The organism is Lactiplantibacillus daowaiensis (assembly GCF_005405085.1).
Lineage (GTDB): Bacteria > Bacillota > Bacilli > Lactobacillales > Lactobacillaceae > Lactiplantibacillus > Lactiplantibacillus daowaiensis.
In genome coordinates, this window is record NZ_BJDJ01000002.1 from 1 (window position 1) to 57,671 (window position 57,671).

At 44.2% G+C, this 57,671-nt stretch carries 53 protein-coding genes, 1 other RNA gene and 1 other annotated feature (1 of these 55 running past the window's edge); of the genes, 14 read left to right on the forward strand and 40 right to left on the reverse strand.

What is annotated here, in order from left to right:
• Nucleotides 1-92 precede the first annotated feature (92 nt).
• The 6 genes from FFM75_RS01260 to FFM75_RS01285 all read right to left on the reverse strand — a co-directional run bounded on the left by FFM75_RS01260 (nt 93) and on the right by FFM75_RS01285 (nt 6,711).
• The gene (locus tag FFM75_RS01260) at nt 93-950 is read right to left on the reverse strand and encodes a GRP family sugar transporter (RefSeq protein ID WP_137627385.1); all 858 of its coding nucleotides are present in this window, start codon (nt 948-950) and stop codon (nt 93-95) included.
• A gap of 238 nt (nt 951-1,188) precedes the next feature.
• Entirely contained in the window at nt 1,189-2,370 is a 1,182-nt protein-coding gene (locus tag FFM75_RS01265) for a class I SAM-dependent methyltransferase (protein WP_137627386.1), read from the reverse strand.
• Nucleotides 2,371-2,589: 219 nt separating this feature from the next.
• Complete coding sequence (locus tag FFM75_RS01270; protein WP_137627387.1) at nt 2,590-4,107, reverse strand: sensor histidine kinase; 1,518 nt, start codon at nt 4,105-4,107, stop codon at nt 2,590-2,592.
• Nucleotides 4,104-4,832, reverse strand: a complete 729-nt coding sequence (locus tag FFM75_RS01275) for a response regulator transcription factor (protein ID WP_137627388.1) — start codon at nt 4,830-4,832, stop codon at nt 4,104-4,106. The genes FFM75_RS01270 and FFM75_RS01275 overlap by 4 nt, the downstream gene beginning before the upstream one ends.
• Nucleotides 4,833-5,087: 255 nt before the next feature.
• Nucleotides 5,088-6,431 carry a PFL family protein gene (locus FFM75_RS01280; RefSeq protein ID WP_137627389.1) on the reverse strand — a complete coding sequence of 448 codons (1,344 nt, stop codon included), beginning with the start codon at nt 6,429-6,431 and terminating at the stop codon, nt 5,088-5,090.
• Between the two features lie 10 nt (nt 6,432-6,441).
• On the reverse strand, nt 6,442-6,711 hold the full coding sequence (locus FFM75_RS01285) for an ACT domain-containing protein (protein ID WP_137627390.1): 270 nt from the start codon (nt 6,709-6,711) through the stop codon (nt 6,442-6,444).
• A 281-nt stretch (nt 6,712-6,992) separates the two neighbouring features.
• Between FFM75_RS01285 and FFM75_RS01290 the strand changes: the two genes are divergently transcribed.
• Both FFM75_RS01290 and ssrA read left to right on the forward strand, forming a co-directional pair.
• A complete protein-coding gene (locus tag FFM75_RS01290; protein WP_137627391.1) occupies nt 6,993-7,922 on the forward strand; it encodes a DMT family transporter in 930 nt (309 codons plus the stop codon).
• 99 nt (nt 7,923-8,021) lie between these two features.
• Nucleotides 8,022-8,391: a transfer-messenger RNA gene (gene ssrA, locus FFM75_RS01295) on the forward strand.
• A gap of 88 nt (nt 8,392-8,479) precedes the next feature.
• On the opposite strand, the gene FFM75_RS01300 is transcribed toward ssrA, so the two are convergent.
• The gene (locus FFM75_RS01300) at nt 8,480-9,037 is read right to left on the reverse strand and encodes an ECF transporter S component (protein ID WP_137627392.1); all 558 of its coding nucleotides are present in this window, start codon (nt 9,035-9,037) and stop codon (nt 8,480-8,482) included.
• Between the two features lie 180 nt (nt 9,038-9,217).
• Nucleotides 9,218-9,730, reverse strand: coding sequence for a hypothetical protein (locus FFM75_RS01305; RefSeq protein WP_137627393.1), 513 nt, complete (start codon nt 9,728-9,730; stop codon nt 9,218-9,220).
• Between the two features lie 236 nt (nt 9,731-9,966).
• On the opposite strand from FFM75_RS01305, the gene FFM75_RS01310 reads away from it, so the two are divergent.
• Nucleotides 9,967-10,845 carry a DMT family transporter gene (locus FFM75_RS01310; protein WP_137627394.1) on the forward strand — a complete coding sequence of 293 codons (879 nt, stop codon included), beginning with the start codon at nt 9,967-9,969 and terminating at the stop codon, nt 10,843-10,845.
• Nucleotides 10,846-10,967: 122 nt separating this feature from the next.
• On the opposite strand, the gene FFM75_RS01315 is transcribed toward FFM75_RS01310, so the two are convergent.
• Nucleotides 10,968-11,270: a hypothetical protein gene (locus FFM75_RS01315; protein WP_137627395.1), complete on the reverse strand. Its 303-nt coding sequence runs from the start codon at nt 11,268-11,270 to the stop codon at nt 10,968-10,970.
• A 286-nt stretch (nt 11,271-11,556) separates the two neighbouring features.
• Nucleotides 11,557-13,290 (reverse strand): aryl-sulfate sulfotransferase, encoded by a 1,734-nt coding sequence (locus FFM75_RS01320; RefSeq protein ID WP_137627619.1) that lies wholly within the window; start codon nt 13,288-13,290, stop codon nt 11,557-11,559.
• 384 nt (nt 13,291-13,674) lie between these two features.
• Here FFM75_RS01320 and FFM75_RS01325 point away from each other — a divergent pair, with 384 nt between their 5' ends.
• Together FFM75_RS01325 and FFM75_RS01330 are read left to right on the forward strand one after the other, a co-directional pair.
• Complete coding sequence (locus tag FFM75_RS01325; protein ID WP_137627396.1) at nt 13,675-15,003, forward strand: MATE family efflux transporter; 1,329 nt, start codon at nt 13,675-13,677, stop codon at nt 15,001-15,003.
• A gap of 79 nt (nt 15,004-15,082) precedes the next feature.
• Entirely contained in the window at nt 15,083-16,204 is a 1,122-nt protein-coding gene (locus FFM75_RS01330; RefSeq protein ID WP_137627397.1) for a hypothetical protein, read from the forward strand.
• Nucleotides 16,205-16,305: 101 nt separating this feature from the next.
• Here FFM75_RS01330 and FFM75_RS01335 read toward each other — a convergent pair whose 3' ends face one another.
• From FFM75_RS01335 to FFM75_RS01370, 9 genes are all read right to left on the reverse strand, one after another.
• Nucleotides 16,306-17,481: a family 8 glycosyl hydrolase gene (locus FFM75_RS01335; protein WP_137627398.1), complete on the reverse strand. Its 1,176-nt coding sequence runs from the start codon at nt 17,479-17,481 to the stop codon at nt 16,306-16,308.
• A gap of 15 nt (nt 17,482-17,496) precedes the next feature.
• Complete coding sequence (locus FFM75_RS01340; protein ID WP_137627399.1) at nt 17,497-18,795, reverse strand: glycosyltransferase family 2 protein; 1,299 nt, start codon at nt 18,793-18,795, stop codon at nt 17,497-17,499.
• Entirely contained in the window at nt 18,785-18,943 is a 159-nt protein-coding gene (locus FFM75_RS13885) for a hypothetical protein (protein ID WP_171001405.1), read from the reverse strand. Before FFM75_RS13885 ends, FFM75_RS01340 begins: the two co-directional genes overlap by 11 nt.
• A 15-nt stretch (nt 18,944-18,958) precedes the next feature.
• On the reverse strand, nt 18,959-19,825 hold the full coding sequence (locus FFM75_RS01345) for a GGDEF domain-containing protein (RefSeq protein ID WP_171001406.1): 867 nt from the start codon (nt 19,823-19,825) through the stop codon (nt 18,959-18,961).
• Between the two features lie 254 nt (nt 19,826-20,079).
• Nucleotides 20,080-23,148 (reverse strand): mucin-binding protein, encoded by a 3,069-nt coding sequence (locus FFM75_RS01350; protein WP_137627401.1) that lies wholly within the window; start codon nt 23,146-23,148, stop codon nt 20,080-20,082.
• Nucleotides 23,149-23,532: 384 nt separating this feature from the next.
• Nucleotides 23,533-24,702, reverse strand: coding sequence for an MFS transporter (locus FFM75_RS01355; protein WP_137627402.1), 1,170 nt, complete (start codon nt 24,700-24,702; stop codon nt 23,533-23,535).
• A gap of 225 nt (nt 24,703-24,927) precedes the next feature.
• Nucleotides 24,928-25,086, reverse strand: coding sequence for a hypothetical protein (locus FFM75_RS01360; RefSeq protein ID WP_137627403.1), 159 nt, complete (start codon nt 25,084-25,086; stop codon nt 24,928-24,930).
• A gap of 727 nt (nt 25,087-25,813) precedes the next feature.
• A complete protein-coding gene (locus tag FFM75_RS01365) occupies nt 25,814-26,683 on the reverse strand; it encodes an alpha/beta hydrolase (RefSeq protein ID WP_223876581.1) in 870 nt (289 codons plus the stop codon).
• Nucleotides 26,684-26,694: 11 nt separating this feature from the next.
• Nucleotides 26,695-27,597 (reverse strand): C40 family peptidase, encoded by a 903-nt coding sequence (locus tag FFM75_RS01370; RefSeq protein WP_137627405.1) that lies wholly within the window; start codon nt 27,595-27,597, stop codon nt 26,695-26,697.
• Between the two features lie 170 nt (nt 27,598-27,767).
• On the opposite strand from FFM75_RS01370, the gene FFM75_RS01375 reads away from it, so the two are divergent.
• Entirely contained in the window at nt 27,768-28,232 is a 465-nt protein-coding gene (locus FFM75_RS01375; protein ID WP_137627406.1) for an Lrp/AsnC family transcriptional regulator, read from the forward strand.
• A gap of 206 nt (nt 28,233-28,438) precedes the next feature.
• Complete coding sequence (locus tag FFM75_RS01380) at nt 28,439-29,641, forward strand: NAD(P)/FAD-dependent oxidoreductase (RefSeq protein WP_137627407.1); 1,203 nt, start codon at nt 28,439-28,441, stop codon at nt 29,639-29,641.
• Between the two features lie 52 nt (nt 29,642-29,693).
• Here FFM75_RS01380 and FFM75_RS01385 read toward each other — a convergent pair whose 3' ends face one another.
• The gene (locus FFM75_RS01385) at nt 29,694-31,247 is read right to left on the reverse strand and encodes an ABC-F family ATP-binding cassette domain-containing protein (RefSeq protein WP_137627408.1); all 1,554 of its coding nucleotides are present in this window, start codon (nt 31,245-31,247) and stop codon (nt 29,694-29,696) included.
• Between the two features lie 87 nt (nt 31,248-31,334).
• On the reverse strand, nt 31,335-31,922 hold the full coding sequence (locus FFM75_RS01390) for a GNAT family N-acetyltransferase (protein WP_137627409.1): 588 nt from the start codon (nt 31,920-31,922) through the stop codon (nt 31,335-31,337).
• A gap of 115 nt (nt 31,923-32,037) precedes the next feature.
• On the opposite strand from FFM75_RS01390, the gene FFM75_RS01395 reads away from it, so the two are divergent.
• Nucleotides 32,038-32,418 carry a VOC family protein gene (locus FFM75_RS01395; RefSeq protein ID WP_223876582.1) on the forward strand — a complete coding sequence of 127 codons (381 nt, stop codon included), beginning with the start codon at nt 32,038-32,040 and terminating at the stop codon, nt 32,416-32,418.
• Between the two features lie 100 nt (nt 32,419-32,518).
• Here FFM75_RS01395 and FFM75_RS01400 read toward each other — a convergent pair whose 3' ends face one another.
• From FFM75_RS01400 to FFM75_RS01415, 4 genes are all read right to left on the reverse strand, one after another.
• Nucleotides 32,519-32,731, reverse strand: coding sequence for a hypothetical protein (locus FFM75_RS01400; RefSeq protein ID WP_137627411.1), 213 nt, complete (start codon nt 32,729-32,731; stop codon nt 32,519-32,521).
• 70 nt (nt 32,732-32,801) lie between these two features.
• Complete coding sequence (locus FFM75_RS01405; protein ID WP_137627412.1) at nt 32,802-33,284, reverse strand: hypothetical protein; 483 nt, start codon at nt 33,282-33,284, stop codon at nt 32,802-32,804.
• Nucleotides 33,285-33,420: 136 nt separating this feature from the next.
• Nucleotides 33,421-34,200, reverse strand: a complete 780-nt coding sequence (locus FFM75_RS01410; RefSeq protein ID WP_137627413.1) for an alpha/beta fold hydrolase — start codon at nt 34,198-34,200, stop codon at nt 33,421-33,423.
• Nucleotides 34,201-34,219: 19 nt separating this feature from the next.
• Nucleotides 34,220-34,945 carry a type I pantothenate kinase gene (locus FFM75_RS01415; RefSeq protein ID WP_171001407.1) on the reverse strand — a complete coding sequence of 242 codons (726 nt, stop codon included), beginning with the start codon at nt 34,943-34,945 and terminating at the stop codon, nt 34,220-34,222.
• Nucleotides 34,946-34,990: 45 nt separating this feature from the next.
• Here FFM75_RS01415 and FFM75_RS01420 point away from each other — a divergent pair, with 45 nt between their 5' ends.
• Nucleotides 34,991-35,902 (forward strand): LysR family transcriptional regulator, encoded by a 912-nt coding sequence (locus FFM75_RS01420; RefSeq protein ID WP_137627415.1) that lies wholly within the window; start codon nt 34,991-34,993, stop codon nt 35,900-35,902.
• 46 nt (nt 35,903-35,948) lie between these two features.
• On the opposite strand, the gene FFM75_RS01425 is transcribed toward FFM75_RS01420, so the two are convergent.
• From FFM75_RS01425 to FFM75_RS01435, 3 genes are all read right to left on the reverse strand, one after another.
• On the reverse strand, nt 35,949-37,553 hold the full coding sequence (locus FFM75_RS01425) for an acyl CoA:acetate/3-ketoacid CoA transferase (RefSeq protein ID WP_137627416.1): 1,605 nt from the start codon (nt 37,551-37,553) through the stop codon (nt 35,949-35,951).
• A gap of 74 nt (nt 37,554-37,627) precedes the next feature.
• A complete protein-coding gene (fabV, locus tag FFM75_RS01430) occupies nt 37,628-38,845 on the reverse strand; it encodes an enoyl-ACP reductase FabV (RefSeq protein ID WP_137627417.1) in 1,218 nt (405 codons plus the stop codon).
• Between the two features lie 349 nt (nt 38,846-39,194).
• Entirely contained in the window at nt 39,195-39,947 is a 753-nt protein-coding gene (locus FFM75_RS01435; RefSeq protein WP_137627418.1) for an MIP/aquaporin family protein, read from the reverse strand.
• A 353-nt stretch (nt 39,948-40,300) separates the two neighbouring features.
• Here FFM75_RS01435 and FFM75_RS01440 point away from each other — a divergent pair, with 353 nt between their 5' ends.
• Nucleotides 40,301-41,098 carry an enoyl-CoA hydratase-related protein gene (locus FFM75_RS01440; RefSeq protein WP_449273595.1) on the forward strand — a complete coding sequence of 266 codons (798 nt, stop codon included), beginning with the start codon at nt 40,301-40,303 and terminating at the stop codon, nt 41,096-41,098.
• A 63-nt stretch (nt 41,099-41,161) separates the two neighbouring features.
• Here FFM75_RS01440 and FFM75_RS01445 read toward each other — a convergent pair whose 3' ends face one another.
• From FFM75_RS01445 to FFM75_RS01485, 10 genes are all read right to left on the reverse strand, one after another.
• The gene (locus tag FFM75_RS01445) at nt 41,162-41,839 is read right to left on the reverse strand and encodes a TVP38/TMEM64 family protein (RefSeq protein ID WP_137627419.1); all 678 of its coding nucleotides are present in this window, start codon (nt 41,837-41,839) and stop codon (nt 41,162-41,164) included.
• Nucleotides 41,840-42,002: 163 nt separating this feature from the next.
• Nucleotides 42,003-42,437 (reverse strand): MaoC family dehydratase, encoded by a 435-nt coding sequence (locus tag FFM75_RS01450; RefSeq protein WP_137627420.1) that lies wholly within the window; start codon nt 42,435-42,437, stop codon nt 42,003-42,005.
• 193 nt (nt 42,438-42,630) lie between these two features.
• A complete protein-coding gene (locus tag FFM75_RS01455; RefSeq protein ID WP_137627421.1) occupies nt 42,631-42,828 on the reverse strand; it encodes a hypothetical protein in 198 nt (65 codons plus the stop codon).
• 150 nt (nt 42,829-42,978) lie between these two features.
• Nucleotides 42,979-43,143, reverse strand: a complete 165-nt coding sequence (locus FFM75_RS13890) for a hypothetical protein (protein ID WP_171001408.1) — start codon at nt 43,141-43,143, stop codon at nt 42,979-42,981.
• A gap of 26 nt (nt 43,144-43,169) precedes the next feature.
• Nucleotides 43,170-43,457 carry a hypothetical protein gene (locus FFM75_RS01460; protein ID WP_137627422.1) on the reverse strand — a complete coding sequence of 96 codons (288 nt, stop codon included), beginning with the start codon at nt 43,455-43,457 and terminating at the stop codon, nt 43,170-43,172.
• Between the two features lie 458 nt (nt 43,458-43,915).
• Nucleotides 43,916-45,898 (reverse strand): N-acetylglucosamine-specific PTS transporter subunit IIBC, encoded by a 1,983-nt coding sequence (gene nagE, locus FFM75_RS01465; RefSeq protein ID WP_137627423.1) that lies wholly within the window; start codon nt 45,896-45,898, stop codon nt 43,916-43,918.
• 717 nt (nt 45,899-46,615) lie between these two features.
• Nucleotides 46,616-47,515 (reverse strand): DegV family protein, encoded by a 900-nt coding sequence (locus FFM75_RS01470; RefSeq protein WP_137627424.1) that lies wholly within the window; start codon nt 47,513-47,515, stop codon nt 46,616-46,618.
• A 149-nt stretch (nt 47,516-47,664) separates the two neighbouring features.
• Nucleotides 47,665-48,945, reverse strand: a complete 1,281-nt coding sequence (locus FFM75_RS01475; protein ID WP_137627425.1) for a homoserine dehydrogenase — start codon at nt 48,943-48,945, stop codon at nt 47,665-47,667.
• Nucleotides 48,946-48,968: 23 nt separating this feature from the next.
• Entirely contained in the window at nt 48,969-50,249 is a 1,281-nt protein-coding gene (locus FFM75_RS01480) for an O-acetylhomoserine aminocarboxypropyltransferase/cysteine synthase family protein (RefSeq protein WP_137627426.1), read from the reverse strand.
• A gap of 1 nt (nt 50,250) precedes the next feature.
• Complete coding sequence (locus FFM75_RS01485) at nt 50,251-51,120, reverse strand: homoserine O-acetyltransferase/O-succinyltransferase family protein (RefSeq protein WP_137627427.1); 870 nt, start codon at nt 51,118-51,120, stop codon at nt 50,251-50,253.
• Nucleotides 51,121-51,380: 260 nt separating this feature from the next.
• Nucleotides 51,381-51,624 (reverse strand) — a binding site (T-box leader).
• A gap of 476 nt (nt 51,625-52,100) precedes the next feature.
• Between FFM75_RS01485 and trpX the strand changes: the two genes are divergently transcribed.
• The 4 genes from trpX to FFM75_RS01510 all read left to right on the forward strand — a co-directional run bounded on the left by trpX (nt 52,101) and on the right by FFM75_RS01510 (nt 56,319).
• Nucleotides 52,101-53,099, forward strand: a complete 999-nt coding sequence (gene trpX / locus FFM75_RS01495) for a tryptophan ABC transporter substrate-binding protein (RefSeq protein WP_137627621.1) — start codon at nt 52,101-52,103, stop codon at nt 53,097-53,099.
• Nucleotides 53,096-54,001 (forward strand): ABC transporter permease, encoded by a 906-nt coding sequence (locus FFM75_RS01500; RefSeq protein WP_137627428.1) that lies wholly within the window; start codon nt 53,096-53,098, stop codon nt 53,999-54,001. The genes trpX and FFM75_RS01500 overlap by 4 nt, the downstream gene beginning before the upstream one ends.
• Nucleotides 53,988-54,767, forward strand: coding sequence for an ABC transporter ATP-binding protein (locus FFM75_RS01505; protein WP_137627429.1), 780 nt, complete (start codon nt 53,988-53,990; stop codon nt 54,765-54,767). Before FFM75_RS01500 ends, FFM75_RS01505 begins: the two co-directional genes overlap by 14 nt.
• A gap of 178 nt (nt 54,768-54,945) precedes the next feature.
• Nucleotides 54,946-56,319 (forward strand): FAD-dependent oxidoreductase, encoded by a 1,374-nt coding sequence (locus tag FFM75_RS01510; protein ID WP_137627430.1) that lies wholly within the window; start codon nt 54,946-54,948, stop codon nt 56,317-56,319.
• A 268-nt stretch (nt 56,320-56,587) separates the two neighbouring features.
• Here FFM75_RS01510 and FFM75_RS01515 read toward each other — a convergent pair whose 3' ends face one another.
• Both FFM75_RS01515 and FFM75_RS01520 read right to left on the reverse strand, forming a co-directional pair.
• Nucleotides 56,588-56,998, reverse strand: coding sequence for a hypothetical protein (locus FFM75_RS01515; protein ID WP_137627431.1), 411 nt, complete (start codon nt 56,996-56,998; stop codon nt 56,588-56,590).
• Between the two features lie 13 nt (nt 56,999-57,011).
• Nucleotides 57,012-57,671, reverse strand: partial view of an NAD(P)-dependent oxidoreductase gene (locus tag FFM75_RS01520; RefSeq protein ID WP_137627432.1) — the 3' portion only. The gene runs 198 nt beyond the window's last position; the window shows 660 of its 858 coding nt (coding positions 199-858); its start codon lies beyond the right edge, outside the window; the stop codon is at nt 57,012-57,014.

Consider the following 57,671-nt stretch of genomic DNA (forward strand, 5'->3'; position numbering starts at 1 on the left):
TTGGAATTAGCTACTACCATTGTAAGTGATTGCTTTGGGCTTTTTAATTTCTGTTCGGATTAATTATAGAATTTGCCATAGTAAAAATTTTACTAAGCCTTCATTAAGGATAAGGCGACCCCACCGACGATAACTAAAATCGAACCGATGACGACATAAATCATTTCGCGATGCGTCTTCCGTTCACCTAAGAGGTAAATACTCCCGAAGGTCGAAATAACGATTCCCATTTGTGATAAAGAGTACGCGATAGCTTGACCAATTTGGGCCATTGCCATGAACATGAATAAGTTCCCGACACCCCAAACTAACCCAGTGACGATGTTGCGATAAGTCGCTTTGTCAGTCAACGGCTTGTCTTTAAATGACCAGATCAAGGCCCCAATCAACATCCCAACGGCTTGTGGCATAACCACCGCTTGAGCATTGACATTACCGTAATGGACGACAATCGTATAACCGGCGTAACCGATCGTGGACAAAATCAATGCCCGAATCCCAACTGACCAGTTTTCTGACCGTTGAACATTTGGATCAGTTTTATCGGTTAAGGAAGTCAAAACGGCCCCAAAAATCAAGATGATAACCGAAATTGACCCAATCCAATACATCCGGCCTTGCCATTCATTGAATAACAAGACACCAGCTAAAGCATTGGCAACTAATTGCATCCCAGTTGAAATTGGCGTTGTCCGGGAAATCCCGACCGCTTTCATCGACGTAAATTGTTGTCCTTGACCAACACTCCAGAATAACCCAGAAACAATCCCAGTAATCCAAACTGCTGACGTCAATGCAGGTTGTTCAAATAACCATAAAACAATTCCAAATAATAAGGCACCCATAGTCATACCGAGGGTCTGTTGCCGCGCAGAACCACCCATCTTACCACTAATTAAGCCGATACTGCCCCACGCAATCGCAGGAATCAGTGCAATTAGAATTCCCATTAATCTAAATCCTCATTTCTCTTATTTTCTCTTATGTCTAGCGACAGAAAATAAGTTTAACAGGAAAGTAACCGTTTTACCAGTCATAATCAGCACTTCAGCCGGAAATATAATTATTTTTATATTTTCATGAATTCGTTTTCTTTAGTGATAGAGACCGTTTTCATGTTATGAAAACGGTCCCTAATTTTACAAATAAATTTTTTTTATTTTACGAGTAAAAGGTGGTAAAACCAGCTTATTTATCCAAGGTCAAGACTAAGACCTTAAGGTAGTTGCTAGCCAAATAGGCTTTACGAGTCACAAAATCTGCTGGCAAGCGGAACGTTTCAGTTACCGTATAATCCCGGTCACTGCCGATGAATGCTTCATCAACCGCCGCTTTGAACTTCTTCATTGAGAAGTTGTTCGCAGTAGTTGCAACGACTAACTGACCGTCACGCCGAACAGTTGGTAACGCTTGGGCTAATAAATCCGTTAAATCAGTAGCCACTTGGAACTTCTGCTTCTTCACACGCGCAAACGTTGGTGCCGTCACGACAACGACGTCATAGCTCAAATGATGCTTGGCGGTATAATCCAAGTAACTGTTAACTTCGATGGCCCGAATCTCGTGCTTATCAGGATCCAAGTTATTGATAGCTAATTGGTCAGCAGTTGCGGCAGCACCCTTCTTATTAGTTTCAATCGAAATCGTCTTAGCAGCTCCGGCAACCGCAGCTGCAGCTGTAATCCCATTTTCTTGACTAAACAAGTTTAAAACAGTCTTCCCTTGTAATTCAGCACCGGCTAACCATTGCCGAATTGGCCGCATGTCGAGTAACAACCCCGTCGTTAAATCATCTTGTAAATGAACGGGATACGTCACATCGCCTTCAGTAACCAACAATGGTTCTGGGGCTTCAGTCCCGGTTACTAAACGACTCTTCAAGTTACCGGCTTCGACGTTGAAGCGTAACTTCGCATAAATGCCCTTAAATTGATGATCAGTCGCCGCTTCAAAAGCAGCGTAAATCATTTCTCGTTGTTGATAAACCCCTTGCGCGTACCACGTAAAGACATAGTAATCAGCATAACGATCAATCGTCACACCGCCTAAGCCATCACCATCAGCGTTGAAGACCCGTTGTGGCATACTTGGGTCCATCGTCGTTGCCCGACGAACTAACGCTTGTTTGAATAATTTCCGGAAATAATCCGTCGTTGGGGTTTCACTTTCATCTAAGCTCAACACCCAGCCAAGTTGACGCCGGTGTTTGGCAACCAAAGCATAGCCCATAAATTGTGAGCTCGCCATCAATGCGATGAATGACCCGTCGGTTAAGCGCATGCTTGGGTCTTTCAAGTCATCTTGAACTAACAATGGATAGCCATCTTTGACCTTCCGTTGGGAATTACCAGTAATTTGTACTCTTTGCATTTGTGTTCTCCTATTCGTTCTGTTCTTATCTAAAGTAGCGGTAAATCGCTGTTCACAGCCGTTTTAAGTGTAACATATTCTCGCGGTCGACCGTTAGTTATTACTTATATGCACGCTTGAAAAGCAGGCTGCCACCTAAAAATGCTAAATAAATAGCCACCAGATGAACGTCAATTCCATCCGGTGGCTATATTTAGTCAGGTCGCGATTCTGAGTGACCTAATCTTCAATAATTGGTTTATCAAACCCATCATCAGGGAATGTCACGGTAAAGCGGGTCCCTTGGTTGGCTTCACTTTCAACTTCGATCGAGCCCCCATGTTGTTGGACCAATTGATGTGAAATTGCTAAGCCTAAACCAGATTCACCATACTTCGTATTCTTCCGTGACGGATCAGCTTTATAATACCGTTCCCAAATGTTCTTAACTTGGTCCGGTGTCATCCCGATCCCATGATCTTGAACGGAAATCACCGCCGCATGATCCGTCCGACTAGCCGTCACTTCAATCGTCCCATCTTGGGAGAACTGGATCGCATTTTGCATGATGTTAAACAACACTTGTACAAATCGATCATAGTCGGCCCAGACTGGTAATTCAGTTGGTACCGTCAATGCAAACTTGTCGTTGGCGGCCGCCGCCTTCTTTGTGAGTTGTTCCACTAAGTTATGCAAGACCTCCGCACCATCGAAATTGGTCTTATTTAACGCAATTTGACCAGTCCGGATCTTTTCATAATCTAAGTTTTCGTTAACTAACCGGATTAAACGCTTCGTTTCATTTTGCATCAATTCAATCGAATGCGCCTTATCTTCTTCTGGAATCGCGTCATACGCCAAACCTTCCAAAATCCCATTAATTGTCGTTAACGGTGTCCGCATTTCATGGGCCGCATCAGCCATAAATTCACGCCGCCGTTTTTCTTGGCGTTTAATTTCTTCATCAGACGCTCGTAACGAACTCACCATGCCATTAAAGTCATCGGCCAAATCATCGATTTCATCTTTATGGTTACTGTCGACTTGAATATCAAAGTCCCCACTCGCAACTGAATGCGTCGCGTAACGCAACCGATTGATCCGGCGAACGGAATACCGTGCCAAAATAAAACTCAATAGTAGCGCGGCAATCCCAGACACGAGCAACGCAATAAACAAGTTATTTTCAATCTGTTGTTCATTAGCTTGCAGGGTTTGTTCAAACGACCCAATCGAAATTGCCCCAACAAATTTTTTAGTACTGCCGCTCTTATAAAAAAGTGGGACTAACACGTCAATTGTCTTTAGCGATGGCTTGTTAACTGGCCGGTCATGACTCCGTGACTTAAAGGTCACGTGTGGTGATTTCGTAATCGTCTTGTTATTCTTTAGCTTTTTCCAGTCACTACTCGAAATACTTGGTGAGTAAAACGATCCGGTTGGCATATTGCTTAACCCTAAACTGTTCGGATAAACAACTTTCTTATTGGCATCATACACCGAAAAGTGAATGTGCTGATCGCGTAAAATCGCCGTACTATCATTTAAGAATTGTTGGTTAAACCCCACCACTTTATGGGTACGCGTATTATACCGAATCGCTTCTTTTTCAATACTCGTCGCGTATTGTTGTAGCTGTTGCCAAGAGTTTTGGTAAATCATCGTTTTGGTGGTGCGGATAAAGGCAAATCCTAACACCACAATGACCGTAATGATGACCGCAAAAAACGACAACATTTGTTGGTAGATCAGTTTCATTTAGTTTCAACTCCACTATCGTCGAACTTGTAGCCAACCCCCCAGACCGTTTGAATAATTTGTGGGCCAGCTTTTTCAATCTTTTGACGTAATTTCTTGATATGCGCATCAACGGTCCGTTCATCACCGTAATATTCATAATCCCAAACAAGTTGTAGTAACTGTTCACGTGAGAACACTTGGCGTGGCTTTTGTGCCAAGGTCTTCAGCAAATCAAATTCCTTGGGCGTTAAATCTTGAATTTGTTGACCAGCTAAATAGGCTTCGCGGGTCTTCGTGTTTAACTTAAAGTGATCGGTTTGCACGTCAAAATCACTGACCGCATCCGCAGTGGGTTCACTAGGAGCTGTTTTACTCAAGTCAGCCCGCCGATGTAACGCTTTGATCCGGGCAATCAACGTAATTGGTGAAAATGGCTTAGTCACATAATCATCAGCGCCCATTTCCAACCCTAAAACTTGGTCACTTTCTGAATCACGCGCCGTTAACATGATAATTGGTACAGTTGGTGAAGCTTTGCGAATATCTGCACTAACTTGCATGCCGTCCTTACCAGGTAAGTTTAAATCTAACGTGACCATATCCCAGCCATCGACATCTTCTTTAAACATCTCAACGGCTTCATTACCATCGTAAGCAAAGTGGGCATCCCACTGTTCTTTCTTAAAAAACATCGCCATCATTTCTGAGACGGATTTATTATCTTCAATCATTAATAATTTCATTGACTAATTCCTCCAAGCTAACCAGTTAATATTAAGTGTCGCGTATTAGTGTCGCCATGACTCCCGACGCATCCTAAATATAATCATACCCCACTTCAGGCTAATTATCAGTCTTAGTATATCAACAAATTAGTAACATTGCGTGGCTGGTTTGTGAAAAAAGTATGGCGATGCGTGGGGTGTCCTATATTATAGTAGAAAGTATACCAATTCCGTAAAAAAACGTGACGACCATTCCGGCTCGCCACGCAAAAATTAATTTTTAAAAGAATGAATTGGGGCAGGAATATGACCCCCACGTTGGACAAAGGCCGTCGGTTGACTGGGATTGACTGCCATAATCGGTGCGCGCCCGAATAAGCCGCCAAATTCAATACTGTCGCCAACTTGTTGCCCCGTCGCTGGAATGACTCGCACGGCGGTCGTCTTGTTATTGATCATTCCGATGGCGGCTTCATCCGCGATCATGCCACTGATAGTCGCCGCCGTCGTATCGCCAGGCACGGCAATCATATCCAGCCCAACTGAACAAACCGCCGTCATTGCTTCTAGCTTTTCAATACCTAAACGGCCAGCTTCGACCGCGCGAATCATCTCAGCATCTTCTGAAACCGGAATGAACGCCCCCGATAGGCCACCGACATGCTCACAGGCCATGACGCCACCCTTTTTAACGGCATCATTCAATAGTGCCAATGCCGCCGTCGTACCAGGTGCCCCCACGCTTTCTAACCCAATCTCTTCTAGAATTTCAGCAACAGAATCGCCTTCATTTGGCGTAGGCGCCAATGACAAATCGACAATACCAAACGGCACCTTTAAGCGTTTAGCCGCAATCGAACCAACAAATTGCCCCATCCGTGTTACTTTGAAGGCCGTCTTTTTGATTTGTTCTGAAACCACATCAATTGACTGGCCACGGACTTGTTCAAGTGCCCGTTTAACCACACCAGGGCCACTAATCCCGACGTTGATAACCCGATCAGCTTCACCAACACCATGAAAGGCGCCGGCCATAAAGGGATTATCATCAACAGCATTCGCAAAGACCACTAAACTCATGCAATTAACCGGATCTTTGGCCGCGATTTGTTTGATAATGTGGCCCATCTCGCCGACAGCATCCAAGTTGATTCCCGCCCGCGTGGACCCAACATTAACTGAGCTACACACGCGGCTTGTTTCTGCTAAAGCTTGCGGAATTGACGCAATCAACTTACGATCACCACTTTGATAGCCCTTTTGAACTAAGGCGGAAAAACCACCAATTAAGTCAACACCAAGTGCTACTGCGGCTTGTTCCATCGTTTGCGCATAAGCCACATAGTCGGTATCACCACTAGCAGCAGCAATCAAGGCAATTGGTGTCACCGCGATCCGCTTGTTAATAATGGGCACGCCATATTCGGTTTGAATCTGGTCAGCCACTTTGACCAAGTCACGGGCACTGGTCGTTATCTTGTCATAAATCTTTTGCCGTGCCTTGGCACCATCACTGTCAATACAATCAAACAGTGAGATACCCATCGTAATCGTCCGAATATCTAAGTTTTCTTCGGCGACCATTTGAATCGTTTCTAAAATCGATCGACTTTCCATTGGCCCCCTCCTACAACTTCTGAATCGCATCAAACAACGCTTGGCGCTGAATACGAATCGTTAACCCGGACTGTTCACCTAAAGCATCCAGCGCCGTCTTAGCATCAGCAAAACTCAATTGGTGATCATCCCACTCACCAGATAACATCATGGTAAAGTTATGATCCATCAAGGTTTGGGAAATATCGACAATATTAATATTTAAATGCGCTAATTCATTAGCCACGGTCGCCACGATGCCAACTTGGTCTTGGCCGACGACAGTAATAATTGCTTTCATCAGTAGAACCTCCAGATTAAAATTTAATAAGAGTCACTTGTTGTTCATATCATAGCATGGCACTGGATTGAAAGCTATCGGTTTTCGAATTTACGGGATTGATTCTTAGCAAGCAGCCATCTGCATATATCAACCGCTTACAATTATAATCTCATGAATAATCACTAAAAACGCCGCGGTGAATGGTCGGCTTTTGCTATAATAATCACCATTGTACTAAGATTCATCTGAATTAAGGAGTTGGAGATTTTGCGTTTTATGACTATTGGGAAGTGGCCACGATGACCCGTCAACACCACTTAAAAGGCGTTTTACTGGCGAGTACCGCCTGTATTCTTTGGGGGATTTCAGGGGTCGCTGCTAGTACCCTTTTTAAACTAAATTCACAAGTGACCGCCTTGTGGCTGACACAAGTTCGGATGATTATTGCCGGCTTAGGCTTGCTTATCTTGGGACAAGCAAGTGGCGTGAAGCCGTTTAAAATCTGGCGCAATCGCCGTGATAGTATTCAGCTGATCAGCTATGGCTTACTTGGTTTAGTCCCCGTGCAATTATGTTATTTTGAAGCCGTTAAGTTTGGGAATGCGCCGATTGCGACCATCATTCAATTCTTAGGACCGTTCATCATTAGCATTTATTTCTTCTTATTTAAACACGTCACACCACGCCGCTCAGAAGCTATCGGGATGCTAATGGCTTTTATCGGCACGTTGCTGATTGTGACCCATGGTCATTTGAATAGCTTAGCGATTTCGCCAGTCGTTTTATTTTGGGGTGAGTTATCCGCTATTGGGGTCGCCACTAACACCCTGATTCCACGTTCGATTTTGACCAAATACGGCGCGATGACGGTAACCGGTTGGGGCTTATTAGTCGCCGGATTATGCTTGAACGTCTTCACCCCACTCTGGCAAGTCCATGTTAGTTTAGACTGGCCAACGATTAGTTTACTGCTCGTCATCATTATTTTGGGAACGGTCTTCCCATTCTTGATGTTTGCCAACAGTTTAAGTTATATCTTACCAACCACTGCTAGTTTATTAGATGCCTTTGAACCACTAGCGGCAACCGTATTTTCAATTGCCTTTTTACATGTACAACTCACGGGCTTTGATTTATTCGGCGGTATTTTGATTATTTTAGCCGTTATGGCCTTATCACTAAACGTTCGTAAGATGATGGGTGTCTTACATCGACGGACCGATTCGTAAGTTAACTAGTCAATCATTTTGATTGGCTTTTCTTTTGCCTTTAAACATATTAGTTGGCAGAACAAAAGGGCTATGCTAAACTATTAGTGTATCGAATTCGGGGGTGTTCTGGATTCGACAGGTATAGTTTGAGTTCGGATTGCGTTTCGTGTTCGCATCACGTAAAACTGCCCAGTTTATATTATAACTGCAAAAAATAATAACAATTCTTACGCTTTAGCTGCCTAATAAGCGCTTAACGTAGATCCTCCTAAGATCGTCCATGTCTTAGATCTGGGTCCTAAATTTAGTGGACTTACGCTCAATGCTCACACCTGAAGCAACGAGAAGAGACTAATCAGGTTAGTCATTGCTGAGTGCCCTGACATGCGGCGTTTGTAATGGCGAAATTTAAATAGTATGCCTATGAGCGTAGATATCCGAGGGGCAATATGCTTGGACGCGAGTTCGACTCTCGCCACCTCCATCATACCCACGACGACCACTTTCCAGAGGTGGTCGTTTTTTTATGCAAAAAAATGGTGACACCCTTTATCTGAAGGCATCACCATGACATGCTAGACTAAAAATCGTGACCGACTAAACCCGACTTTGACTAGTAATTGATATAACAACGGCACAATTAAGAAACTCACCACTGAATTGATCAAGGCCGATAAGAGACTCGCAAACGAGCCAATCATGGCCACTTTCAATGTGGTCCCGGCCATCAAAGCCACGATCACCCCGTTGCCCCACGAGGTAATCAATTTCGTTAACCCCGCTAAAAATGACACGAGATATAACTTTGATAAATGCTGCTCATCATAGCCAATCGCTTTAAAGACCAAATTGACCATCGCCGCTAGGATAATCGCTTCTAGCACGGTCAACCAAGCCGTCGCTGCGTAGCCGTTCAAGATATCAAACAACCCTAACCCGATTGCACCGGCAGCAGCACCGTAGCCAAAACCCAAGAGCATAACGGCTAATATCGTCAAAGTATTGCCAAAATGCACAAACGGGCGTCCCACAATCGCGGGCAACGGGATGCGTAACACACTAATCCCCACAAAAATAATAGCAGCAAACAAACTGGCGAAAATCACTTTTCTTAACTGCTTCGACTGTCCCATGACACACCTCTTTGCTTAAAATTAAAAAATAATTAGAATGTTTTTATCATAGCGATTCTACTAGCTAGATGCAAGTGACATCCCCGCGCGATACCACGGTAGCCTGTTATGATTTGGCTTCGATCAACGTCAAAAAAACTGCCACCGATTAAGTTCAGTCGCAGTTTTACATGCTAATAGTTAATAATCAGCCAGCAAATTTTCTAAGTCCAACGTGTTATCCCAGCGATGACTCTTTGTTGGTTGGCGGAACAAATAGACACTGCCAACCCCATCGATTTTTTCGCGTAAGGCCGTGACTTTTTTAGTCCCCACTTTTAGTTTGGTTAGGCTTAGCGTGGCAAAGTTGGCATCAGCTAGTTTTGACCCTAACCGATAAGTGACCCGTTTAGTTTTCGAATTCACTTTTTTAGTCAATTGTGCCGGTACTTTAAAGCTCGCAATCCAAGTGCGTGACTTCAGATTAGCCTTCGTACTCGTATAAATCCCATAATTCAGTTTATTGCCAGTCAAATGCACTTTGGCAATTGAATGCGTCGTCGTCTTCCCCTCAGTGGTCGCACTCACATAGCCGTACCAGTTACCTTGAAAACTCGCTGGTAACGTTTGGGTTTTAGCCCCCGCGGCCATTGGTAAACTTAGTGCCAATAAACCGACGCCAGCACTCAACATCATTCCCCGTGATAATCGCATTAAAAAGACCCCAATCCTTTTATTTTGGTCAATTAATTAACCACCTTAAATATAACCAAGTTGCGATTACTTAACAAGCTTATTATAATGAGAACATTAATCTTTTTTAGAGGAGGCTTGGTCATGCTTTACATGCCATTATTTGAATGTGACGTTCCTGCTAACCGTTAATCAGCGGTTAGTTGCCGCTGATGATTTTTAACCAATTAAAATCAAACGCGGAGGAACTTAAAAAAATGAATAAATCTCAAGGTCTTGGTATGCTGCTACTAAGTTTAGCAGCTAGTATTTGGGGTGGCATGTTTGTGGTCGTTAAAGCGGTCGTCACCATCATCGATCCCATTACATTAGTCTGGGCACGCTACTTAGTCGCCCTGGTTGGTTTAGGACTCGCTTGTCATTGGTCGCGACTCACCTGGCACATTCGACGGCGCGATTGGCCCTTGTTAATCGCCATTGGCCTCATTGGCAACACCCTATCAATCGGCTTTCAAGAAACTGGGACGTGGTTAACTTCAGCCCAATTAGGGGCCGTCGTCACGTCAGCAACACCCACCTTTATAATTATTTTTGCCCACCTGATCTTAAAAGAACGTTTAACTGGCCTTAAAATTGGCGCGGTGGCATTAGCTACTAGCGGTGTGTTGCTGATTGTCGGGGTCCAACTCACTGGACGTCAAACTTTGCTTGGTGCTGGTTGCTTAATTATCGCTGCTTTGACTTGGGCGCTCATGTCAGTCCTTGTTAAAAAGGCCACCGCCTACTATCCACCACTACAAGTCACGACGATTGGCACCGCAATCGCCACTGTGTGTTTAACACCAATCGTCTTCAGTCAGCCCAAAACGTTACTGGCTATACCGTGGTTCACGCCCCAAGTTAGTTTAAGCTTGTTGTATTTAGGCTTAATTTCAACAGCATTAGCCTTCGTGATGTGGAATCGCGGACTTCAGTTATTACCGGCTAGCCGGTCAGGAGTATTCTTTTTGTTACAACCCTTAGTTGGCAGTTTATTAGGCTGGGCATTCCTAGATGAAGCCTTAACACCTGGTTTCGTGCTAGGGACGCTCTTGATTATTGGTAGTATCTGGCTTGAGACCCGTTTTTCAAACTAAGCGATTGTTTTAAAAGCTGATTGTTATAACAACACGATAATCAGCTAAATCACCATTATCATCTCATACTAGCAAGGCCGTCATCATGTGAACGACTCACATGATGACGGTCTTGTTTACTTTTATTCCGATAGTCGTATCAATGGTGGCGCCGTCAATGGCGTATACATCGCCTGTGCCACGACCAATAAATCATAAGCAGCCCGCGGCATCTGATACTGATGGCAAAACAAATAATAACCCAATTCACGTGCCACTTGGTCCGCCGTCGCCTTGGCATCCCCATAGCGTTGCAATTGTCGTAATGCGCGTTGCACCAATCGCTTTAACACCACATCGGCTTGAATCGTTGGTTTTGTCGCCGTTAAAATCAACTGTGAGCGTAATTGTTGCTGTTGTTGTATCTTCAATTGATAGTTATCCATCTGTGCACAACCCCCATTTCTAATCGGCCTAATCATAGTAGACTCGCACGAATAAAACAACTTAATACACCTCATAAACGCCGGTATAACAGGGCTGAAAAGTGTTTCACAAAAATAGTTATAGGGTGATTAATCAACTTCAACTGCCTAACCCTAGTCGTCAAGCTGCTAACCACAGTTTAGTTATTTGACGACCCCAAACGTTCATTTTAGAAAACTAATTAATTTATATCGTGGTATAACAAAAAACAAGTCTGAGTATGATCACTCAAACTTGTCGTTAACCTTATTTAGTTGCATCAAACGTATAAGCTGATGAATAGAATGGCATCCGGTAAGCCCGGTAAACATACGCTTTTGAAGCCGCATTCTTCAATGTCATATTCCAAACTTGCTTGCCGCTCTTCGTCACTTCAATCACATTACTTTGTTTCCCATTGTCTTTGAAGCCAAAGTCGATCAACGTGTTGCCGTTACTTTGACGTTCAGCGTAGCCGATAACGTCTGTAAAGTTGGCCTTGCCTAGTGATTTACCCCAAGCCCAAGTTTGGTCAATCGTCATCTTCTTCGTATTGATATGGTATTGAACAGCTTGTGAGTACTTGCCAGACGTCTTCTTGTTCCCATTTGTCACATTGACGTTGTTATCATATAAGATAACATCTTCACTACTTGGGTTATTATTTTCGTCTTTCAATAAGTACAACGCATGTTGCCCACCAGTAATGGTCGTGCCTTTGGTTGGCGTCAAGACATACTTCCGATACTGCTTCGGCCAGGTCGACTTCTTCTTACCACTGTAAATCCACTTAATCTTGTTTGTCTTGTAATCTAACTTCATGATCATATCTTGATTCCGACCAGAAATGATGATGCTCTGATCATTCTTATCGTAATCAACGGCATTTTGATGGAACCAGTCGATCTTACCATCAGTCCCCTTTTTAAACTTAGACCACATGGACTTCGGCAAGATTTTCTTCAAGTCGATCACTTTAACGATTTTACCCGTCTTGTGTGAGACTTCGATCATCGTGTCTTCTTTGTACTTGCTCCCATCAGAGACCGTCGCCAAGAAGTTGTGATTTGGTAATTCAATGATGTCATGGTGAATCAACGTTGAATAAGTCACAGTCTTACTCTTAGCTGCTGACCCAGTTGATGAGTCAGAAGACCCGGTCTTGCTGGAGAAGCTATATTCTGAGTAGACCCGTCCGAGCAAATCAATTTCGGTTAAGTCATTGTATACTTGAGAACTATTAGACTTCTTCGTCAACGTCATAATATGCCCGTTGGACCATTGTTCAAAGATATGTTGTGAGTAATTGGTATTGTACCAACGAACTGCACCATCAGCATCGACCGCCATTGGCTCTTTCGTCGTCCGATTCAACAAGGTCAACTTATTGCTACCAATGTTCATCTTCGACTTATTCACATTCTTAACCGTGACCTTGGCGTTCTTAACATATTTTGGTAACGCGCCAGTCTTGACTTTTAAAGTCTTCGTTTGAGTACTGCCACCCTTAGTGGTGACTTTGATCTTCACAGTGTTATTGTAACTGGCATATAAGCCGACCACCGGAACTTGGTGGGTCTTCGTATAACCACCGTTAACCGTATTGGTAATCGACGTCTTAGCGGTCTTACCGACCACCGTATAACTCACTTTGGCGGCCTTCGTGGTCTTAAAAGTCACTAAGGCTGTTAATGGTGATGTCTTGTACGGGTTCACTTTGACATACGGACTGCTCAACGTATATTTACTACTCTTGGCAGCCGTGCTGTACGTCTTAGTTAAGCTGGCTTGCGACTTTTCCCGTGTGGTAATCAGCTTACTATCCAGGTTTTTCTTAATTTGACTAGTTGACAACGGAACGCTGCTACTACTCTTGCTACTGGTGGAACTAGCTGTCGAAGACTTGGAAGAACTGGTCGAACAGCCGGCCACCACCAAAGCTAGTGCGGCGACAGTCGTCACGACCATCGCACGGCGGTGTTGTTGTTTCACTACATCCATCTCCTTAAAAATATTCACAATAACGCTCTCAACGTTAATTCTATTAACTAACCTTGAAGCCATTTTGAACATTTTGTTACAAAAAAGTAGTGAAATTATGACGATTCTGCGAAGAGCAGTTTGGGCTTAAAAAGTGAAAGTTGGATAAAGTCTTGATATGTAAGGGTTTATTGTTGAATTGACAAGCCTAAAACGGGGTCGTTTTGAAGATGCATCTATTAAAGCTAATTATATTTTACCGTCTTAATCGTTATCGCCCCGCCGATAGACATAAAACGCAGATTTAGCTGCATTATCGTTAATTAGTCAACTTAACCTTGCATTGCTCATAGCGCAAGGTTAAGTTAGAAATAGTGTTCATTTTTAGTAGGGAGTTTTTGTCTGATGGAAGAATTATTCGTAAAGAAACCAATTCCGCAAGCTTATTTTCAATTAGCCTTGCCAGTTGTTTTCGGGATGTTAGCCAGTATGATTTATAATCTGGCCGACACCTTTTTTGTTGCCCAAACCCAAAATACTGACCTAGTTGCGGGGGTTGCACTTTGTACCCCACTGTTCTCGTTTATGTTAGCAGTGGGCGATATTTTCGGGCTTGGTGGGAGTGCCTTAATGTCGCGGTTGCTTGGTCAAAAAGATACCGGTACTAGTCAACGAGTTAGTAGTTTTTGTGCCTATGCTGGCCTGGCAACTAGTATTGTCGTCACTATTTTATTATTAGTCTTTGAGACCCCAATTTTGCATTTATTCGGGGCTACTAACGAAACTTATCGCTATGCCGCTCAGTTTTATCGCATTATGGCTTGGGGCGCACTATTCATTATTTTCTCGCTCGTTCCGAGTAACATGATTCGGACTGAAGGCTTAGCAACGCAATCCATGATTGCCACGATTGCCGGCACCGTCTTAACGATCATTTTAGATCCAATCTTCATCTTCCCATTACACGGGGGTGCCGCGGGGGCCGCGCTGGCCACGATTACTGGTTATGCCCTCACCGATATGATTTTGATTTACTTCGTTAAGACCCGTTGCCAAGTCAACAGTGTTGATTGGCATCAAGTAAAAATCAGTCATGCCTTAATCAAAGGCATCTTAGTTATCGGGATTCCAGCTTCGATTACCAATCTCATGCAAAGCTTTGGCGTGGCTTTATTGAATAACTATCTCGCCCACTACGGCACCACACAAATCGCTGCCATTGGGATTGCCAATAAGATTTACATGGTCGTGATGCTATTAATGGTCGGCTTTGCCTTTGGGGTCCAACCGTTAGTCGGGTACAACTTTGGGGCCAAAGCTTTCCCACGCTTAAAGAAAATCATTTACTTTGATTTATTTGTTGAGATGGGCCTTGCCTTAGTATTAGCAAGTATCTTGATGCTCGCAGCCCCATTATTAGTCAGCTGGTTTATGCCACAAGCCGCCATCGTCAAGGCCGGTAGTCTCCTATTACGTAGCTTATTAAGTACAACGCCCTTTATTGGGGCCATTCTCGTCTTTACAACCGTCTTTCAATCAACTGGTCAAGCCCTGGGGGCCTTTATTATGGCAATCGCCCGTCAAGGCATCGTTTTTCTAATTGTCATCGTTTTAGCCAATCAATTATTCGGCTACCTCGGTGTCGTTTTGGCCCAACCAATCGCTGATTTAATCACGTTCATGATTGGCTTAGCGATCTATCAATTTAAATTCAAGCCTTTGTTAACGATTTAGCCTTGCAACTAGTTTCACCTTGTCCAATTAGTGGTATATTTATAGTTGAATCATAAAAATAGTTTTGGAGGACTGTACAATGAAGAATTGGCAACGGCAGTTGGGGACTGCTGTATTTGCAACGGTTTTAGGACTAGGGGCCGTAACCGCAGTTTCCGCAGCAACGTATACACAAAAAGGCAACGCCTTGGCGAATTACAACGTCAAAAAGTATAAGACGGTTAATAATAAAAATTATTATCAAAGTGCTTATGCCTATCAATCAGCACCAGGCTACGACCGCGGTGGCTTATATCAAACCACTCCGGGGATGATCAGTCGGACAGCTGGGACGGTAAAATCATTAACATTCAAGACCGACATTTACTTACCAGTAACGTACGCAACATCTGGTGATTGGGGCAATCCACAAAGTGAAGTCTTGTCTAAAGATGGTAACACCCTTTATACCTTGATCATGCTCAACAAGAGCAGTCAAACTGGGCGCATCGTCAAATATGACTTAGGCAAATTACGTAGCCAATACCACATCTCAACAACGAATATGACAGCGCTACGTCGCGCCACTTATGACAAGAGCGTCAATCAATTAACCGCGACTGATAAGGCCATTTTAAACTGCATGCAAGTTGGACCAACCTTTAATGCTGGTCATGGACAATCACTTGCACAAAATCCAAAGACTGGTGAACTCTGGTTTGTTGGTGCCGCTGCCGTTAAAGCTAACGTCCAACGGGTTAGCACCAAGACCCTTAAGCCTAACAAACGGATCAACTTCACGTTGAAATCAACGGTCGCAATGGGTGAAAACTTGACCTTCGATAAGAACGGGAATGCCTACTTCTACACTTATTCCTATGGTGGTTGGGCACCTAAGAATAGCTTGAAGATTTATAAGGGCAAGATTAACAAGAAATCCGTTAAGTTCCACTTAGTGATGCAAGGCTTGCGCCACAATCCAGGTTGGAAGTCACAATCAATTGCTTATAGTGCGAACAGCAACCGCCTTTACTTCGTTTCTAATTCCAGTATCTCATCAGTACCAGTTAGCAAGTTAGGCAAACTCAAAGCTAAAGATGTCAAAGCGGTCAAATTATCCGGTCAACGTGAATTTGAAGGCCTCCAATTCGACCAAAATGGCGATGGCTATTTGATGGTCAATAAAGGCGCTGAAATTTTGAAGACGACTGGTCGTTTCTAGCCAAATTACACTATCGCTTATCATCAACTAACAACCTTTAAACACAAAAACACGGCACCTAAGCTAAATAAACTTAGGGCCGTGTTTTTTATGACATCAGTCTACATCGATTGGCCGATACTCCCACTCATCATTAACATCAACATATGAATCGTCGCTGGATAATAATCGTGAGTTTCAATCTTGGTGCTTAATGCTGAAGCGTAGCGCTTCGTTAAGACTTGATTTGAGAGCACTTGAGCCGAATAGACGACGGGTGTCGTAAAGGCCTGGTTCGTATAATTCGTGACGGCGTGACCATTGAGCGTATAAATCGCCTTGATCTTAGCTTGTTTCGTAAAGAAAGTCAGCATCTTCTGCGCAATTTTCTTGCTGACTCGACTACTGTTTAACTGATAATCGTACGTCACCCGCCAAGGTATCCGACAAGCATTGTAGCCATATTCAGCATCGTAATTTGAAGCGACTTGTTTTGGTTGAACAGTCCCCAACGTCAGCTTGGCACCACTAATCGTCACAAAATCCGCCATTAACCCGGTCGAATGTGCCGCACTTAACTTTTGCAATGCCGCTTGGCTATTTTGTGCAACTTGCGTCCAGCTACCATCACGGGTATAGCTGGCAAATTTACGGAAATACGCGGTAATCAAATCTGAAGGCCGCACGATGGTCTTCGTTTTAGCCGTCGTGGCCCATTGCCCAACCATCGGCAACTTTGTGGTGTGATTAATTTCGTGAGTCTTGATGGCACTGATCAATTGCTTAGCCAACTGTTGATAATTAATACTGCCCTTACTCCCCCACTGTTCATCAGCCAGGATCAACGCATAAGCAATATCCAAGTCACCGTCAGTCGCACTAGTCTGTTCTGCTTTCGTACTTTGCATCTTACCATTACGGCGTGTTTGCCGCCAAGCCATTAACGGATTCGTCTTGCTGAGTCGATTCGCTAAATAGTAACGCGTTAATTGATTGAAAGTCGTTTGCGTCTTAAGCTGATGCTTCGCCGCCATCACCGTAATCAACATCCCGTAACCTTGTGCTTCTGATAAAGTTTGTTGTTGCCCACTACTCGTGGTTAACACATACTTTTTCGATTGCCCACGTAAGTAGTGTTTTTGCCACTCTTGATAGTGCGTTTTAATCTCATGCGTACTCGTATTCGAAGTTGCTTGTGGCTTTTGGGTATTATAAATCGCCGCACCCAGACCAAAGGCCACTAAAATAATCAGCGCCCCAATCAACCATTGATATTTATGTCGTTTAAACGTCTTCAACCTAAAATCCCCTCACTAAAACCGCTGCGTCTTATACCATTGTGTATGGCGTTTACCCGTTAACTTATCCCGCGCCATATCATACATCGCCGCCACTGAAACAATAATAAACAATTGGGCATACGTAAAGTAAGACACAATCGCATAGATAAAGTTCGTGACTGTCGCTTGACCATAATCACTAGCCAACGCAATGTTGATTTGCAGTAAGTACAAATAAAACATCAAGACCCAGTTGATCATAAACAACGTCGATAAGGGTCCACCAAGCGCAACCAATTGATGGATTTGTGGGAATACCGTTTGGATACTTGCCAAGAAAATGTTGATCAAAAAGATCGCATTGGAGATGACGATCGCCGCGTTAAACCAAAAGAACGTACAAACGTAATAGAACACTTCTAATTTAATCCGCCAAGGGGTGCGATCAAACAAGTGCTTTAAGTTCGCCATAATAACTTCATAATTACCGCGCGCCCAGCGTTTCCGTTGATTATAGTAAGCAAACAAAGTCTCTGGTTCTTGCTGAAAGGCCTCTGCTCGATGCGCTAAGGCAATTAATTTACCTTCACGCATCAAGCTAAATGAAATCGCCGTATCTTCGGTCAACGCCCCATTATTCCAGCCACCAATCGATTTGACGATAGCTTTGTTAATAATGAAGTTCGTCCCTGGAATCCGGCCAATCTTAAATAATTGCCACAAACCAGTATGTTGAATCCGTTGGGTATTGACGATTTCCAAATTGATACAGCGGGTCAAAAAGTTTTGTTGATAATTCCGAGTTTTGTTGCGCCCAAAAGCGGCCGCATACCGGGTTGGGTTTTCCAGCACCTTTTGCACTAGAAAATACAGTGCATTAGTTTCAGGCGCCGCATCGGCATCATAAACACCTAGATATTCACCGGCCGCAATCTTTAAAGCATCATTTAAGACCCCGGCTTTACCACCGGTCCCGGTCCGTTCAATGACTTTTAAATTACGTCCTTTAAATTCTGGCCGTTGCATCAAAGCACGTACTTCATCGGCAGTCGTGTCATTACAATTATCCGCATACATTAAGACTTCTAGCTTATCAGTTGGATAATTCAACCGCAAAATGGCTTGAATCGTATCTTGAATAACCAACGCCTCGTTATGGGCCGGTACAACCACTGTGACGATTGGATAACGCGCTAACGGCGGCAAGTCTTCAATGTTTGTATGCGTTAAATGTTTAAAAATAAAGATGACGCCACCAATTAGCGTCACAATCGTCATCACGATTGACAACCAAATCGTAATAATCGCGATCACATATAAACTATCGAGCATGCCGTTTTCCTTCCGTATTGAAGCGTCGAACCGTCCATTTAAAAATCAACCACCAACAGATTGATAGTCCTAAAACGACCGCGCCAAAAACGATTGTCACCGTTAAACTAACTGGAAACAACCAGCCGACTATACTACCTAAAACCATTTTTTGCGTCCTCCTTTAGAGGTATTCCTTAACAATATCCGTTTCAGCACTACGATCAAGTTGCGCTAAGGCATCTTCAACACTGCGATTGAGGACCTTATCTTGAGATGAATATGACACTTGTCCCATCCTTAGCACTAATGCATTGCGGGCCAGCCCGAACTCTTCGGCAATGTCATTAATGTGTTCTTTGATCTTGCGTTTCATAATGGGGGCATTGTCCGCACCTAACATCGGTGACAAGATGACAAACCGGCCTTCATCAATATAATAGAGATGATCGACTGTAAATAACATTGATTCCAAATGTCGGGTCGTCGCTCGCAATAAGTCATTAAAGCGATCATGCCCTAAAAAGTTAACGACATTTTCTAGAAAATCAATCTTAACCATTGTTAAGGTAAAACGATAATCTTGTTCATGATAAAAGACTAACTTTAATTCACGCTGTACCGCACGTTCCAAGGCAGCTTCATTTAGCGCTCCAGTCAACACTTCTAGATCTGGTTTTTCTTGTTGCAGCTTAGCTAATTCTTGCGCCAGCGCCTTGCGTTTCAATAACTGATGGTCTAATAAATACATCAAGTAAGTTGTTAACGGGGTAATTGTCAACAACGCAACCGCTGACCACAAATACATTTCGCGGGTATAGGGCATCAATAACATCAAAGCACCCGCACTCATGCTGACAAATGAGAGCACGCCACCTAAAATAATATAAATCGTTCGTCCTAAGAAGAGGCCTAAACCAAAGGCACCCGCCACAATTAGAAAGTTAATCCACGACCCGCTGATAACACTCAAATACAGCAAGGTGTATTGATAAATTAAGATTAAAATCATGCCCCAAAACACGAAATTATCGATTGATTTTTGTTTCATAATACCCCGCACAACTTCCTTTCGTTCCTCATTGTTGCCTTTCAGATTAACACGAATCTGAGTCAACGTCATTGTTTTTTCACTTAACTATTAATGATATTTTAATGGATTTAACCTAATAAACCTTATAACTATAAATATACTACACTAATTTCAAATGAACAATTTAAGACAAAAAACGCGCTAAATCCGACACTAACCTTAATTAGTGCGATTTAGCGCGTTGCAATTAGACGTTGTCGTTACGTTTAGTTTTATTGTTCACGTCGTTTCGGTTTTAAACCGATGGCCGTTAAGACTGTCATGAGTAATACCCCTAAACTGGCGATGATACCAGTCGCCGATGCTCGTTCATCAGTTTGTGGCAACGTGCTCGACTTAGTTGCTGGTGTGACGACCGGCTTTAATGCAGTTGCCGTCGCTTTCATCGTGACTGCTGGCGTACTTACAGATTTGGTCGTTGGCATTACCGATTTAGTAGCTACCTTAGGTTGAATCGTCGCCGCTTGACCATCATCCACATTAGTTGGTTTTGCTTTGGCTAATGACGTTGGTGCCTTTGGATCACCATGACCAGCATTCACAGTTTTGACTGGTGTCGTGGGCTTAACGGTAACTGACGTGCCTGGATTAAGCTGATCCCCATCACCATCAGGATTCGTCAATGTGCCATTATCATCTGGTCCTGGCGTTGTCGTGGTGCCACCATTATTATCAGGATCTGGATCAGTTGGCGTCGTGGTTGTCCCACCATTGTTGCCATCATCCGGATCAGTTGGGATAACAGGCACCGCCGTATACGTGACGGTCGTTGTTAAGTCCGCACTCGTTGGTGTAACCGTAGTGGCTGGTACGGTTGTTTGATCAGCTGTATAGCCATCAATCGTTGGCACTGTCACCGCTGTAAATTGCCCGGTTGCTGGTTGCCAAGCACTATAGGTTGGCACTAACGTCACCATATCAAGTTGGCCGGTCCGGGTAAATTTAACTGTCGCCACTTGATCAGGCACTAACGTCTGCCCGTCGCTCGTGACAAAGTGGATCGTTCGTGTCACAACTTTTTGCAATTGATCTGCAGCGGTCACGGCTTGTTGGCCATGCTGCAAATGAACGGTGTAAGCTGTCGCCGTGGTCGGATAAGTCGCCCCAGTACTTGGAACATCGTCACTAACTAGTTGATACCCACGCGCAACATATTGTGCAATCGTTGCCGCCGTTGCATAATCACTAACAGCGCCTTGGTCACCACTTAATGTGAGTGACTGTAAGGTTTCGCCAGTCGTATCATCAATATAAGTCACCTTAAATTGACCTTGGGCGACGGGATCTTTCGTATAGACATAAGTGACCGTTCCACCGTCAGCGGTCAACGTCCCATTAGCCGCTAAACTGTCGGTACCCATCTGACTAAACGTGTAGCCAGCAATCTTCTTAGCCGTCGTTTGATAACTGAGTGAGACATATTGGCCATTTGGATAAGTCGCTGTATCGGTGCTTAAAATATTGCCCTTAGTATCCACATAGTTGACCGTTACATTGCCTGCCGCAACCTTTGGAATTAGCATGACATAAAAGGTCTGCGGATCTTGGGTAAAGGTCCCGGTAACAGTACCGCTCGTCGCATAGGTAATGTAGTTATCAACTGATTTATAGCTACTTAAATCATAACTATCACCAATATTAGTTCCCGCAACGACTTGATCACTGACACCAGCAATCGGTTGCACATTTTGATCGACATACTTGATCGTGACACTAGGGTATGCTTGGAAATTGACCTTTTGATAAATCATCATATCTGTTGAGAATTTAACCCCATTAGCATATTCAATAAAGACATATTGTGCGGATGAAGTCCAATTCGTTGTGTACGGCATCCCTAAGTTGCCATAGACTAAATAGCCTGGTGTATTGGTTAACTGTTGAATATTATCGATTTGATACTGATTGTTGCCCAATACAGTAATTGGTTGCCGAATACCTTTGGTGTTATTAAACGAATAACCAAAGGCATCATTGATTGTCTCTCCTTGAACACCCGTAATCGTCATGCCAGTGAAGGTTGCAGTTTGGTTAGCAACCACATTAATGGGATTAGCTGGATCATTCGCTCGGACGACCATCTGACCAATCGCCGCAATATATGCACCCGATTTGGTAATACCTGACAGCGGTGAAAAGTCCGTTAAACAATTGTTAGTGAGGCCAATATATTGGGAAACATTATTATTGCCAATCGCCGTTAACCATGGCCCCAACTGTTTAAGTTGGGCATTAGTCATGCCGTATTGGTGGCCTTGAAATTCACCATCATGAGCATCAAGATCAACATAACTAATATTAGTTGGATCGATGGCAGTTAACCCTTGTAAATTAACATAACTCATATAGGTATCTTCAACAATCAATCTACTAATGTTCAAGCCGCCTAATTCACTTAAATCAATCGTTTTAGTTTGTGGCGTCGCAATTCTTAACGTTAATTCAATCGAGCGTTTAGTGGTAAAGTATTTTAAACTTTCAATTCCAGCTAGGGTTGCTACTGGCGTCGTATCAGTATTAATGACTAAGTTGCCTTGTAAGGTATTATAATTGCGTAAATCACCAACCGTAATATCAGCCGTCGTTGCTAATCCTAGACCGGTTTTAATCGCATTACTCAAGTTCGCATCGGCAATCGTTACCACCGTATCATCACTTGGTGTCGTCGTATCGGCAGTTGCCGCTGGTGTCGCAGCCTTCATTAAAGCGGCCCGTGACCGGACTGGCGACGTGGCTGTATTCGACCCAGTCGTGGTGGTTTGCGTCGCAGCTGAAGTAGTCGCTGTTGCGGTAGTTTGTGTGGCGGCTGAACTAGCCGGTGTACTAGACGTGGCGGAAACTGCACTAGTTTGACTAGCTGGTGTGACACTGGTTGCGGTCATACTGGCCGTTGAAGTAGCGGCCGTAGCTGAACCGGTTTGGCTAGCTGTTGACGTTGCTTGGCTAGTTGCTGACGTTGCGGCACTAGCTGGCGTACTCGTTGCTTGATCAGCTTGGCTTGGTGCCACACTACCGGTACTAGTAGCTGTTGATTCTGTTGTCGCTGAGCTAGCAGCCGCCGTACTTGCCGTGGCCGAAGCGGCTTGACTAGTTGCTGATTGTGAGGTCGTGCTGGCAGCACTGGTAACTTCAGCTGTTGCATTAGTCGTCGTCGCAGCGTGGGCTGGCGTCATCGGGACGACGCCTAGCGCCAGCATCGTCGTGGTAACGCCCATGGCTACCCAGAGTTTTTTATGCTTATACAGCTTTACCCGAAATTTTTGATCACCATTTTGCAACATGGTAACTCCCCCTTAACAGACATCCCCGTCAATAAAATTAACAATTTATATATTAGTAATCATTTTATAACTCTTTATTTACGCCTTAATAATAGGCGCTTTTGATAGATAGTTCAATAGGCTAATCATTGAAAATATCAACTATAAGTCATACTAATATCACCACACATTAGTCGAACACCTTAACTTTTAGTTCAAAAACGTGTGACCCCTACGGACGACTGATACGCCACTTTTTTGCCACTAAGCGTCAGAATATGTCGTTAGTATTAGTATTTTTAATACTGGTCACTATTTTTTTCAAATAAAAAATACGACCACCCAGCTAACCGGTGGTCGTACCTATTTTTTGATGCAATTTAGCTCGTTACTATACTTTAAACCCTAGTTATCCTGATCCTTTAAACCAAAGAATAACACCAAGACGCCAATGATCAACGCCCCAACAAACACGCTAAAGACCATTGGAATCGTAAACCCAATGCCCATTAACATCCCAACTAAGTATGGCCCACCAATCGCGCCGATTCGGCCAATCGATTGAGTGACCCCAATGCCCATGCCACGAACCGACAATGGATAATGACCTGGTGTAAAAGCGATCATGATGCCCCAAGCACCCAAAGTAAAGAATGATAACCAAGCACCACTAATCAAAATTGCCATATTAGACGCTGCTAGACCAAAGGCTGCGGCACTAATCATCGTACCGAACAAGTAGATACTTAACACTAATTTACGTGACACCCGTCCGACTAACCAGGCAGCTAAATAATACCCTGGCAACTGCGCGATACTCATTAAAACGGTATACCCATACCCTTTGACCACTGGGAACCCCCGGCTAACTAACACCGTCGGTAACCATAAAAACATCCCGTAATAGACAAACATAATCACGAACCACAAAATGCCTAAGCACAAGGTCGTGCGCCAATACGTTGATGACCAGACCCGTTGCCAAGCTTCTTTAAAGTCATATTTACCCGCTTCCGCGGTATGGGTCTCTGGCAAATGACGCCGCATCAAAATCGCATATAACCCCATAAATGCGGTAATGACCACCGTAATTCGCCAACCGATCCGTGACATGACTGAAAATGCCAGCACAGCAGCTAAGATCCAACCAAATGCCCAAAAACTATCGACTAATACGAGCATCCGTGACCGTTGCGGCCCTTTAAAGTGATCAGCAATAATCGTCGTGGCAACTGGTAATTCGCCCCCGAGACCCAATCCAGTAATGAAACGCACGATAATAAACCATGTCACATTTGGTGTCACTGCTAATAATAAATTCCCGATTGAAAATAATAGCAAGGTCGTGAGCATGATTGGTTTGCGACCAATCTTATCTGCTAAATGCCCAAACACAATCGCACCAAAAAACATCCCTAATGAGGTTACTGAACTAACAACGCCCAGTTGTCCTGCAGATAAATGCCAACTCGTTTTGATTGCCGGCATAATAAATGATAATAATGCAACATCCAAGGCATCAAATAACCATGCCGTCCCAATTAACAATAAGAGCTTATGGCCCTTAACTTCCATGAAATAACTCCCCCAATAATTTCCCCAATAACAGCGCCGTTATTTGACAGGTATTTTTACCTTTAAGGTGGTAACAGCGTATCATGTCGTTTTTTAGCTGTCAAGACACCCCATAAAAATAATTAATGTTCATTTTTATTTACAAAGCACATCAGCGATTAACAGCTGTCATGACACAAAAAAAGACCCGACAGTCAATCTGTCGAGTCGCAGTTTATTTGTCTGTTATTGTTGTAAAGCCTGAACCGTCCAGCCATTGATGGCGGACTTTTCAATAATGGCTTTCTTGATTTCCCAGACATCCGCCTTGATATAGCGTTGTCTTGCGGTCATTAATGGAATATTTTGATAAACCTCACGACCATTTTTAATCGTTACTCGCATTTAATTACGTCCTTTCCTAACGCTCAGGAAATTTTGCAAATAATTCTGGGTACTCATACTGGGTCAAGTATTTAATACTGCCATATTTATTCAAAAATCTGAGATGCTTAGTTGATCTGGTTTGGAATCACCTTCAAACCAAGTGTTAACTTTAGCACATTGCCCCCACTAAAGCGACTACTTTGCCTCGGTAATATTTTTAAAGGCTGAAACTTAGCCTTTTCTTAACCTGCAATCAACGTTACGCGTTATCGCCCCCAACTTTCAATTTAACCAACGAACTCACTATAACATACTTATTAGAACGTACGTTTTAATTAACACAAAGCATACAATTCTTTACAAAATCAACACAATTCCCGATCAATTGTCCACACCGTTATCATAAGACAATATCAAATTGTCGCCTATTATTAATAATTAAATATTAAGTTACCAAACTAAAATATTACAACTTTTGTTTTGAATCGGAGTTGTTAGCGTTGTCATTTGGGATTCCACGCTTTACACTTAAAGTATCAAAGTAAGGGGGTAGCGAGATGCGCAATTATAAATATTTAGCCTACGGAGGCATGACAGTCGTTTATTTATTCGCTTTGTACGCGCTCTTCCACTTAGCACGGTTAGCGTATGTGTTATTTTTCATGTAAGCAGATGGATCAGCGGGCCATCGCGTGACGAAAAAAGTTCTCGTCCTGAACAAAACTTCAGGCGAGAACTTTTCTGTCTAACGATGCCACAAATAACGATCAATGGTTAACGCAACTTTGGCATTTTCATGTAATTGACTATGTTGTGCATGCTTGCCGTGAAAATCCTTTTCGGTATAAACCACTTGATGACCACGCGTCAAATACTTGATTGACCGGGCAGAGACATTGGTGACTAAACTATCTGAATTCGTCCCATCATCCAAGTTGCCGACAACATTTAACAAGTGCACCCCATTCGGAAAGTTTGCCCGTTTGGCCGCTAACAGCTCATAAGCCGCGTGCAAGTACTTCGGTTCACCCGAAGCCAAAAATGAGTTTTGATTGGCCACATCATCTTCACCAACGACACCATCAAATGGCCCGGCAATGGTCACCAACTTATTAATCGTTGGAAAATCACTGGCCTGCTTAGTCATCAACATGTTCACACTGGCCACACAGCCCGCGGAGTGCGCCACAATATTATAGGAACTAAAGTGATGCGCTTGCTGCACAGTCGTAATGACTTTGGCTAACCAAGCACTTTGTTGGTCATATTGGGCCAGATTATTTTTAAAAACCACTTGAATAATCGGGTTACGCGTCTTAGCGGACCAATTCCCACTCAAGGTCACTTGACCACTAGTGCTGACCGTTGCGACATAAACTTTATGAGCATGCGCCGTCTTTTCAGCATGTTTGATCAACGTATTGGTTGATTGCGCACTCCCTTGAAAGCCATGCACATAAAATGTCGGTCGACTACTCGTCACATAAGCCGATTTTGGCTGCTGACTACTGCTACTACTTTTGGTGCGACTAGTCGACTGACTCGCACACCCACTTAAACTCACTACTATCCCTAAAATTAGACCTAACCAGGCCCCTAATCGCCATTTTCGCACTAATCTTCGCCTCATTCAGTTTGCCAATATCGTTTAATCTGGACTAATTCGTCCTTTAAATAAGTTGCTGATAATTGTAAATAAGTCACGTGTTTCCCCGGCGTCGGTGAGTGTAAAAGCCACCCATCACCCGCGTAAATCGCCACATGATGCAGGCTACCCTGCCCGTGATCGTGAGCAAAGAAACATAGGTCACCCGGTTGAGCGTCGGCTAACGACACCGACTTGCCACCTAAAACTTGTTCACTCACATCACGCGCTAGCGACACGCCAATGCAGCGGTGCAACGTGTAAGCAAAACCCGAGCAATCAAAGCCAAAGCCGCTCAGACCACCCCATAAATAACGCAAATCTAAGAATGTCGTCCCTAACTTAACCACCGTTTCACCGGGCGTTAACCCCGCAGTGGCAAAACCAAATTGCGTGGCCCGTTTAGCCACTTTACCAATTCCTAATGGCGTTTGGACTAACGTATAGCGTGGATCTTTAGTCGAGACGACTGGCAGCTGGGTCCCAATGCTTAAAACTAGCATCGTCCGCCCATCTGCTTGTAACAATGGCGTAAATGCCTGTCTGATCGTCACCGTTGGGCCAGTCTGAACTGGTAATGCCGCCGTTGATAATTGCGCCGCCCAAATCCAACCAGGATAGCCTTGTGGATGCTGGGGGTCTCGTTGTGATACCACATAGACGTAGGCCCAACCATTGACAACACGATCAATCAAGACTGGATCATTGAATAACGCTTGGGTCCCCATTAAGTTATCCCGTTCTAGTGTCACCGTATCGGCATCGTTCATCTGTTGCAGCCATGGTGCCAAGCCGGCATTTTGCAAGGCCGGGCGGTCAATCGTTCGAACTTGTGGCCGTTGCCAGACATTGGCTACTGCTGCACGTACCCTTGCAGTTTGCATCGCAATCCCTCCTATCAATCTTATCCACTTTATCATACGCCAATTTTACCCGCTCACTACTTTTCCAGTAAAGTTGTTAACCTTTCTTCAACAAACTTCGGCCTAAAATTAAAAATCACTGTGAAAGTATGCTATCATACTAATAATTACTCAGGGAGGCGTTTTTGCTCATGGACAAGACCGATTTGAAGATTCTGAACGCCTTACAAGCGGACGCGCGCATCTCGCTCAAGGCTTTAGCTGACCAATGTTTTATTTCTTCGCCAGCTATTTCGGCACGGATTGCCCGCCTTAAAAGCAGCGGTATTATTCGTGATTATCAGGCGAACCTCAGTTATGAGAAATTAAACTACCATATTAAAGCTTATATTCAGCTCCAACTAGAACCCACCCAAAAAGAACGGTTCTACCCGTTTGTTGAAAGTATCCCCAACGTTTTAGAGTGTGATTGTGTCACTGGCGAGTATTCGCAGATCATGAAGGTCATTTTTGAGTCCACCCAAGCCTTAGATGAGTTTGTTAATCAGATTCAAACTTTTGGTAAAACGAGTACTCAAATCGTCTTCTCAACCAGTGTCGCTAACCGTGGCCTAACGTTACCTGAAGATCACGACTTAAGTCATATTGTTGAATAGGTTTCATTATTCACTAACATTAAAACAGCGACTCGTCACCATGACGGGGCGCTGTTTTTTAATTAATAATCAATCTTCATGCCGTTTTACCTGCATTTTCAAGTTAAAGAGTGTACCATAAAAGCAATCGAAGTTAATGGCATTTATCATTTTGTATATATCTGGTTAAAACTAGTTTAATAGATTTTGAAAAGAGGTTATCACACATGGCAACTATTTTAGTACTTGGTGGTGGTTACGCCGGCATGCGCGCAGTTAAGTTTTTACAAAAGAGTGCGCCCGCAACCGATGAAATCATCTTAGTTGATCAAACGGCAATTCATACGGAAAAAACCAATTTACACGAAGTCGCCGCTGGTACGATTGATCCAGCCAAAATCACTTATGACATTCCGAGCGTCATCGGCAAACGCGTGACCTTTATTGAAGCGACGGTCACCGGGATCGCCGTTGCGGACCAAACCGTCACGTTTGCGGATCATCCGGATCTACAATACGATTATCTGATCGTTGCCCTCGGCTTTCAATCTGAAACCTTTGGCATTAAAGGCGTCACTGAAAACTCCTTACCAATGGACGATTTAGCCACTTCTGAAGCCGTCTACCAGCATATTGAGCAAACCATTGCTGGTTATGCTAAAACTAAAAATCACGACGACTTAAAAATCGCCGTTTGTGGTGCCGGCTTTACCGGGATTGAACTCCTCGGCGAACTGACACAATCGCTGCCAAAACTACAGGCAAAGTATCAAACGCCCGCCGTTAAGTTAGTTTGTTTCGAACGGATGCCGTCGATCTTACCGATGTTTGGACAACCTTTACGCGATTATGCGATCAACTTTATGGCGAAACACGACGTTGAAATGCGCTTAGGCGCTAGCATTACTGAAATTCAGCCCGGCGCTGTCGTCTATCAAGATGAAAATGATCAAGCCCAGACGTTTACCGCTAACACGATTATTTGGACTGTGGGGGTCAGTGGCTCACATGTGATTGCCGACTCTAACTTCCAACAACGCCGGAATCGGGTCATGGTCGAACCGGACTTGTCACTAGCTGATCATCCCGAGGTCTTCATCGTTGGCGATGTGTCCGCAGTCATGGACCCTAACAGCAACCGCCCTTACCCAACGACAGCGCAAATTGCCTTAGCGGCTGGTGAACAAGCCGCTAAAAACATTGGTCAATTACGACATGACCAAGCAACGACGCCGTTCGTCTATCAATCAAGTGGAACCGTGGCATCGTTAAGTGATCGTGATGGTATCGGTGAAATTTTAAGCAGTCAACGTCAGGTGCATGGTTACATGGCGTCAGCGTTGAAGAAAGTTATTACCGACCGCTCCTTGATGGAAAGTGCCCACTTAAGCACGATGTTGCATAAAGGTCGGTTCGATTTATATCATTAAAATAAAAAATGGCGACCATCTCGTAATGAGCTGGTCGCCATTTTTAGCTACGTTAGTCTTGCCGTTCTTTTAAGCTTAACTTTTCAACGTTCAATTGTTTATTGATCCAACCATCCACAAAACTACTTTCATGGCTGACCAAAATCAAGTTACCTGGAAAGGCTTGTAAGGCTTTTTTCAGCCCTTCTTTGGTTTCATCGTCCAAATGGTTAGTCGGTTCATCCATGATTAAGAAGTTACTTGGTACTAGTTCAAGTAATGCCAACTTCACCTTAGTCTGTTCCCCACCACTTAGTAAGTGCATCGGCTTCATCGCGTTAGCGGCATTGATCCCACACTTCGCTAACTTCGTCCGAATCGTCTTTGGTAACATCGTTGGATATTCGTTTTGAATTGTTTCTAACGGTGTCAATTGGGGATTATCCCATTCCAAATCTTGATTGAAATAATTGATCTTCGCCGATGGTGAGAAGTTAGAGGTCCCACCTAAGGATGGAATCACGCCTAAAATCGACTTAATCAGTGTTGACTTACCAACCCCGTTAAATCCTTTAAAGGCTAACTTTTCGCCACCAGTCATCGTAAAGGTGACCGGTGCCAGTAATGGTTTGCCATAACCAACGGATAATTGCTTAACCGTTAAGGCGTTTTGCGACCCCGTATCTAAGTATGGGAAAGCAAACTTCGCATGCACATTCTCACTCGGTGGATCGACCCGGTCCAAATGCGATAGCATCTTTTCCCGTGACTTAGCCATCGTTGACTTTGACCCCGCCTTATTCTTACGAATAAACTTTTCAGCTTTGTCGATCACAACTTGTTGCTTTTCAAAAGCTTTTAATTGCGCTTCTTTACGCGCTTCTTTTTGGCGCATCGCTGACTTAAAGTCCCCACGATACTTGATGATTTTGCCAAAAGCCACATCACAAATACAGTTGGTGACTTGTTGTAAGAAATCATAGTCATGGGAAATGACCATGACGGCCCCTTCAAAACTATTCAAATAATCAACTAACCACGCAATGTGCGCTGTATCTAAATAGTTGGTTGGTTCATCCAAGATGATGACGTCGGGATCTTCTAGTAACAACTTTGCCAAGATAATCTTAGACCGTTGCCCACCAGACATTTCACTAATGACATGGTCGCGACCAATTTCATCCAAACCAAGCCCAGTAATGACCCGTTCCATTTCGGTTTCAATATCGTAGAAGTTGTTAGCCTCCAACGTTTCTTGAATCCGACCGGCTTTTTCTAATAAACTGTCGGCCATATTTTCCGCATAGTCGGCATAATATTGTTGCATCTTAGCATCTAAATCATAAAGCCGTTGAAAAGCCGTTTTCAGAAAATCATATAACGTCATCCCGGCTGGAATGTCGGCGTATTGGTCCAAATAACCCGTCCGAATATTGTGTTGCCATTTAATTTGGCCAGTTAATGGTAAAATCTGACCGGTTAAAATCTTAATTAAGGTACTCTTGCCGGCGCCGTTTTGGCCGACAATCCCCATGTGATCGGCCTTTTCTAACGTAAAGTTCGCGTCTTCATAAAGTTTACGATCGGCGAAACTTTGCGAGAGGTCGGTTACTTCTAGTAAAGCCATGCTGTTTTCATCCTACTTTCATTTATTAACTCTGCAAAACAGGCCCCGTCATTGAAACGAGGCCTGTCGCAAAAACTTAGGTGGCGGCTAGGCCATGACTAAGTCTTTATCTAACTCATACTGCATATGGAAATACATGTGATCACCAATTGGCTTAATGCCGACCGTTTCATAATCATATCGGTCGTATAGCTTCTTGGCACCCGGGTTAGCCATATCCACGTTCAAGCCGATCCGTTGTTGACCGGCAGCCCGTGCATATTTTGGTAAGGCCGCTAATAAGCGCCCCCCAATCCCGTGACCTTGATAATTGGGATCAACCGCAATCGAGTCCAAGTACCATTCATGTTCATAACTTTCTGCTTCAGCTTCAAATGCTGAACCAAACGCATCGTTATCCGCAGTGACTTGTGCAAGCACATCGTCAACTGCATCCTCATTTTTGTCGGGGTAACCAAACGCCACCCCAACCACTTGACCATCGGCCTCGGCCACTACCGTCGTCGCCATATCGGACAAATAAGCTGGTGTCCGGTACGCGGCAGTAATGGCCTGCTCTAAGTCAGGTTCAGGGATGTCGTCAAGTTCCTCAAGTTGCATTTCATCAAAGATCATATTAATTAGCGGTGCTATCTGGCCCGCGTCGTCTTGATTGGCTGGTCGAATCGTTATCACAAATAGTCCTCCTATCGTAGTAATTAATACCTTACTATGAATTACGAGCGTTGTCAAAATTCTTGGACGTCGTGGTATACTGGTAACCGAATTCATTTTGAAAGGATTTGAGCCTGTGAATATTCGCGATATTGATCACATCGTTTTGACCGTAACTGACATCGCCCGGTCATTGCGTTTTTATCATGAAGTTTTCGATTTACCCATCGTCACATTTGATGGTGACCGCCAAGCCGTCTTAGTCGGCAAACAAAAGATTAATTTTCAAACGGTCGCTGAACCCCATACCCCAGTCGCTGCCAAACCAACACCCGGGAGTGCCGACTTATGTCTGATCGCCAAAGACAGCATCGACGACATTCAACATCATTTAAAGAGCTACTTCGTTGATATCGTCGAAGGCCCCGTTGAACGTACCGGCGCTCACGGTAAGCTGACTTCTTTGTATGTGCGTGACCCTGATAATAACTTGATTGAGATTAGTAATTATAAGTAGAAATAAAAGCAATCCCGACTGACGAGCTGTTCAGTCGGGATTGTTTTTATTAACCTAGTTCCGTTCAGACTTCTAAATATTTTTACTACATAATATATGACTATTTTTTTGAGAACCTACCCTTTATCTGCTTAACAAAATAAGCATTCAACTTACCGCCTATCCTGCCGTAATCTAATACAAACACCGCTACTACTGAAATTATCATCCCCGGTAACCTATTCACGTGCAAGGCTGGTATAAAGCCCGAAATTACCATGACAAGAAGTACACCTATATACAAAGCGTTTCTAATCCTTGCTTCAGTCTTCATCGCGTAACTCCTCTAATATAGCCAACTATGGCACTAACACCCATAATTCATCACGATTACAATATTCAAGCTAAAACCCTTTAAAAGTCCCCACATTAGCATAAACAACCATCACCGGTAAATTCAAAATCAGTAACCACCAAAACAGCTGTAACATCTGCTTTAACGATGCTTGTCGTTCCCACAAACGACCAGTTACGACGACCGTGATCGTTAATACTAACCAGAACCACTCGATCGACGTGATATCAAAAAAGAATAGCACCATTGCAACCAAAACAAAGGCGGCATCAAATAGTGAGAAATCATCTAGTTCAAAACCACCTAAGTCAACTCGTGGTCCGCTCAACGTCTGTTTTAAGATTGGTTTGACCAACGTTAAAGCCATGATCAAAATGGGCAAGCCTGCAAAAATGACGGCCAACTGATTATGATTTAAATAATATAAGACACTGACTTCAACCACGTTCAATACCAGCAAGCCCAGTGCCACCCAAATCGTTATTGTTAAACTAAGGCGGTCTAAATAGGTCGTCCATTTTGCTGATTTCACACCGTCACCTCCTAGCATTAAGTTCATTTTTATCATCATTATACGGGTTTGCTTCATCGCTCACAATTATTAACCGTTGCCAGCAAAAAAGCGGGCCACCTTTTAAGCCAAAGTCGTCCGCTAATTGCATCACTATTTAATTGAAGAAATCTAACATCACTTGATTGAACTTCTCAGTCTGTTCGGCCATTAAGATATGCCCTGCTTCTGGCATCACAAAGGCCATACCATGTGGACATAACTTCGCTGTCGCCGCGGCTTGCTCTGGTGACCAAAATTGCGTCTTAGCACCCGCCATAAACAACACCGGCACTTGTAATCGTTTGATCACATCACGCCAGTCTTGAAAGGCATGGTCATATAACAACGGCCGATTAAGCGCATAGTCAAACTGCTGATCACCTTGCGCTGCTTTAACTGCTTGAAACGTCAGATCATCGATGCGATGATACGTGGTATGCACGTGATACATCTCTTCCGCCGCTTTAGGGAAGTTATCCCAAGTCAAGTCCAACATCCCATAAGGCCACGACGCGTCACTGATCATCTTTGGCGACTGATCAACACTAATGATTTTATGAATCAACCGGTCACCGAACAATGAACAATAGGCCCAAATAACCGCAACCCCCATCGAGTTTGCCATCATGTCAACATTTGTCACGTTCAAGTAAGCCAACAATTCGGCCACATCTTTGGCTTGTCGACTCATCCGTAGCCCTTTCGTCGTGGTTTCAGAACGACCATGATTACGGCGGTCCAGATTGATGACGCGATAACCTTGTGATACTAACGTTTCGACTTGCGCCCGCCAAATCTCCTTATAACCGGCATAGCCCGTCATAATCAAAACCGGTTGCCCAGTCCCCACATCATCATAGACTAACCGCACCCCATCACTTGTCATAAATTCCATTTTAAAACCCTCCTGACGATTATTGTTCACTAACTAGTAAGTTCGGTTGCGCCACGGTCGTAGTGGCAGTCGGTGCAATCCAAGCCAACCGATGACCGGCAACGACTCGCGCTTGCCAAGTCGCCAGCGCTTGTAAGGGGGCAACATTTTCATCAAAGTTCCGTTGATTGATGGCCACCCAGTTCTTGCGCGCAATTGGTTCAAATTCAGCCCAGGTTTGGCCGTACTTAGCGGCCAAATCTAGCTTTTCACAGCGTTGCAAATACCATTGATAATTTAACGTTGGGTCTACGGCTAAAAAGAGACTGGTGGTTAGTAACTGCCGTAACGTCGGTTGCAACACCATTAACCCCTCGATGATCAAGACATCTGGCTGATAAATGACTTGCCGCAGTTGCTGGTCCAAGTCATTCGTGGCATGATTGTAGGTTGGAAGTGTAATGGCTTGACCTTGCTGAATCGCAGTCACGAAACGCGCCATCAAGTGGTGATCGTAACTGACCGGGAACCCTTTTTTAATGCATAATTGGCGCTGCTTTAATACCGCATTTGACCACAAGAAGTCATCAGTCGACACTAACACACAAGTCAAATCTGGTCGTAACTGTTGATATTGACGTTGAATTTGGCGTGCCAATGTGGTCTTGCCAGATGCGACACTTCCAGTAATTCCTAGTACCACCGGTCGATTGCCGGTCGGATTGGGAATGATTTTTGTTAACAAAGCTGTTTTTATGTTGGTCATCATGCCACCACCTTAAAAGTTGAGTCAGAAAGAAGGGTTTTTACCATGGATATTCATCAAATCCAATATCTTATTACCATCGTTGATAACGGTTACAATCTTACCAAAAGTGCTAAAGCTTTAAATGTCTCGCAACCAGCCCTTAGCAAACTCATCAGTGAACTGGAAGCAACCGAAAACATTCAAATTTTCATCCATCATAAAGGACGGATTACCGGCTTAACGCCCATCGGTGAAGACCTTATTCGTCATGGCCGACAAGTTAGTGCCGACTATGAAAACATGCTACAAAGCATTCGCGCGCACGCCGATGTCAAACGCGGTAAAGTGAAGATTGGGATCGCACCAGTGATTATCTCAACGATTTTTAATCGCGCGATTCCAGGATTTATTTTGAATAACCCTAACATTGAATTACAAATTATTGAAAAAGGGGCTTACGAACTACAAAAAATGTTATTACTCCACGAGATTGATCTAGCAGTTATCGTCTCGCCCACGACTTTTCCAGCCATCAAAGAACAAATTATTTATCGTGATTCAGTCGCGGTTTGGTTCAATCCACAACATCGCTTTCATGACTTTAACGGTGCCATCCCACTAAAGGAGATTGGTCAAGAACGGATCGTCACGCTAGATGATAGCTTCATGGTGACTTACCAAGTGAAGCAACTCTTCCGCGAACACAACTTACATCCAAATTTTTTCTTACAAACGGGTTCATGGGACTTGATCTTAAACATGTGTGAAGAGATGGATACGGTTGGCATTATCGCTGCCCCAATCGGTGGCAACTATGCCGGTACGCAAATCGAGCATCGCCAGTTTGATCCGGTCTTTCCTTGGAATATTAGCATTTGTCGCTTTAACGATAATTCACAAAATAATTTGGTGCGCTACACTGAAAAATGGTTCACCGATTACTTTGAAAAAGTACAACAACAAGGTCATTTTTAACTAAAAGCGAGGTTGGCACGCTGGGCCACCCTCGCTTTTTTAGTCATTAGTGCATTTCGGCTGGTAATTTAACCAACTGATCAGCTTGGTTAAGTGTGTTCCCCATTAATGGTTCCTTAAAGATCCGGGCATCCATATAACGAAGGTCATCACTAATCATTGGCTTGAAGTCCATTTGGTCTAAAATATCGGTTTGTAAGTCCATCCCAGGTGCGATTTCAATCAACTTGATGCCAGCATCAGTTAATTCAAAGACGGCCCGTTCAGTGACATAGTAAATGTTTTGATGATTTTCAGCGGCAACTGGACCAGAGAAGGTAATTTGTTCAACATCTTTGACCAGTTTGTGACGGCGGCCTTCTTGATCAATCCTCAGTTGACCATCAACGACCGATTCACGTAACCCGCCGGCGGTAAAGGTCCCAGTAAAGACAACCGTTGGGGTATTTTGCGTAATATTAACAAAACCACCCGTCCCAGCAATCTTTGGACCAAATTTCGAAACATTGATATTACCGGCATGATCTAGTTCGGCTAGTCCTAGAAAGGCAATATCAATCCCACCACCATCATAAAAATCAAACATGTAAGGTTGGTCAATCGTGGCTTCTGGTGCGATCGCACAACCGAAGTCACCACCACCCATTGGCACCCCACCAAAGGTCCCGGGTTCAACCGTCGTTGTGACGTTTTCAGCACTACCTTCGGCTTTCAAAATCAATGAGACGGTTTCAGGGTATTTCCCAATCCCATAGTTAACGATATTGTCACTATCGCGTTTGAACATGGCCGCGCGCCGGGCAATCACTTTTTTAGCATCCAATGGTACTTGAATTGAGCCAGCTGGCTTGATGACATCAGCATCCACATAATCAGGATTATATTGGGTACTGTTACTTTGCATTGTCATCGTTTCATCAGCGGTTTCAACCACGTAATCCACTAGTAAACCTGGAATACGAATGTCTTTAGGCTTCATTGAGCCTGATTTAACGATTCGTTTAACTTGGACAAAGACTTTCCCACCATTATTATGCGCGGCCATTGCGATTGACGTTGATTCCAAGGTTAGGGGTTCATCATCAAACGTAATGTTGCCATCTTCATCGGCAAACGTCCCACGTAAAATCGCGATATTTGGTTGTGGGACTTCATAAGCTAAGTAATCTTTCCCATGAATTTGCATCTTAGAAACTAAATCATCGGCTTTGGCAGCTTCATTTAACTTACCACCTTCAACATCTGGATCAACGAAGGTCCCCAGACCAACTCGGCTGATTTGAACTGGTTTATGCGCCGCTGAATCCCGGAAAATTTGTGATAAGACCCCTTGTGGGAAGTTATAAGCTTCAAAATCGTTAGCGGCAACTAGCGGTTCGAGTTGGGGTGCTAACCCCCAGTGCCCACCGACGATTCGCCGTAACAAGCCTTTGGCGGCTAAATTATTGGTCCCTTTGGCATCACCATCACCAATCCCAGACGCATGCCAAACTTCCAATTGTTTTGGATGACCTTCAGTATCAAAGCGTTTGCGAATACTACGTAACATTTCTTCAGCGACATCCGAACCTAAGAAGCCTTCCAGCGCGATGGTGGCGTTATCTGGAATCAAACTTGCGGCCTTATCACTATCAATAAATTGTACTGTCATGTTTCACACCTCATTTTCAAATTTACGCCGACCAACCACTGGCAGGTTAATGACTTACCAGCGCTGTCACCTCATTAAGGTTCTAAACGCTTCAACGCAGCTAAATCGACTTCAGTTTCATCGGCACCTGGGACTTCAAACCCATTTAATTGTAGGAATTCACGCCGGAATTCAGCATATCCTGTTAAATCAGAGTTGAAGTTTTCAGGTGTTATCTTGGTCATCAGGTCCGCTACTTGGTCTTGGATATCATTCCGTTGTTCCCAAGCATCCGGCCGTAAACGACCACTTTCATCAACGGCCCGACGACCGCCGTAAACCATATCCCGGAACAACCGGTCTTTATGCATGATTGGCGTCTCGTGGGTCCCAGTCTTTTCTTCAATCTTATAAAGCGCAATGCAATATAATGGGAAGATTGGAATCACAACCGATGCTTTGGTTGTCACAGCCCGTGAGACAGAAATCAACGCTTCCCCATTAATGTCATTAATCACTTTTTGAATCTTGTGCGACGAGGCTTCAGCGGCGTCTTTAGCAGCGCCTAAAGTCCCTTCGTGATAAAACGCATAAGTGCTCTTTGGTCCAATGTAAGAATATAAAATGGTCTTAAAGCCTTCTGCTAAGACGCCGGCTTTTTTGAGTTCATTGACCCAAATTTCCCAATCTTCGCCACCCATTACGTGCTTAGTGGCAGTAACTTCCGCTTCACTGGCAGGTTCAACGGTTTGTTCAAATAATTCATTTTTTTCTAAGTCAATATTTTCCCCGGTAACACTTTCACCGACCGACTTAATCACTGAACGCCAAACTTCATCTGGATTATCTGGATTGATTCGTTTAGGCGCCGCAACTGAGTAAACTAACAGATCAATTTGGCCACCAAAAGTTGTTTTAATATAATCGATGACCTGGTCTTTAATGTCTTGCGTGAACGCATCACCATTAAAGTTCTTGGCAATGAGGCCCGCTTTTTCGGCGGCTTCACGGAAAAAGACGTTATTATACCAGCCAGCCGTACCGAGCATTTTTTCATCCCGGGGTGGCCGTTCATAAGAAACACTGATCGTATCGGCACCTTGACCAAAAGCAGTCGTAATCCGACTGGCAAGCCCATAACTTGATGACCCGCCAATAATCAACGCCTTCTTAGCACCAGCATAATGTCCTTTGGCTTGCACATACGCAATTTGATTTAAAACTGCTTGCCGACACCCATAAGGGTTGACCGAGCGCGCAACGTTACCTTGAAGCTTTTCGGATAATGGGACCATCGTACTTGTTTCTGACATCTTAAAAACCACCTTTTCATGTTAGTTACAATTCGTTATCGGGATTACCGGGGTGATCTAATACGGTTGAAAGTACTCGTTGGTATCAAATTGAGTCCGTGTTAAATGCCCAGTTAACGGCCTTGACCATCAATTATCCTGATGTAATTTAGATAATTACCACGTTCAGTCACCCGGATTGCCAGGGGCAACTGCTATAATTATCTACGTCCATAATGTAAGCCTTTTCAATCTTTTTCACCAATATGTCTTTTTTATTCACTGCATAACCGTAAGTTATGATGCTAGCAATATCGGCTTTCGGTTCATCAATTAGCAATTGAATTCACAAACTTTTTTAAAGTGGCGATTAAAGACCAAAGAAAATTTTATAAACGAAGATGCCGATAACTGCCCCAACGATTGGCGCAACGACTGGCACCCAACTATATTCCCAATGTGAGCTACCTTTATTAGGTACTGGCATCAAGGCATGGACGATCCGTGGGCCCAAATCACGGGCTGGATTCAACGCTGGACCAGTTGGGCCCCCTAAAGAAATCACCATCGTGGCAATTAACAACCCAATCCCGATGTTGGCAATATCAATACTTTGATGGAAGAACATGCCCCGATATAACCCCATGGCACCAAATGTCAACGCCCCGGTCCCAATCATTTCAGTCACAAACCCATTCCACCAACTACCACTAGCATCGCCAGTTGAGAAAGTACCTAATACTAAACCAGCATCGCTCGTGGCCTTATAATGAGGCCAATAAATCGCAAGTACTAATAATTGCCCAGCCATCGCCCCGGCAAACTGCCATAAAATATAAGGGGTCACTTGCGCCCACGGAAAAATCCCAGCCGCTGCTTGGGCGATCGTAATCGCCGGATTCAAGTGATTCCCTGAAATCGAACCAAACATCATGGCGGGAATCATCACCCCAAAGCCAAACCCGAGGGCAATGAATAGCCACCCCCCATTAGATTGACCGGGTTCGCCATTACCCGTTGTGTTCTTTAAAAACGAATTGGCAACCGCCCCGTTACCGAATAAGACCAAAATCAATGTACCAAAAAATTCAGCGGCGTACCGCATATCCCATGTTCCTGACATAGCTTGTTCCTCCTTAAGGTGAATTAAAATTTTTTACAGCTTGAACTATATCGGATGGTTTCAGGAATGTAAACGTTTACAGTTTTTCATGCCGACCATAGCTGTAAGTTATAGTCGCTAAAACTAGGGCGGAATCCTAACAAGAAATTGTGATTTTTCACAAACTTTGCCTAAAATTAAATTTTAACTGAATTGGCCTAGAGTCTAAAAACGTTGATAACATGGGATTCTCATTTTTGGTCCAGTTGTTTCTTTATTCACAACTCGGTTGATTTTTTGTGAAGAGTCGCTAAGATAGAGCGTGAAAGTACTCGTTGGTAACCACTTACGATTTTTGAAAGGGAGTTACTAACATGATGAAAATTAACACTTACGATAACATTTTATTGGACATCAACGAAGGCATTGCTACTTTAACAATCAACCGGCCAAAATCAATGAACGCATTGAACACCGCTACTTTAACTGAAATCGGTGAAGCCTTAGATGAAATCAAAGCCAACGCCGACGACATTAAAGTTGTTGTCATTACTGGTGCCGGCGAAAAAGCCTTTGTCGCTGGGGCTGATATTTCAGAAATGCGTGATATGAACTCATTACAAGCTGCGGAACTCTCAAAAGTAGCGCACAATTCCTTTGGTAAAATCGAAAACTTACCACAATTAACAATCGCCGCCGTTAACGGCTATTGCTTAGGTGGTGGCCTTGAATTAGCATCATCTTGTGATGTTCGGGTCGTTTCCGAAAAGGCCAAATTTGGTCAACCAGAAGTTACTTTAGGTATCGTGCCTGGTTTTGGTGGTACCCAACGTTTGACCCGCTTAGTTGGCCGTGGCAAAGCTAAAGAAATGATTGCCATGGGGACGATGATCGATGCTAAAGAAGCTTACCGGGTTGGGATTGCAGAAGAAATCGCTGCTCCCGAAGCATTAATGGATAAGGTCATGGAAATCGCACATCAAGTCATGAAGAATGGTTTAATTGCTGTCAGCATGGCAAAATATGTCATCGACCGGGCGGCTGATTTACCACTTGACACCGCGATTGATTTTGAAACCCAAATGTGGGCCCAAACCTTCGCCACTGAAGATCAAACTGAAGGGATGACCGCCTTCCTTGAAAAGCGGCATGCTAAGTTCACCAGCAAATAATTAAGGCATCAAAAAAAGATGTTGTGCTTACCCTTGAGCACAACATCTTTTTTGTTTTCCAGTCTAAGCTTGTTTTGTCCGTCGCCGATCTTGACGAATGATCCATAATAACCCAAGCAAGAGGATCACCACACCCGCTAACCATAATAAGTTTTTAAAGTGTGCTTGAATCAACGCATCGCCACCTAAGGCATAAATGACCGCGGTTGGGATACTGCCGATCAACGTCGCCGTCATTAATTGGCGCGTTGACGTTTGCGTGCGGACCGCCGCTAAACTGACTAATGAGGTTGGAATAAACGGAATCGTATAACCAATGACGATCCCTAAAAATGGGTGCCGCATCTGTTCAATACTTTGCACGATTTTAGCTGGTTGCCGCGTCGTGTGCCGGGCTTCTAACAGGCCATAAACATGTTGTGACATGAGATTACCCAGTGTAATCCCAACAATATTTAAGGCTGCCCCTAGTCCCTTTCCAAAGCAAATCCCAGCAATGATTCCCACCGCTGAAACTGGCGCCCCTGGAATAAACGAAAATGCCATTAATAGTGGCACCACTAGCAACACATCCAGTGCTAAATGCCGGCGAACCTGGGCCACGATTTCAGCTTGGCTAAATGGCTTGGTCGTTAATAATTGCCACGTCCCATGATACCGGACCCCAATCAACACGACTAAGACCAGGGCTAAGCTGACCGCTAAGATGATCCAGCGGCGTTTTGATAGTTTTTGCTTCATGACGGTCCCCTTCGTTTGTTTGCTGAACTCATTATCGCGAATTTTACCATGAAGTGCAATCAAAGCCGTTTGTGGCCCAGCAAGTTAGGTGCCACCACCCGCTTAATCGCGACACAAAAAAAGCCTGGCACCAAGACCAGACCCGTTTTTAACGTCACATGATTTACCGTTGTGCCGGCATGATTTGGGCTTCCCCATCCGTTACAACTTGACCATCTTGATTGGTGACTGTTGTTGAAAGCGTTACCAATTTAAAGTGCTTTTTTTGTTCGATCTTGGTCACTTCCGCCCGGACAACTAAAACATCATCAAAATGAACCGGTGCCCTAAAGGTTAAGCTTTGCCCAAGATAAATCGCACCCGGTCCGGGCATCTTGGTGCCTAAACAAGCTGAAATCATCCCAGCCGAAATCATGCCATGCGCGATCCGACCATGAAATTGCGTTTGGGCCGCAAATTCATCATCCATATGCATTGGATTATAATCCCCAGTCACCTTTGCGAAATCAGCAACATCCGCTTGGGTCACCCGTTTAGAAAATTCACCGGTCATCCCCACCTGAATCTCATCATCATAAATAATCTTATAACTGTCCATCTGTCTAACCTCCAAGATGTGATTTAATTCACATAATTTTGAATCGCTTTAATTATAGCGGCACCCAATTAATTTGGAAAATACCAATTATTTATCATTGGCATAACGCCAAGTAATAGGCGCAATTAGATTTAAAGGACAAAAAATGAGCCAACCGACTAATCGTTATCGGTTCGCTCATCTTCAGTTAAGATTATCCAAAAACTTGTAAATCAGTCATGACTAACGCACCAAAAATAAATAAGACCGGTACTACGACAGCCGTCAATGCGGTATCCACGGTGATCAGTAGCCACCCGCTATGATTTCTAGTGTGCTTAATCAAATGATAAACGCCTGCGCTCAACGCTAGCGCTAAGTAGATAAAAACGACGATATCGCCCAGCATCATCAAGGCAATTCCACTCCATTCCGTTGCATCGATTCACTTTTAACTGCGATTAATCAATAATTTTATACCCACTATCATACGCTATGCTGCGACAGTTAACAATCTTTCTCGCTAAACTTAAAAATTGGTCACTAACTAATAGCCAGTCTTTTAGAATTCAAAATAAAGCAGGCCACCAAACCAACTTAGCCCGGTAATTAATAGCATTAGCCACAACAAAAACAACGCCATATTTTGATCGCGATAAGCAACTAATGTGCCCCCTAACGAAACCATGGTCAAACCGATACTAATCAGTAACCAAATCACCGCCATGCTTACCAACCCCTAACTGCCTAGACTTACTCCCGCGACGTTTGCTTTAACACCGTTCCTAACCGATTGCCAACCGGACTAGGCTTGCTTTGGTGCACCATCGTCTGGCGCTGCACTTGCCGTTTCAAGCGAGCCGCCTGATCAACCTGAGTCAACCGTTGTCGAACCAAGGCTTGATCACCACCCGCATTACCGACGGCTCGTACCATTGCTGGTTCAGCAACTTGTTGACTCGTTGCCACTGCGGTTATTGGTAACCCAATGCCTAAAACAGCCGCTAACACGACCATTGATGAACCCATGTGTATTGTCATTTTAAACGCCCTCCCTTTTGACAGCTTAAGCATACCAGCTTAAAAATGAGAAACTAGCTTGACGGCAACTCACTATAAATGCTGGTTATTCAAGATTATCGATTCAATCATATTAATATTTAAAAGAGAAAAATTGGTTTTCCGGTAATGACGACTAGCCGTTTCAATCGAGCGCAATTGGTTAGCTGATTAGTTGCGGGTCGTCACCTATCACGGTGGCATAAATTCAGACGTTAGTAATCGATAAAAAAATTTTATTATAACTAGTCTGAATCGGCTTACAGCCCGATGGCAAACCCTCACGCACCGAGATTAATGGCACAAAAAGGCCGTCACTCGTTTGAAGTGACGACCTTTTTCGATACTCATTTAAATATTTTCACCAAATTAACTGCTGATTGGAAGCGGCAACGCAATAATGCTTTAGCCGTTTGCCGCAGCACTTTATTAATTAAACCTTAGTCAGCTGCACCAATAATATCGCCAGCAGCTACGGTCTTCGTTTGATTTAATTTAAAGTCATTAACTTGATCCATATTCGTTAATACGACCATCATCGTCGTTGCTTTACCAGCGGCTTTGATTTGAGCCAAGTCAACGGTTGCGACCGCACGCCCAGCTACGATTTGATCGCCCACTTCAACATGTAAGTCAAAAGGCTTGCCGTCCATTTCAACGGTGTTGATGCCCATGTGCAAGAGCACTTCTAGGCCACTAGCCGTCTTTAAGCCGAGGGCATGCTTCGTTGGGAAGATACTTGTGACTTCACCACTAACCGGCGCAACGATCTCACCATCGGTTGGTTCCACTGCATAGCCATCCCCCAATAGTTTTTGAGCAAACGTTTCATCAGCAACGGCACTAATGGGCATCAAAGTCCCCGTTGCCGGTGCTTGTAACACAGTGGTTGCGGGCACCTCAGTTGGATTAGCCGGTGCCGCGGGCGCAACAGTCGATTCGCTCGTCGTTGCCGTCGCAACTGCCGGTTCGGCACTCACTTGACCGCTGAATAATTGTTGCAAGGCTTCCGCCACGAATTGGACTTCCGTCCCGATGACGATGTGGATGTTATGGACATCTAAAACATTTAATCCCGGTACGCCAGCTGCTTTAACCGCTGGTTGGTCAACTTTACCGGTGTCTTTTAATTGGAGACGTAACCGGGTCGTACAATTATTAATGACACTGATATTGTCATGACCGCCAATCGCCGCATAAATTTGCTTAGCTTGACGCATATATTTATCATCACTCGGATCAGTCGCCACAGCTGTTTCATCAGTAGCCGTCGCCACTAATGGTTCGCGACCAGGGGTCTTTAAGTCAAACTTCTTAATCGCAAAGTCGAACCCAAAGTAATAAATCAACGCCATCACGGCCCCTTGCACTAATAACATGTAAGGTTGGTTGGCTAACGGCATCCGGAAACTCAACAAGTAATCGACTAAACCACCACTAAATGAGAAGCTCGCGGTCCAATGCATAAACGCCGCAAAACCGAGTGACAAGCCCATGAAGACTGCATGTAACACGTATAACGGCCAAGCCACAAACATGAATGAGAATTCTAGTGGTTCCGTAACCCCAGTAAAGAATGACGCAAACGCGCCAGCTAACATTAAAGAACCGGTTTCCTTCTTGCGTTCTGGTAAGGCGTTGCGATAAATTGCATACGCCCCTGCTGGTAAACCAAACATCATAATTGGGAAGAAACCAGCTTCATACATCCCAGTAACGCCTTTGACCCCTTTGCTGGCCCAGAAGTTGCCAATATCATTAATCCCGGCAACATTAAACCAGAAAACAGAGTTCAACGCATGGTGCAACCCAGTTGGAATCAACAAACGGTTAAAGAACCCATAAATTGCTGCCCCGACAAAGCCCATCTTGGCAATGCTCGTGGCAAACAACACAATCGCATCATATAAGAATGGCCACACAAAGAACATCACGGCCGTAAAAATCAACATGACAAACGCCGCCATGATTGGGACTAACCGCTTCCCACTAAAGAACGACAACGCCATTGGTAACTTAACTTCATGAAATTTATTATAGAGGGCGGCCGCAATCAAACCGGCACTGATCCCAATTAACACATTATTGCTAATCGCACTAAAACCAGCATTTAAACTACTAGCTTTGGTATTCAAGATTGTTGCTAACGTTGTCGGGTTAAGCATCGTCACTGGCACTTCATAAGCCACGACCCCGGCAATCGCTGCCGCACCATCTTTATTGCTGGCCATCCCGACTGCTAATCCAACGGCAAATAACAACGCTAAGTTATTTAAAACAACGTCGCCACCTTGAATTAAGAAGTTTGCGAATATCCAGCCTTTCGGTAAATAGTTCCCAACCCCAACCAAAATTGCCGCGGCGGGTAACGTCGCGATCGGCAACATGAGGGATTGCCCCATTCTTTGAAAATATGTCTTCATACCAATTTCTCCCTGTCATCTTTTATAACACGCTGTAAATAGTATCACAGCAAGCCATTAGATAAAAGCAAGTTAGCACCAGTTATGTATAGACCAATATTTTTGAATCCGTTGCCATGTGGATAACATTAACTTTTTGTAATCATGAAAAAAGTTCTGAAAAATTTCAGAACTTTTCATTAATCGGTGCATCTAAGTATCACGGTAGCGTGCTTAACCGCCGATTGACGACTAAAGTAACAACTTTAGCCATCATATATGTGTGTGCAACTTTGGGCACGATGTGTTTAACAATCTATGTGGATCAAAAAATAACTTATGTGTTCAACTCGACAAAAAAACGCCCACTGGATTTAAAATCCAAAGGACGTTGACACGGGTTACCACCTTAGTTCGAATTACCATCGCTGCTAATTCCTCACCACGTTCAAAACAACTAAACGTGTGCACGCTAATGGGTGCGCCCAGTGAACCTCGCAAAGTTCACGCCGCGACTGATCTTTAATTACGCTGCCATCACACCTTCCCAACTAACGGTGCTTGCTTAGCATGACAACCTAACGACTCCATTCAATCGTTGTTGGCTTTTTCATCAAGTTTTAATGTTTTAACCATAATATCATTCTTGTGAATTGTCAAGGACTGGTGTTTTAACAATTGAATCTTAAGTTAGCTAGGGCTGAGAGTCGACTCAGTCCCGCATTTTGCTGATGATTCTTAAGCCTGGGGCCGCTGCATATTCAAACTCGTTAACAATGGCTTCCAATCGTAAGACCAAATCATGCCTAAGGCGTGCTCACCAGTTAGGACGCCCATTAATGGGCCGATTTCACCCGTTTTTACCCGCACGGCTGGGAATTGATAACGTAATTCACTCGCCCAGTTTTCGGCAATCTGATCGTCGTTAGCACTAATGATATCCAAGCGGACGGGTTGTTGGCTCGTGATCACAAACCGATTAAAGGCTTCTTCAACAGCTTGTTGGGCATTTTTTAAGGTTCGGCCCTTACCCCAAACTTGTAACTTACCATGATCATTAAACGTAATCATCGGTTTATTGCGTAAGACCATCGTCCCCGCCAAACTACTATTATTATAGATCCGGCCGTTTTTAACCAAATGTCGCATGCTGTTCACGATAAAGACCGTTTTCGTCGTTGCTCGCAATAGCGTTAATTGCGCCAAAATGTCTGTTAATTCATAGCCAGCTAATGCCATCGCAGCAGCTAGTTTGACCATATTCGCCGTCCCCGCACACGCAGTTCGCGAGTCAAAGACTTCGACTGCTAACCCCTTAACGGAAGGCGCATAAGTTTTTAAGTTATTCACATAGCCGCTGATCCCACTACTTAACCCAATCACGAGCACTTGATCATAGCCAGCTGCTTTTAAGTCATCAAAGACGACTTGCATCTCGGGCATCGAGATTTGCGAAATTGTGGGGATATCCTTTTCAACTTTTAATAACCGGTAAAACTGGTCAGTGGTGATATCGACATTTTCATGATAAACATGATTGCCAAACATAATCGGATCGTTAACCACCGTAATCTTATAATCGGCCGCGGCCCGCGCCGTTAAATTCGCGGAACTATCAGTTACTACCGCAATTTTCATAAATTTCACTCCAATTCAGAGTGTGAGCTAAAGCAATCAGCCATCACTTTAGCGAACACGATTCGAAAGTCCTCATCCCTGACTTTCAGTTAGCCTGCGTCATAAAAAAAGACGCTCACATACAGTATACTGTACGTCAGCGTGCTTTTTCAAATAGCGATGTCGGCGGCAACCACAAGTGGCTTGACGGCCGCTGATTTGGCCCAAGTTACCGTCCCCATAATCGGGACTAGTTGTGCCCCATTGGCACGCAACACTTGGGCTTGGTCAGGTGTCAAAATACCGGTTTGATAGCAGTTGGTTGTTTGACGACGTAACTTAACTTGTTGCGTCAATGCTAATCGTTGCCAAGCGTGTTCTGAATCTGAACTAAATAATAGATAAGCTTGTGACAATTGATTAAAATTGGCAACTGGTAAGCACTGACGTTGGCGGTTAAAGGCTACGCCAGCCGTCTGATGAATAAGATTATGGGCCGCCACGATCACATCATTTAAAACACTGTTTGCCGTCGCCGTACTGCCCGCTCCAGGTCCGGTATATAAACTAGCGCCGATAGCGCGACTCGTAACCGCAACCCCATTTTGAACGCCGCCAACCTGACTCAAGGCTTGTTGACTTGGTACCGCCACTGGGGCAACTCGACAATATAACTGGCCATTGGCTGGTTGCGCCTGCGCCAATAGTTTCACCTGCCAGCCACTTCGGGCAGCTTGCTGACAAATCGTCGGTGTCAACTGGGTAATGCCCGTTGGCTGCAACGTCGGCAAGGTCGGCCCCTGCCCAAAGGCAAAGCGACTTAAAATCATTAATTTATAGGCGGTATCAAGCCCCAAAACATCATTGGTAGGATCAGCCTCGGCATAACCAGCAGTTTGGGCGGCCGCTAAGGCTTGGGCATACGTTTGCCCCGCCGTCATCGCACTCAACATATAATTCGCCGTCCCATTGATAATCCCAGCTAAGGCGGTAACTTGGTCCGTGGCGTAACTATCCGTTAGGGTCCGCAAAATTGGAATGCCACCGGCGACACTGGCCTCATAAAACAAGTCACAATGTTGCCGTTGCGCTACGGCAATCAGCCGATCGCCCGCCGTGGCAATCAAATCTTTATTGGCCGTAATCACTGATTTACCGTGTTTTAGTGCCGTGGCGATGGCCTGTTCGGCAACCTCAAGCGTGCCCATCACTTCAATCACTAATTGAATCTTCGGATCAGTGACAACGGCTTGAATCGAATCAGTCAGCCGGGTGCCGAGTGGTAACGTCACCGCTCGGGGTGCCGCTAAATGATTCACGGCTACGGCAGCTAAGTGTAACCGTAAGCCTTGTGTTTGTTCAATTTGAGTCGCTGCTTGTTGTAAGCGCGACACGACCCCACTGCCTACTGTGCCTAGTCCTAACATGCCTACTTCAATCGTCGTTGTCATTTAACGCACCTTCCTAACCTTATTTAAAGCTTCGCTAATGCCTGATCCAAATCAGCAATTAAATCGTCAACATTCTCCACCCCAACTGAAATCCGAATCAAATCCGGGGTTACCCCAGCTGCTAAAAGTTCTTGTTCATTTAATTGCGCATGCGTCGTAGAAGCCGGATGGATAATCAGTGACTTTGCATCGGCGACATTAGCCAATAATGAGAACAGCTGTAAGTGTTCGATCAAGGCTTTGCCAGCTGCTTCACCACCGGTCAGACCTAATGTAAAAATCGATCCGACCCCATTTGGAAAATACTTCGTGGCTAAGTCGTGATAAGGACTATCTGGCAATTCAGGGTAATTGATCCAAGCGACTTTGGGATGTTGATTTAGAAAATGCACGATTTTGCGCGTATTTTCAACATGCCGTTCGACTCGCAAAGATAAGGATTCTAACCCTTGTAAAAGTAAGAATGAATTAAATGGACTAATCGTAGCCCCCATATCACGCAAAGTTTCGGCTCGAACTTTAGTGGTAAAAGCGGCCCCACCTAGATCAGCAAAGACCAAGCCATTATATTGCGCACTCGGCGTGGTGAATCCTGGATACTTACCACTCGCTTGCCAATCGAAGTGACCACCTTCAACGATGACGCCACCCATTGTCGTCCCATGGCCGCCGATAAACTTAGTCGCCGAATGGACAACGACATCAGCGCCGTGTTCTAAAGGCCGGACCAAATATGGCGTACCAAACGTATTATCTACAATAAACAGAATATGATGCCGATGAGCCACCGCCGCAATCGCTTCAAAATCAACTAAGTTAATCCCAGGGTTACCAATACTTTCGACATATAAGGCTTTGGTCCGATCATTAATTTTAGCTTCAAAGTTTGCTGGGTCATCGGGGTCAACAAAATGCGTCGTAATCCCTAATTTTCTCAAAGTGACACTAAATAAATCAAACGTCCCACCATATAATGTATTAGCCGCAACGATCTCGTCACCTTGATCAGCGATATTTAAAATGGCCGCCGTAATCGCTGCCGACCCAGTAGCTAAGGTCACACCGGCAGTGCCGTGTTCCAACGCCGCGACCCGCTTATCGACCACATCAGTCGTCGGGTTCGTTAACCGGGTATAAATATTCCCCGCATCCGTCAACGCAAATCGACCGGCCGCTTCTTTGGCATCTTTAAATACATAGGACGTCGTTTGATAGATTGGCACTGCCCGCGCACCCGTTTCATCGACAGTTTGTCCGGCGTGCACTTGTAATGTTTCAAAATGATATTGATTGTCTTTTGTCATGTTAATAACCCACTTTCGTTAATGTTAACGTTTGTAACCAATTGGCATAAAGTTGATGGCTAGTTTGATGCCAACTGTCGTTAATTTGTTGTAAATCAGTTGTCGTAAAATAATGTTTTGGTAATTGAATCGGTAATCGTTTCCGTCGATCACGAAAATATTCAGTCGCTAAGGTTTCAGTATCATATTCGGGATGTCCAGTCACATAGACGGCTTTGGCTTGTGGCGCTGCTAGCACCAATGGCCCAATCTCATCATTGGTCGCAACGACGTGTAAATCTTGCGGCAACACGGTTGGTAGGATCAACTGGGTATGACGCGACTGTGGCATCTTTAATAACCCGCCCGCACTCAGTCCACTAACTAACGGTGACTGTAGATCGACATCATCAGCGGTATAAATACCAAAAATCTTTTCTCCAACCGTTCGTTTTTGAATATTGAATTGATAATACAAGCCTGCCTGGGCCGCCCAACATTCAAATAGCGTTTGTGTCACATGCGTTTGCGCCCAATCCACGATGGTGCCAAATTCTTGCCAATAATCCACGTCTTCAAATGCTAACGTTTCGACCGGGGCACCGGTAATAATCAAGCCATCAAAATATTGGTCTTCAACTTGATCTAAACTAACGTAATGATCAGCAACCGTCGCACGTGGTAATCCTTTAAAGACATGGGTCTTAGGATACATGAAGGTCACTTCAACATTGGTCGATAATGCCGCGAAGTTACTTAAAAATTGACGTTCTGTCGTGACTTTGGTGGGCATCAAGTTCAATACGAGCAACCGCATCGAGTGATCACCTTGGGATTGATTGCGCCATTGATGTTCAGCTTTAAGTAGGCCATTTACTGCGGTTACGGTCATATTGATTACTTCCTCTCGTTTTGTTTGTTATTGGTGTGACTTTTTTAGGGTATATTGGATTTGGTTGTTTGATTATTGGGGACGTTGTTATGTGATAAGCCGAAACGTGTTTTTCCGAACTGCCGGTTCCGCTTGCTACGCTAAGCCAATCACTCGCAAATTCACCGAGTCATTGGCTTAGCTAGGCAATGCTCACCGACAACCCGTTCGAAAAAACACTCTAACAAAAAAAGCCTCCGCCATCAGTCTCCCTAAGGAAACCAACGGACGAAAGCTTTCGCGTTACCACCGTGATTCGTTGTCAGTTCGCACCGACAACCTCGACAAGTACCCCGCCTATTGGGGATACTCCGCAATATATCGGTTGCAACCGCACGCGTAGCCTTAATGACCCGCGTCATGACTCCGAGCTCATCTTCACTTTGCGCACCACTGCTTCTTCTCACCAATCGAAGCTCTCTGAAATGTCGTTTGCAAAGCTACTCTTCTCTTCAACGTCTTAATCGTTTTCTAATATGGTATTAATCTAACACCAGTTTTTTTAATTGTCAACTCACGAAAAAGAATTTCCAACAAAAAGCCTATTTTGGTCAATTCTTTTTCAATTTCAGCTTGACATGATTTTTAACTTTGCCTATACTGAATGCATTCAATAACGAAAGCGAGGAACCAAGGATGAAACAGTTAAGTCAATACAACTTGAATAGTTCATGGCAAAGCCGGTAATTCAGATTGTACGTCCAACACGGATACAATCTGGCAAACAGTTTGTATCTGTGCCGGCTTAACTTTGATATCCAAAGGAGTCTGCATGGGTTTTAGACACAGCAGACTACCGGTTCCGTAAAGGGCAAACCAGTCGCATGCTGGTTTGCCCTTTTTTGTTGTCTATCGCGAATAACGATGGCGACGTATCCTAGCTTGAACCGTAAAAAAGGAATTGGCATTTATTATTAGATGAGGTGACGAAATTGAAAAGAATGATTGCATTTATTAGCGCCCTCGTCGTATTTCTCGGTATTGCCTTTGTGATGACTGGCAATCAAAATACGACCAAGACAACCAGCACGAAAAAGATTCCGACCGTGGGTATCTTGCAGCTCCAAACGCATCCAGCATTAGACGCGATTCACCGTGGAATCATCGCTGGCTTAAAAGCTGAAGGCTACACACCGGGGAAAAACATTAAGATCGATTATCAAAATGCCCAAGGTGATCAAAGTAACTTAAAGACGATGAGTCAAAAGTTCATCAATGAAGATGCCGCCGAAACGATTGCGATTGCGACGCCTTCAGCGCAAGCACTAGCAAATGCCGCTGGTAAAAGTACCCCGGTTATTTTAGCCGGGATCACCGATCCAGTTGGGGGCGGCTTAATTAAAAGCAACCAACATCCCGGCGCTAATATCACCGGGACATCTGGGGAATCACCATTAAAGTCACATCTTGATTTATTACGCAAGCTCGTCCCTAAAGCAAAGAAGATTGGGATCATTTACACCACTTCTGATCACGGTGGCGAATATAACGCAAAGAAATTCGCCAAGATTTGCAAGCAAGAAGGCATCGCCTATAAGCTCTATACGATTTCTTCGACTAACGATATGCAACAAGTCGCTGAAACCATGGCCTCACAAGTCGATGCGGTTTATGCCCCACAAGATAACGGCGTGGCTAGTGCCATGAAGACCTTGATTTCAGTCACAAATAAAGCCAAGGTCCCCGTGATTCCAGCGGTCGACACGATGGTCAAAGACGGCGGCTTAGCAACCTTATCCGTTAACCAATATCAACTTGGTAAATTATCCGGTGAAATGGCCGCTAAAGTTCTTAAGGGCAAGTCACCTGCGACCTATCCAATCAAGTTAATCACTAAAGGTGAAATGACGATCAATTTATCAGAAGCTAAAAAACTGGGCATCACCTTCCCAGCTAGTGTCATTAAAGAAGCCAAACAGAAAGGGGAAATCTTCAAATGAGTATGATTGTATCTAGTATTGGCCAAGGGCTCTTGTGGGCTATTTTGGGGATCGCCCTCTTCTTAACATTCCGAATTTTAGATTTCCCAGATATGACCGTTGAAGGGACCTTTCCTTTAGGTGCCGCTACTGCGGTAACGGCCATCGCCAATGGGATGAACCCTTACCTCGAAACTTTATTAGCATTTGTCACTGGTGCGGCGGCCGGCTTAATTACCGGATTGCTCTACACGAAAGGTAAGATTCCTATTTTATTAGCCGGGATCTTAGTGATGACTGCTTGTTTGTCCGTTAACTTACACATTATGGGCAGTGCCAATGTCTCCTTACTAGGCAAACAAACGATTTTTTCGAGTCACTTTTTAACGACCTTACCTAAGTATTTCGATAGCGTCTTCGTCGGCTTAGTCGTGATTCTAATCGTCACGATCCTGTTGATTTTGTTCTTACAAACCAATCTCGGGCAAGCCTTTATCGTCACTGGTGATAATCGCATCATGGCCCGTTCGATCGGGATCAACACGGATAACATGACCATGATGGGCTTGATGGTTTCTAACGGCCTGATTGGGATGGGCGGTGCTTTGATTGCTCAAAACAACGGGTATGCCGATGTCAATATGGGGATTGGGATTATCGTTATTGCCTTAGCTTCTATTATTATTGGTGAAGTCGTCTTTGGTGAATTGACCTTAAACCAACGCTTAGTGGCCGTCACTTTAGGCAGTATCTTATATCGGTTCGTCTTACTTATCGTGTTACAACTCGGTTTCAGTACCAACGATTTGAATTTACTCTCCGCTATCATCTTAGCCGTCTGCTTGATGTTGCCGCAATTGAGTAAAAAGCTCCACTTAAATCAAGTCTTAAAGAAAGGCGTGGCTAAATATGACGAAGACTGAGACACCTCTACTAACGCTAGATAACATTGTCACCAAGGTGAATGTGGGCACACCCAACGAAGTGATGATCTTACGGCACTTAAATTTGTCAATTTACGATGGTGACTTTATTACCGTTCTGGGTTCTAACGGGGCTGGGAAATCAACCTTGTTCAATACGATTAGTGGCGAATTGCCAGTAAACGGTGGGTCGATTCGGCTAAAAGACCAAGACATCACCACGATGACCGTTGAAAAACGGACAGCCTTTTTAGCCCGGGTCTTTCAAGACCCCAAAATGGGCACGGCCCCACGAATGACTGTCGCGGAGAATTTGCTTCTAGCAAGCCAACGTGGCCAACGACGGACCTTGCGCTTACGCCGTTTGAAACAACAGCTCCCGCATTTTAAGGCCTTGACAGCCACGATGAATAACGGCTTAGCTGAACGTCTGAATACGGCCACGGAGAACTTATCCGGGGGGCAACGCCAAGCATTGAGTTTCTTAATGGCCACCGAACAACATCCCGATTTGCTATTGCTTGATGAACACACTGCCGCCCTTGATCCTAAGACGAGTGCCGAACTGATGCACCAAACAAATCAACGGGTCACCCAAGAAAACCTCACTTGTTTAATGATTACCCATCATTTAGATGATGCGCTAAAATATGGTAATCGATTAATCGTTCTCGACCAAGGTCAGATTAAATATGACGTCCGTGGCGCTGAGAAAACTGAACTAACAAAAGAAAAATTATTAAGTTTCTTTGATACGATTGAATAACTGTACCACCACTAAAACTGCCAACGTTAGCGTCCGTTGACAGTTTTTTTGTTTTAATCTAAACTAAAAATGTTGGCATCCCTAAACTTAATGATATAGATTTACTTTTATTTTGCTGCCGTTCGTGTTATTCTTATTTAGAACAATTCTAAACTAAAGTCTTGGAGGCAGATCAATTATGAAAGTTATTGTCGTTGGTTCTTCACATGGTGGTTACGAAACAGTTCGCGGAATTCTGGCCGCTCAACCAGATACAGAGATTCAATGGTATGAACAAGGCGACTTTCTCTCCTTCTTATCTTGCGGGATGCAGTTGTACTTAGAAGGTACCGTTAAGGACGTTAATAGCGTTCGTTATGCCACTCCTGAAGGCATGACAAAAGCCGGTGTGCACGTGTTCGTGCAACAAGCAATTACCAAAGTCGATCCGGCGAAGCATGCGGTTCATGTGGTCGATCAACAAAGCGGTGCCGAACGTGATGAAACTTATGATAAATTAGTGTTAAGTGTTGGGGCCGTACCATTTGAACTCCCCGTCCCTGGCCATGATTTAAAGAATGTTTATGCCATGCGTGGGCGCGATTGGGCCATCAAACTAAAGGCTAAGACCGTTGATCCAGACGTCAAGAACGTGGTTGTGATTGGCTCTGGTTATATCGGCATCGAAGCCGCCGAAGTTTTTGCTAAAGCCGGTAAACATGTCACCATCATCGATATGTTGCCACGCTTATTAAGCTTATATTTAGATGAAGAATTCACAACCGTTTTGACCGACGAGTTGGCAGCGCATGATATTACCGCCGCTGCTGGTCAAGGAGTCAAATCCTTTGATGGCCGTGATGGTAAAGTTGTCAGTGTCACCACAGATCAAGGGACTTATCCCGCTGACCTTGTGGTTTCAGCTGCGGGAATCAAAGCCAATACGGACATGCTTAAAGGTGTCGTTGATTTAGATGACCATGGTTTGATTGAAATCAATCAATACCTCCAAACTAGTCAACCTGACATCTACGCCGTTGGGGATGCAACCTTAGTGCCATTTGCCCCAACCGGTCAAGACAACCGGATTGCGCTAGCCACTAACGCCCGGCGTCAAGGCCGCTTTGCCGCGAAGAACTTACTTGGCGAAGTGGCACCAATGCCAGCCGTATCAGGATCTTCAGCCCTCTCAGTCTTTGACTATCACTTTGCCTCAACTGGGGTTAAAGCTGGGACTAGTGACAAGCTTGGCGTCAAGAGTACCTCAGTCTTAGTGACGGACACGGTGCGGCCAAAGTTTGTCCCTCATGATGCTGGTAACGCCAAGGTTTGGTTCAAACTCACTTTTGACCCAGCTGATGGTCGTATTCTCGGGGCACAAATCATGTCAACCGTTGACGTAACTGCTAATATCAACACGATTTCATTGGCAATTCAAGCCAAATTGACGGTTGCAGACCTAGCTTACACCGACTTCTTCTTCCAACCTGGTTTCGACCGGCCTTGGAATATCATGAACGTCGCTGCTCAAAAAGCTGTTAAAACGTTATCTGACTTGGCTTTAACCCATTAAAAAATAAATTTCAAGCTATTTACTACTGATCTACAGCTAAAATAGACAGTCAACATAAATAACCGCCTACCCAAATAAAAATTGGATAGGCGGTTATTTCGCTCATATTATTTAAATAATAAGTTCGGTTAAATGCTACCATTTCGCAAGCTGATCAGCAAACGTGCACATGATGCAGAATTGCTACAGTCAAGCGCATCACCCAACTCAAAACTAAGACTAGAAGACAATATTCGAATATCTAGTTTCAAGCACTTTATTTTATTAATTACGATACCGATTTAGGCGTCAAAAATAACAAGATAATCCCCAATGGAAGTGCGCTAACAATTATAAGACTACGAACGACCCACGTACCCATCAAACGAGCCAAATTCGCTAAATCTTGTGACTGAAAAGGCTGATTACCGTTTGCAGATTGATTAGCCAACTGAATATCTTGTTCTAATCGAGCCGTTTTAATATCATGATATCGTTTCACCCACTTAACGACTCGCCACGTTGGACGCAATGATAGGACAAACGGATAGCAAATAAAAAACGAGATAGTTAACCAGCCAATCAATAAGTAATAACTAAAAAGTTGTGACACATTAATTGTAATTAACCAAATACCAACTAAATATCCAGGTAAGCCCCATATATAATCGGTCAACACGTTATTCAGTTTTCCCCGCATCGCTGTACAACTCCTAATAAATATTAATCAACCCTTGTGTCCCCTGATCACCCAGGCCTTTGACATCGACCATCACTTCATAGAGTCGCTTAGCTTGGGCGGTGGCAACTAAATCTAAGCCCATCGCATCGGCTTCAGTTAACGCAATTCGTAAGTCTTTTAAGAAATGCCGGGCAAAAAATCCCGGCGTATAATCGTCCTTTAAGATCCGCGGTACATAGTTATCCATGCTCCAATTATCGGCACCACCACTAGATAACGTCGCTAATACTTTTTGCGGGTCAAGCCCCGCCGCCTTGGTATAAAGTAGCATTTCAGTTAAACCCGTCATGGTACCAGCAATCATGATTTGATTTGCCATCTTGGCATGTTGCCCGGTACCTGCCGCGCCAAAATGATTGACCACATGACCGATTACTTTAAATAATGGCAATACAGCTTGATAGGTCGTGTCAGCACCACCAACCATAATCGTCAAAGTCGCATTTTTGGCGCCAATATCGCCACCGGAAACGGGCGCATCAAGTGCATGGAAGCCATGCTGATTAGCATAAGCTGCAATTTTCACGGCTAACTTAGGTTGACTCGTCGTCATATCAACGACGGTCTTCCCTACTTTTAAGCCACTAAAAATGCCATCGTCACCAAAGTAAACTTGATCGACATCTTTTGG

What these genes read in the sequence shown, in the direction of transcription:
- FFM75_RS01260 (WP_137627385.1), bottom strand. Translation starts at nt 950, where the DNA reads ATGGGAATTCTAATTGCACTGATTCCTGCGATTGCGTGGGGCAGTATC.
- FFM75_RS01265 (WP_137627386.1), bottom strand. Translation starts at nt 2,370, where the DNA reads ATGCAAAGAGTACAAATTACTGGTAATTCCCAACGGAAGGTCAAAGAT.
- FFM75_RS01270 (WP_137627387.1), bottom strand. Translation starts at nt 4,107, where the DNA reads ATGAAACTGATCTACCAACAAATGTTGTCGTTTTTTGCGGTCATCATT.
- FFM75_RS01275 (WP_137627388.1), bottom strand. Translation starts at nt 4,832, where the DNA reads ATGAAATTATTAATGATTGAAGATAATAAATCCGTCTCAGAAATGATG.
- FFM75_RS01280 (WP_137627389.1), bottom strand. Translation starts at nt 6,431, where the DNA reads ATGGAAAGTCGATCGATTTTAGAAACGATTCAAATGGTCGCCGAAGAA.
- FFM75_RS01285 (WP_137627390.1), bottom strand. Translation starts at nt 6,711, where the DNA reads ATGAAAGCAATTATTACTGTCGTCGGCCAAGACCAAGTTGGCATCGTG.
- FFM75_RS01290 (WP_137627391.1), top strand. Translation starts at nt 6,993, where the DNA reads ATGACCCGTCAACACCACTTAAAAGGCGTTTTACTGGCGAGTACCGCC.
- FFM75_RS01300 (WP_137627392.1), bottom strand. Translation starts at nt 9,037, where the DNA reads ATGGGACAGTCGAAGCAGTTAAGAAAAGTGATTTTCGCCAGTTTGTTT.
- FFM75_RS01305 (WP_137627393.1), bottom strand. Translation starts at nt 9,730, where the DNA reads ATGCGATTATCACGGGGAATGATGTTGAGTGCTGGCGTCGGTTTATTG.
- FFM75_RS01310 (WP_137627394.1), top strand. Translation starts at nt 9,967, where the DNA reads ATGAATAAATCTCAAGGTCTTGGTATGCTGCTACTAAGTTTAGCAGCT.
- FFM75_RS01315 (WP_137627395.1), bottom strand. Translation starts at nt 11,270, where the DNA reads ATGGATAACTATCAATTGAAGATACAACAACAGCAACAATTACGCTCA.
- FFM75_RS01320 (WP_137627619.1), bottom strand. Translation starts at nt 13,290, where the DNA reads ATGGATGTAGTGAAACAACAACACCGCCGTGCGATGGTCGTGACGACT.
- FFM75_RS01325 (WP_137627396.1), top strand. Translation starts at nt 13,675, where the DNA reads ATGGAAGAATTATTCGTAAAGAAACCAATTCCGCAAGCTTATTTTCAA.
- FFM75_RS01330 (WP_137627397.1), top strand. Translation starts at nt 15,083, where the DNA reads ATGAAGAATTGGCAACGGCAGTTGGGGACTGCTGTATTTGCAACGGTT.
- FFM75_RS01340 (WP_137627399.1), bottom strand. Translation starts at nt 18,795, where the DNA reads ATGCTCGATAGTTTATATGTGATCGCGATTATTACGATTTGGTTGTCA.
- FFM75_RS13885 (WP_171001405.1), bottom strand. Translation starts at nt 18,943, where the DNA reads ATGGTTTTAGGTAGTATAGTCGGCTGGTTGTTTCCAGTTAGTTTAACG.
- FFM75_RS01345 (WP_171001406.1), bottom strand. Translation starts at nt 19,825, where the DNA reads ATGAAACAAAAATCAATCGATAATTTCGTGTTTTGGGGCATGATTTTA.
- FFM75_RS01350 (WP_137627401.1), bottom strand. Translation starts at nt 23,148, where the DNA reads ATGTTGCAAAATGGTGATCAAAAATTTCGGGTAAAGCTGTATAAGCAT.
- FFM75_RS01355 (WP_137627402.1), bottom strand. Translation starts at nt 24,702, where the DNA reads ATGGAAGTTAAGGGCCATAAGCTCTTATTGTTAATTGGGACGGCATGG.
- FFM75_RS01360 (WP_137627403.1), bottom strand. Translation starts at nt 25,086, where the DNA reads ATGCGAGTAACGATTAAAAATGGTCGTGAGGTTTATCAAAATATTCCA.
- FFM75_RS01370 (WP_137627405.1), bottom strand. Translation starts at nt 27,597, where the DNA reads ATGCAAACTGCAAGGGTACGTGCAGCAGTAGCCAATGTCTGGCAACGG.
- FFM75_RS01375 (WP_137627406.1), top strand. Translation starts at nt 27,768, where the DNA reads ATGGACAAGACCGATTTGAAGATTCTGAACGCCTTACAAGCGGACGCG.
- FFM75_RS01380 (WP_137627407.1), top strand. Translation starts at nt 28,439, where the DNA reads ATGGCAACTATTTTAGTACTTGGTGGTGGTTACGCCGGCATGCGCGCA.
- FFM75_RS01385 (WP_137627408.1), bottom strand. Translation starts at nt 31,247, where the DNA reads ATGGCTTTACTAGAAGTAACCGACCTCTCGCAAAGTTTCGCCGATCGT.
- FFM75_RS01400 (WP_137627411.1), bottom strand. Translation starts at nt 32,731, where the DNA reads ATGAAGACTGAAGCAAGGATTAGAAACGCTTTGTATATAGGTGTACTT.
- FFM75_RS01410 (WP_137627413.1), bottom strand. Translation starts at nt 34,200, where the DNA reads ATGGAATTTATGACAAGTGATGGGGTGCGGTTAGTCTATGATGATGTG.
- FFM75_RS01415 (WP_171001407.1), bottom strand. Translation starts at nt 34,945, where the DNA reads ATGACCAACATAAAAACAGCTTTGTTAACAAAAATCATTCCCAATCCG.
- FFM75_RS01420 (WP_137627415.1), top strand. Translation starts at nt 34,991, where the DNA reads ATGGATATTCATCAAATCCAATATCTTATTACCATCGTTGATAACGGT.
- FFM75_RS01425 (WP_137627416.1), bottom strand. Translation starts at nt 37,553, where the DNA reads ATGACAGTACAATTTATTGATAGTGATAAGGCCGCAAGTTTGATTCCA.
- fabV (WP_137627417.1), bottom strand. Translation starts at nt 38,845, where the DNA reads ATGTCAGAAACAAGTACGATGGTCCCATTATCCGAAAAGCTTCAAGGT.
- FFM75_RS01435 (WP_137627418.1), bottom strand. Translation starts at nt 39,947, where the DNA reads ATGTCAGGAACATGGGATATGCGGTACGCCGCTGAATTTTTTGGTACA.
- FFM75_RS01440 (WP_449273595.1), top strand. Translation starts at nt 40,301, where the DNA reads ATGATGAAAATTAACACTTACGATAACATTTTATTGGACATCAACGAA.
- FFM75_RS01445 (WP_137627419.1), bottom strand. Translation starts at nt 41,839, where the DNA reads ATGAAGCAAAAACTATCAAAACGCCGCTGGATCATCTTAGCGGTCAGC.
- FFM75_RS01450 (WP_137627420.1), bottom strand. Translation starts at nt 42,437, where the DNA reads ATGGACAGTTATAAGATTATTTATGATGATGAGATTCAGGTGGGGATG.
- FFM75_RS01455 (WP_137627421.1), bottom strand. Translation starts at nt 42,828, where the DNA reads ATGATGCTGGGCGATATCGTCGTTTTTATCTACTTAGCGCTAGCGTTG.
- FFM75_RS13890 (WP_171001408.1), bottom strand. Translation starts at nt 43,143, where the DNA reads ATGGCGGTGATTTGGTTACTGATTAGTATCGGTTTGACCATGGTTTCG.
- FFM75_RS01460 (WP_137627422.1), bottom strand. Translation starts at nt 43,457, where the DNA reads ATGACAATACACATGGGTTCATCAATGGTCGTGTTAGCGGCTGTTTTA.
- nagE (WP_137627423.1), bottom strand. Translation starts at nt 45,898, where the DNA reads ATGAAGACATATTTTCAAAGAATGGGGCAATCCCTCATGTTGCCGATC.
- FFM75_RS01470 (WP_137627424.1), bottom strand. Translation starts at nt 47,515, where the DNA reads ATGAAAATTGCGGTAGTAACTGATAGTTCCGCGAATTTAACGGCGCGG.
- FFM75_RS01475 (WP_137627425.1), bottom strand. Translation starts at nt 48,945, where the DNA reads ATGACAACGACGATTGAAGTAGGCATGTTAGGACTAGGCACAGTAGGC.
- FFM75_RS01480 (WP_137627426.1), bottom strand. Translation starts at nt 50,249, where the DNA reads ATGACAAAAGACAATCAATATCATTTTGAAACATTACAAGTGCACGCC.
- FFM75_RS01485 (WP_137627427.1), bottom strand. Translation starts at nt 51,120, where the DNA reads ATGACCGTAACCGCAGTAAATGGCCTACTTAAAGCTGAACATCAATGG.
- trpX (WP_137627621.1), top strand. Translation starts at nt 52,101, where the DNA reads ATGATTGCATTTATTAGCGCCCTCGTCGTATTTCTCGGTATTGCCTTT.
- FFM75_RS01500 (WP_137627428.1), top strand. Translation starts at nt 53,096, where the DNA reads ATGAGTATGATTGTATCTAGTATTGGCCAAGGGCTCTTGTGGGCTATT.
- FFM75_RS01505 (WP_137627429.1), top strand. Translation starts at nt 53,988, where the DNA reads ATGACGAAGACTGAGACACCTCTACTAACGCTAGATAACATTGTCACC.
- FFM75_RS01510 (WP_137627430.1), top strand. Translation starts at nt 54,946, where the DNA reads ATGAAAGTTATTGTCGTTGGTTCTTCACATGGTGGTTACGAAACAGTT.
- FFM75_RS01515 (WP_137627431.1), bottom strand. Translation starts at nt 56,998, where the DNA reads ATGCGGGGAAAACTGAATAACGTGTTGACCGATTATATATGGGGCTTA.